Origin of the sequence: Pseudomonas sp. zfem004 (assembly GCF_032621715.1) — a bacterium.
Taxonomy (GTDB): domain Bacteria; phylum Pseudomonadota; class Gammaproteobacteria; order Pseudomonadales; family Pseudomonadaceae; genus Aquipseudomonas; species Aquipseudomonas sichuanensis.
Window position 1 is genome coordinate 2,819 of sequence record NZ_JAVYJF010000029.1, and the last position, 56,688, is coordinate 59,506.

Consider the following 56,688-nt stretch of genomic DNA (forward strand, 5'->3'; position numbering starts at 1 on the left):
GAAAGGGCTGCGCAGCAGCCCCGGCAATCTTGTGGGAACCATAGATCCCGGGGCCGCTTCGCGACCCTTTCGCGGCGCAAGGCCGCTCCTACAGTAAGCGTCAGGCTTTCGCCACTCGCCGCAGTTGCTATACAGTCGTTCAACTGCATATCCCGCCACGAGACCCACCCATGTCCCAGGAAGCCCGTTTCAGCCGCATGCTGCCCGAACTGCGCAAGGCCAATCTGGTCGAGGCCACCCTGGCCTGCCTGAAACGCCATGGCTTCCAGGGCGCCTCGATCCGCAAGATCTCCGCCGAGGCCGGCGTTTCGGTCGGCCTGATCAGCCATCACTATTCCGGCAAGGACGAACTGGTCGCCGAAGCCTACATGGCCGTCACCGGCCGAGTGATGCAGCTGCTGCGCGAGGCCATGGACCAGGTCGCGCCCAACGCCCGCGAGCGGCTGTCGGCGTTCTTTCGCGGCTCGTTCAGCGCCGAACTGCTCGACCCGCAACTGCTCGACGCCTGGCTGGCGTTCTGGGGCGCGGTGAAAACCGCCGAGGCGATCAACCAGGTGCACGACCACTCCTACGGCGAATACCGCCGCGAACTGCGCAGCCTGCTCAGCGAACTGGCGCGGGAGGAGGGCTGGCAGCGTTTCGACGCCGACCTGGCCGCCATCAGCCTGAGCGCGTTGCTCGACGGCCTGTGGCTGGAGTCGGGCCTGAACCCCGGCACCTTCACCCCGGCCCAGGGCGTGCAGATCTGCGAAGCCTGGGTCGACGGCCTGCAAGCCGGCGGTCGGCAACGCTTCACCCTGCCGGCCGAGGGCTGTTGATCGACCGTTCAGCAATCGCTAGTCTTGGCCCACTCTAATAAGAAACACGCCCACGGGCGACTCAGGACCAAACGCAATGACCTCTCGGGTACTGATCGTCGACGACGATCCGCTGATTCGTGATTTGCTCCAGGCCTACCTGTCCCAGGAAGGCTATACCGTCCACTGCGCCGCCACTGCGGAACAGGCCGAGGCGCTGCTGGCCGAGCAGCCGGTGGAGCTGGTGATGCTGGATATCCGCCTGCCAGGCAAAGATGGCCTGACCCTGACCCGCGAGCTGCGGGTGCGTTCGGAGGTGGGGATCATCCTGATCACCGGCCGCAACGACGACATCGACCGCATCGTCGGCCTGGAATGCGGCGCCGACGACTACGTGAGCAAACCGCTCAACCCCCGCGAGCTGGTGTCGCGGGCCAAGAACCTGATCCGCCGCGTACGCCACGCCCAGGGCAGCCGGCCCGCCACCCAGGCATCTGCCGCCCTCAAGCAGTTCGGGGAGTGGGCACTGGACTGCGACCGCCGCCGCCTGATCGATGCGCAAGGTGGCGAAACCCTGCTGACCCACGGTGAGTTCCAGCTGCTCAGCGTGTTCCTGCGCAACAGCGGCCACACCCTGAGCCGCGACCAGTTGATGGACCAGATCCGCAACCGCGAGTGGGTGCCCAACGACCGTTCCATCGACGTGCTGGTCGGGCGCCTGCGGCGCAAGCTGCATGACGACCCCGCTGAGCCCGAGCTGATCATCACCATCCACGGCGCCGGCTACCTGTTCACCGCCAGCGTGGCCGCGTGAGCCGGCGCCTGTTCGGCCTGCTGTTGCTGCTGCTGAGCGGCGCCTTGCAGGCCGCCGAGACCGTCCGTTACTGCGATTACCCGGTCTACCCGCCGGTGTCCTGGAGCGATGGCAAGCAACCGCGCGGCCTGGCGCCGACGGTGGTGCGCGAGCTGTTCGGGCGGCTGGGCTACCGGGTCGAGATGGTGGTGCTGGGCAACTGGCAGCGTTGCCTGCTGGACGCGGCCGAAGGGCGGGTGGACGTGGTGCTGGCCTACGCCTCGGAACAACGCGCCCAGGCCATGCGCTTCTCCACGGTGCCGGTGCTGCGCGAAGAGGTGGCGGTGTTTGCCAACCGCCAGCGGCCGCTTAAATTCGCAACCCTCGAAGACCTGGCCCGCTACCGTGGCGGGCTGCTGTTCGGCGAAAGCTACGGCGCCGACTTCGACCGTTTCGTGGCGCGGCACCAGAACATCGAATGGGTATCGGACAGCGGGCAGAACTTCGGCAAGCTGATCCGCGGGCGCATCGATTTCGTGATCCAGGAGCGGCGCACCGGCCAGCTGTTCGTCGAGCACCTGCCCGGTGCCCGGGACATCGTCGCACTGGGGCCGGCGCTGAGTGTCGACTACCTGCGCGTGGCGGTGTCGCGCCACTCGCCCTTGAGTGAGCACATGAACGAGATCGACGCGCAGTTGCAGAAAATGACCGATGCCGGCGAACTGGAGCGCTGGCTGCATGAAAGCGAGGTCACCTACCGCGACATGGTCCAGCAGCCATGACCCGCCTGCAACCGGGTGGCCTGCTGCGTCGGCTGCTGCTGTTCATCCTGCTGTTCAGCCTGTGCTTCACGGTGCTGGCCAGCAGTGTGCAGCTGTACTTCGAGTACCGACGCGAGATGCGCGACATCGATGGGCGCATGGAGCTGATTCGTGCCGGTTACCTGGCCAGCCTCGAGCGCAGCCTGTGGGACCTGAACCAGGAGCAGCTGAACGTGCAGTTGCGTGGGCTGGTGGACTTCTCCGATGTGGCGCGGGTGCGCCTGAACAGCGACGACTTCACCTTGCAGCAAGGCGACCCGGCGCCAAAGGGGCCGCTGCGGGTCGAGCGCTTTGCCCTGGATTTCCAGCCGCCTTCCGGGCCTGCGCGCCACCTTGGCGAGCTTGAAGTGAGCATCGACCTTGGCGCGGTGCACCGCCGTCTGTTCGCCACCGGCCTGACCAGCCTGCTGTGGATGAGCGTGTTCCTCTGCGGGCTGGCGTTGGCGCTGTCGGGGCTGTTCTATCGGCTGGTTACCCGGCACTTGCAGGTGATGGCCGACTTCGCCCGCCGCATCGGCGCCGGGCAGTGGCATGAACCGCTGCGCCTGAACAAGCGCCGCTCGCTGTACCCGGACGAGATCGACAGCGTGGCCCTGGCGCTGGACGACATGCGCCGGGCGATCCTCAGCGATATCGAGCGCCGCGAGACCGATCGCCTGGCCCTGCAGGACAACCGTGACGAACTGCAGAAGCAGGTCGAGCGCCGCACCGCCAGCCTGCTGCGCGCCAAGGACGACGCCGAGGCGGCCAACCTGGCCAAGTCGCGCTTCCTCGCCACCATGAGCCACGAACTGCGCACGCCGCTCAACGGCATCCTCGGCATGGCCGAACTGCTGCGCGACGCCGGGTTGGCGGCGCAGGACCGCAAGCGCCTGGAGGCGCTGTACAAGGCTGGCGAAGGGCTGCTGGGCATCCTCAACGAAGTGCTCTATTTCGCCAGGCTCGAAGAAGGCGAAAGCCACCCGGAAACCGTGGGCTTTTCCCTGCGCCAGTTGTGCGACGAAGTGCTGACGCTGCTCGAACCCCGAGCCTTGGCCAACGACAGTGTGGTGCTGTGCCGCATCGACCCTCGGTTGGCCGCGCACCAGCGCGGTGCCGAGCAGTACCTGCGTCAGGTGCTGAGCAACCTGCTGGCCAATGCGATCAAGTTCACCGAGGGCGGCGAGATCCTGGTCGAGGTGCAGGTGCTGCGTGAGGAAGCCGGGCGCCAGCACTTGCGCCTGAGTGTCAGCGACGATGGCATCGGTATCTGCGAGGCGATGCAGCCGAAGATCTTCGACCGCTTCGTCCAGGCCAGCGAGGCGGTGGCGCGGCGTTATGGCGGCACGGGCCTGGGGCTGGCGATCAGCAAGCACCTGGTCGAACAGATGGGCGGGCAGATCGGCGTGCGCAGCCGCGAGGGAGAGGGCAGTTGCTTCTGGTTCGAGCTCGACCTTGAGGTGGTGCAACAGGCCGAGGCGCTGCCGGCTGGCGTTGCAAGCACGGCGCCGCTGGACATTCTGGTGGTGGAGGACGTGGCGCTCAACCGAGAGGTGGTGCGCGGGTTGCTTGAGCGTGACGGCCACCGGGTGTGGCTGGCCGAGGATGCCGAGCAGGGGCTTGAATTGTGCGCACAGCGGCGCTTCGACCTGCTGCTGCTGGACGTGCACCTGCCGGGCATCAGCGGCGTGGCGCTGTGCCGGCAGGTGCGGGCGGGCGATACCCCCAACCGCGACACGCGCATCCTGGCGCTGACCGCCAGTGTCCAACCGGGGCTGGTGCGCGCTTACCTGGATGCCGGCATGCAGGGGGTGCTGGGCAAGCCGCTCAAGCTGGCCAACCTGCGTCAGGCGCTGGCAGGCCAGGACCATCAACCGCAATCGGCCACGGCTGCGTGGCTGGACCACGACTTGCTGGATACCCACCGCACCCTGCTCGGCGCGCAGAAGCTGCATGGCCTGCTGGCTGGTCTGCGTGACGCGCTGCACCAGCAGCGCCAGGCACTGCTGGAGGCAGTCGCGGCGGGCGACTGTACCGAGGTGATCCACCTGGCCCATCGGCTGGCTGGCAGCAGCGATTCCATGGGGTTCTGCGGGTTGGCGGCGACATTGCGCAGCCTCGAAACGCACGCCCTGGCGCGGGATAAAACGGCGGTGCAGGTCATGGGCGCGTTGCTGAGTGAGCACCTGCTGCGCGCCGAACACAGCCTGGCTGAACTGTTGGCCGCCTGAGCGACAAAAAACTTACGACTTTTTACATCTTCGATCTTTACGGTCAATCGGGTCTTACATCGCTTTCCAATAATCGGGGCAGCCGCTGCACACGCGGCCCTAAAGGCTTATTGGAGATAACAATAATGAAAGGCCGTAAAGCTGAAGGTATCCAACTTACACGGGCATTGAAGAGCCGGCACATCTTCATGCTCTCGCTCGGTGGCGTGATCGGCACCGGGCTGTTCATGGGCTCGGGCGTGACCATCAACCAGGGCGGGCCGGTGGGCGCGATCCTGGCTTACCTGGTGGCCGGTTTCCTGATGTACCTGGTGATGGTCTGCCTGGGCGAGCTGTCGGTGCAGATGCCGGTGTCCGGCTCGTTCCAGGCCCATGCGACGAAATTCATCGGCCCCGCCACCGGCTTCATGATCGGCTGGGTGTACTGGATGAGCTGGGCCACCACCGTGGGCCTGGAGTTCACCGCTGCCGGCATGCTGATGGAACGCTGGTTCCCAGGCGTGCCGATCTGGTACTGGTCGGCGTTGTTCGTCGCGGTGCTGTTCGGTATCAACGCGTTGGCCACCCGTGCCTTCGGTGAGGCTGAGTACTGGTTTGCCGGCATCAAGGTGGCGGCGATTCTCGGCTTCATCATCGTCGGGGTGTTGGTGATCTTCGGCGCCATCCCGCTGACCAGCGGGGCACCGGCGCCAATGATGACCAACCTGATCGGTGAATCGCTGTTTCCCAACGGCCTGTCGGCCGTGTTCGCCGTGATGATGACCGTGGTCTACGCCTTCCAGGGCTGCGAGATCATGGGCGTGGCCGCGGGCGAGACCGATCAGCCGGAAAAGAGCATCCCGCGGGCGGTGCGCAACGTGGTGTTCCGCGTGCTGATCTTCTATGTGCTGGCCATCGTGGTGCTGTCGGCGATCGTGCCCTGGCAGCAGGCCGGGCTGATGGAAAGCCCGTTCGTGCAGGTGTTCGACATGGTCGGCATCCCCTTTGCGGCGGACCTGATGAACTTCGTGATCCTCACCGCGATCCTGTCGGTGGGTAACTCAGGCCTCTATGCGTCTACTCGCATCCTCTGGGCGATGTCCAAGACCGGCATGGCGCCCAAGAGCCTGTCGCCGCTGAGCAGCCGTGGCGTACCGCTGCGCGCGCTGTTCATCACCCTGTGCTTCGCGCTGATCTCGCTGATGACCAGCTTCGTCGCAGCGGACACCTTGTTCATGGTGCTGATGGCGGTGAGCGGCATGTCGGGGACGGTGACCTGGATCGTGATTGCCCTGGCGCAGTACCGCTTCCGCCAGCAGTTCCTGCGCGAGGGCGGGCAGGTGAGCGACCTGAAGTACCGGGCGCCGCTGTACCCGCTGGTGCCGTTGCTGTGCATCACCCTGTGCAGTTCGCTGTTCGTGTTCTTGGCGATGGATGAGACCCAGCGGCCTTCGTTGTATTGGGGGTTTGGGTTTATTGCGCTGTGTTATGCGGCGTATTTCGTGGTGCAGCGTCGGCGGCAGGGGGTGGCGGTGGAGGTGCCGGTGGCGTGACCTGATCGGTAGGTGTGCGTGGGAGCGGGCTTGCCCCGCGATAGGCCGGACTGGCTTTGTCGCGGGGCAAGTCGCATCGGCGCACCGGCGCTCCCACGAATGCTTTGCTTGAGCCCATTTTCAAACCACTTGTTCGAAGTTGTAACACCGCCTTCCGCCCCAATTGCCTCCTTGCTGAACACTCGTTTAGCATGACCCCCAAGTCACCCACCCTCAGCACAATCACAACAATCCGAGGCCCGTCATGACTGCTCCGTCGTCCCTACTCATCCAGGTTGAAGCCGGCGTCGCCTGGATCACCCTGAACCGCCCCGACCAGCGCAACGCCCTGGACATCCCGACCCTCAAACACCTGCACGCCACCCTGGAAACCTGCAACAGCGACCCGGCCGTGCGCGTGGTGGTGCTGACCGGCACGGGCCGCAGCTTCTGTGCCGGTGCCGACCTGGCCGAATGGGCCGAGGCCGAAGCCCGCGGCGCCCTGGAAACCTACGGCTGGACCGAAACCGCCCACGCCCTGATGCAATGCCTGCACAGCCTCGATAAACCCACCATCGCCGCCATCAACGGCACCGCCGTCGGCGCCGGCATGGACCTGTCGCTGTGCTGCGACCTGCGTCTGGCCGCGCAATCCGCCCGCTTCAAGGCCGGCTACACCAGCATGGCCTACTCGCCGGACGCCGGCGCCAGCTGGCACCTGCCACGGCTGATCGGCAGCGAACAGGCCAAGCGCCTGCTGTTCCTCGACGAACTCTGGGGCGCCGAGCGTGCCCTGGCCGCCGGCCTGGTGGGTGAAGTGGTCGCCGACGAGCAACTGGCCACGGCCACCGCCGAACTGGCAGCGCGCCTGGCCCAGGGCCCGACCTTCGCCCATGCCCAGACCAAGCGCCTGATCCGTGACGGCGCCCAGCGCAGCCTGGCCGAACAGCTCGGCGCGGAACTGGCCGCCGGCCTGCTTTGCGGGCGCAGCGAAGACGGCGCCGAGGCCTTGCGCGCCGCCAGCGAAAAACGCGCGCCACGCTTTATCGGCAAATAAGCACTCCCTCTTTCCCCCGGTTACCCAGGAACAGGCCATGAATTTCCAACTGACCCAAGAACAAGAAATGTTGGTGGATGCCGTACGCAGCTTCGTTGCCAAGGAGCTGCTGCCCCATGAAGAAGCCGTGGACCGCGCCGATGAAGTCTCTCCCGAACTCGCCGCGCAGATCCGCGGCAAGGCCATCGCCGCTGGCTTCTACGCCTTCAACATGCCCGAGGAAGTGGGCGGCGGCGGCCTCGACTACTTGTCCCAGGCGCTGATCGAGCGCGAGCTGTCGAAAGTCTCCTGGGCGCTGCATGTGTTCGTTGCGCGGCCCTCGAAGATCCTCATGGCCTGCACCGGCCAGCAGATCGACGACTACCTGCTGCCGTGCATCCAGGGCGAGAAGATCGACTGCTTCGCCCTGACCGAGCCGGGCGCGGGCTCCGACGCCAACGCCATCAAGACCCGCGCCCTGCGCGAGGGCGACGACTTCGTGCTCAACGGCAGCAAGCACTTCATCAGCCATGCCGGGCACGCCGACTTCGCCATCGTCTTCGCCGTCACCGACACCTATGAGCACAACGGCCGCAAGCGCAACGCGGTGACCGCCTTCCTGGTCGACCGCGACACCCCGGGCATGACCATCCGCCGCGGCCCGAAATGCGTGAGCAACCGCGGTTACCACACCTACGAGATGTTCTTCGACGACTGCCGCGTGCCGGCCAGCAAGGTGCTCGGTGAAGTCGGCAAGGGCTGGGAAGTGGCCAACGCCTGGCTGACCGCAGGCCGGGTGATGGTCGCCGCCAACTGCGTAGGCCAGGCCCAGCGTGCGCTGGATGCGTCGCTGCAATGGGCAGCCGACCGCAAGCAATTCGGCCAGGCGATCGGCAGTTACCAGGGGGTGTCGTTCAAGCTGGCCGACATGGCCACGCAGATCCGCGCCGCCGAGCTGTTGACCCTGCACACCGCCTGGAAGATGGACCAGGGCAGCATGACCGACGGCGAGGCCGGCATGGCCAAGCTGTTCGCCAGCGAAGTGCTGGGCAAAGTCGCCGACGAGGCCGTGCAGATCTACGGCGGCATGGGCCTGATGGACGAAGGCCCGGTGGAGCGGATCTGGCGCAACGCGCGGATCGAGCGGATCTGGGAAGGCACCTCGGAGATCCAGCGCCACATCATCTCCCGCGAACTGCTGCGCCCGCTGCTGCGCTGACCGGAGCCTCGTCATGTCCAACGCCATTCGTGACAACCTCAAGCGCCTGCTGGCGCCCCGGCACCTGGCTTTCATCGGCGGGCGCAGCATGGCCCGCGCACTCAAGCGCTGCGCCGACGGTGGCTACCAGGGCCAGCTGTGGCTGGTGAACCCGCAGCACGACAGCATCGACGGCGTGCCTTGCGTGCGCAGCGTGGCCGAGCTGCCCAGTGCGCCGGACGCGGTGTTCATCGCCACCAACCGCGAACTGACCCTGGCCTGCGTCGGCGAACTGGCCGCCAAGGGCGCGGGCGGGGCGATCTGCTATGCCTCGGGCTTCGCCGAAAGCGGCGCCGAAGGCCAGGCCCTGCAACAGCAACTGCTGGCCGCCGCCGGCGACATGGCCCTGCTCGGGCCCAACTGCTACGGCCTGCTCGACTACCTGCACAGCGCCGCCCTGTGGCCCGTGGCCCACGGCGGCAAGGCGGTGGACAAGGGCGTGGCGGTGCTGACCCAGAGCGGCAACTTTGCCTACAACCTGTCCATGAGCGACCGTTCGCTGCCGGTGGCCTACATGGCCTCGGTCGGCAACCAGGCCCAGCTGGGCATCGCCGAGCTGATGGATGTGCTGCTCGACGAGCCACGGGTCACGGCCATCGGCCTGCACCTGGAAGGCTTGAAGAACGTGCCGGGCTTTGCCCGCGCCGCGCACAAGGCGCTGCACAAGGGCATCCCGATCATCGCGCTGAAGACCGGCGTGTCGCAGATCGGCGCTGAATTGGCGTTGAGCCATACCAGCTCGCTGTCCGGCTCCGACGCCCTGTACGACAGCCTGTTCGAGCGCCTTGGGGTGATCCGTGTCAGCGGCCCGGTGAGCTTCGTCGAAACCCTCAAGGCCGCCGCCTGCGGCAACTTGCCCAAGGGCGACAGCCTGATTGCCCTGGCCTGCTCGGGGGGAGATGCCGGCCTGATCGCCGACTACAGCGAAAGCAACCAGCTGCGCCTGCCAGCCCTGGACAGCAGCCAGGTCGACGAACTGACCCAGGTGCTGCCGGCCTACGCCAACCTGGTCAACCCGCTGGACTTCACCACGGCCATCTGGGGCGACGGCCCAGCCAAGCAGCGCATGCTCGACAGTGCCCTGCGCAGCGACGCCGACGCGGCCATGCTGGTGCTGGATTACCCCGCCGAGTTCACTGGCGAACGCAAGGAATGCGACCTGCTGCTGGGGCTGTTCTGCGAGGCGCTACAGCGCCATGGCAAGACCGGCTTCGTCACCTCTGCCTTCCCCGAACTGCTGCCGGCCAGCGCCCGCGAGCGTTTGCACGCAGCCGGCGTACCGGCGTTGCAAGGGGTGGAGGATGGCCTTGCAGCCTGGGGGCGGGTGGCCCGCTATGCGCAACAGCGCGAGGCGCTGCTGGCCCTGGGTGAATCGGCGCTGGTGCCGCTGTGCCCGCAGGCCCTGGGCAGTGACAGCCATCTGTTTGATGAATGGCAGTCCAAGCAGGCCCTGCGTGGCTTTGGCCTGCCCGTGCCGAACGGCGTATTGAGCAGCCCGCAGCAGGCACTGGCCGATGCGCGCAAGGTCGGCTTCCCGCTGGTGCTCAAGGCCGTCAGTGCGCAGTTGCCGCACAAGACCGAAGCCGGCGCCGTGGCGCTGAACCTGGGTGATGAAGCGGCCCTGAGCCGGGCGCTGGAACACATGCGCACGCGCATCGCCGCCTACGCCCCCGGCGTCGCCTTCGACCAGGTGCTGCTCGAACCCATGGCCAGCGCACCGCTGGCCGAGTTGATCGTCGGCATCAAGCGCGAGCCGGACTTCGGCCTGGCGCTGGTGATCGGTGCCGGCGGCATCCTCGTCGAGCTGCTCAAGGACAGCAAGAGCCTGCTGTTGCCGACCACCGACGGCGCCATCCGCAACGCCGTGCTCGGCCTGCGCAGCGCCGCCTTGCTGCAGGGCTTTCGCGGTAAACCGGCGGCGGACCTGGACGCGCTGGTCGCCGCCATCCGCGCGGTGGCCGACTACGCCTGCGAGAACGCCAGCCAGCTGCTGGAGCTGGATGTGAACCCATTGATGGTCGGTGCCACCGGCACCACCGCGGTCGATGCCTTGATCCGCCTCGGTCAGGCGTGAGGATTTGAACATGACGAACAACACACTGACCGGTGGCCAGGCGCTGGTGCGCCTGCTGGCCAACTACGGCGTCGATACCGTCTTCGGCATCCCCGGCGTGCACACCCTGGAGCTGTACCGCGGCCTGCCCGGCAGCGGCATCCGCCATGTGCTCACTCGCCACGAGCAGGGCGCCGGCTTCATGGCCGACGGCTATGCGCGGGTCAGCGGCAAGCCGGGGGTGTGCTTCATCATCACCGGCCCCGGCGTGACCAACGCCGCCACCGCCATTGGCCAGGCCTACGCCGACTCGATCCCGATGCTGGTGATCTCCAGCGTCAACCACACGGCCAGCCTGGGCAAAGGCTGGGGTTGCCTGCACGAGACCCAGGACCAGCGCGCCATGACCGCGCCGATCACCGCGTTCTCGGCGGTGGCACTGAAGGCCGAGGACCTGCCGGAGCTGATCGCCCGCGCCTATGCGGTGTTCGACAGCGAACGGCCGCGTCCGGTGCATATCTCGGTGCCGCTGGATGTGTTGGCGGCGCCCGTGGCGCGGGACTGGAGCTTTGATGTGGTGCGCCGCCCCGGGCGCGGCCCGGCGAACCTTGAATGCGTGGAGCTGGCGGCCAGCAAGCTGGCAGCGGCCAAACGCCCGATGATCATTGCCGGGGGGGGCGCGCTGAGTGCCGCGACCGAGCTGCAACTGCTGAGCAAGCGCCTGGCCGCGCCGTTCTTCACCAGCGTGGCCGGCAAGGGCCTGGCGCCCCTGGACTCGCCGCTCAACGCCGGCTCCAGCCTGTGCGTCGAGCCCGGCTGGGAGCTGATCGCCCAGGCCGACGTGGTGCTGGCGGTTGGTACCGAAATGGCCGACACCGACTTCTGGCGCGAGCGCCTGCCATTGAACGGCGAGCTGCTGCGGGTGGATATCGACCCGCGCAAGTTCAACGACTTCTATCCCTGCACAGTGGCGCTGCATGGCGATGCCCGGCAGACCGTGGCTGCGCTGCTCGAACAGCTGCCGGACAGCGTGCGCGATGCCACGGCGGCCAGCGTCTCGGTGGCCACGCTGCGCAGCGCCGTGCAGGCCAGCCACGGTCCGTTGCAGGCGCTGCACCAGGCCATCCTCGACCGCATCGCCGCCGAGTTGCCGGACAACGCCTTCATCAGCACCGACATGACCCAGCTGGCCTACACCGGCAACTACGTGTTCAACAGCCGGGCGCCGCGCAGCTGGCTGCACCCGACCGGCTACGGCACCCTCGGCTACGGCCTGCCGGCGGGCATCGGCGGCATGTTCGCCAGCAACGAGCGCCCAGGCCTGGTGCTGGTGGGCGACGGCGGCTTCCTCTATACCGCCCAGGAACTGGCCACTGCCGTCGAAGAGCTGGACCGCCCGCTGGTGGTGCTGCTGTGGAACAACGACGCGCTGGGGCAGATCCGCGACGACATGCTCAACCTGGACATCGAGCCCATCGGCGTGCTGCCGCGCAACCCGGACTTCGCAGGCCTGGCCCGCGCCTTCGGCTGCACGGTCGCCCAGCCGCAAAGCCTCGATGAACTGCAACGGGACCTGCGCGGCGGCTTCGCCCGCAACTGCGTGACCCTGATCGAGCTCAAGCACGCCTGCGCGCGCTGAGCCCATCCCGCACAACAGGATACTTGCCATGCGTTTTTCTTCCCTGACCCAACGGATCGCCGGTGACGGCGCTGCCGCCTGGGAGATCCACTACCGCGCCCTGGCCATGCTCGAACAGGGCCGCGACGTACTGCTGCTGTCGGTGGGCGACCCGGATTTCGACACGCCGGCGCCTATCGTTCAGGCCGCGATGGACAGCCTGCAGGCCGGCAACACCCATTACGCCGATGTGCGTGGCAAGCGCAGCCTGCGCGAGGCCATCGCCCGGCGGCACCGGCAGCGCAGTGGCCAGGCGGTGACGGCCGACCAGGTGACGGTGCTGGCGGGCGCGCAGTGCGCGCTGTTCTGCGTGGCCCAGTGCGTGCTGGAGCCGGGCGATGAAGTCATCGTCGCCGAGCCGATGTATGTCACCTACGAAGCAGTCTTCGGCGCCTGTGGGGCGAAAGTGATACCAGTGCCCGTACGCCCGGAGCATGGCTTTCGTGTGCAGCCCGAGGATGTGGCTGCGCGAATCACCCCGCGTACCCGCGCCCTGGCGCTGAACAGCCCGCACAACCCCTCCGGCGCCAGCCTGCCGCGCAGCACTTGGGAAGCGCTGGCCGAACTGTGCATCGGCCATGATCTGTGGCTGATCAGCGACGAGGTCTACAGCGAGCTGTTGTTCGACGGCGAGCACATCAGCCCCGCCAGTCTGCCGGGTATGGCCGAGCGCACGGCGACGCTCAACAGCCTGTCCAAGTCCCATGCCATGACCGGCTGGCGGGTGGGCTGGGTGGTGGGTTCGCCGGCCCTGGCCGGGCACCTGGAGAACCTGGCGCTGTGCATGCTGTACGGCTCGCCGGACTTCATCCAGGACGCCGCGGTGGCTGCGCTGGAGCAGGAGCTGCCGGAACTGGACGCGATGCGTGACGCCTACCGCCAGCGCCGCGACCTAGTGTGCGCGAGCCTGGCGGATTGCCCGGGTGTGCGCGCGCTCAAGCCCGATGGCGGGATGTTCGTGATGGTCGATATCCGCGAGACCGGGCTGAGTGCACAGGATTTTTCCAACCGCCTGCTCGATCTGCATGGGGTTTCGGTGTTGGCCGGTGAGGCCTTCGGGCCGAGCGCGGCCGGGCATATCCGCCTGGGCCTGGTGCTAGGGGCAGAGCCTTTGCGCGAAGCCTGCCGGCGTATCGTGCTGTGTGCCGGCGAGCTGATGGAGGCGCAACGCAATGCGTGAGTACAGCCGCTTGTTCATCGATGGCCGCTGGCAGCAGCCGGTGGGGCAGGGCATGGCCGAGGTGATCGACCCGGCCAGCGAAACGGTCGCCGGCAAGGTGCCGCTGGGCAATGAAGAGGATGTGGAGCGGGCGGTGCAGGCGGCACGCCGGGCGTTTGCCGACTGGTCACGAACACCTTCCAGCGTGCGCGCCGGGTACATTCGTGCCTTGGTCGATCAGCTCAAGGCCCGCGCCGACGAGATGGCCGCGGTGATCACCTCCGAGCTGGGCATGCCGGTGCAGTGGTGCCGGCCGGTGCAGGTGGACGGGCCGATCGCTGGGCTTGAGCAGTACATAGAGCTGGCCGGGTTGATGGACCAGGTGCGCGAGGTCGGCAACTCGCTGGTGTACCGCGAGGCGGTGGGCGTGTGCGCGTTCATCAACCCGTGGAACTACCCGCTGCATCAGCTGATCGGCAAGCTGGCGCCGGCCTTGGCGGCCGGTTGTACCGTGGTGGTCAAGCCCAGCCAGGAAACGCCGCTGCATGCCTTTGTGCTGGCCGAGATGATCGAGGCTATCGGCTTACCGGCCGGGGTGTTCAACCTGGTCAGCGGGCCGGGGTCGAAAGTGGGCGAGGCCTTGGCGCGGCACCCGCAGGTGGACATGGTCTCGTTCACCGGATCCACCGGCGCGGGCGTGCGTGTCTCCCAGGCGGCGGCGCCGTCGGTGAAGCGAGTGTGCCTGGAGCTGGGCGGCAAGTCGCCGCTGCTGATCGGCGCCGATGCCGACCTGGACGCGGCAGTGCGTTATGGCGTGCAGGACGTGATGATCAATTCGGGGCAGACCTGCACCGCGCTGACCCGAATGCTGTTGCCGGCGTCGCGCTATGCCGAGGCGTTGGAGATCGCCGTGGACGAGGTGCGTGGGCTGGTGATGGGTGACCCGCAGGATCCGCGCAGCTTCCTTGGACCGATGTGTTCGGCAGGGCAGCGGCGTACGGTGCAGGAATACATCCGTGTCGGCCAGGAGGAGGGCGCAAGGCTGCTGTGCGGCGGTGAAACGGCGCCGGGCTTCGAGCGCGGGTTCTACGTGCCGCCGACGCTGTTTGCCGATGTAGACAACCGTATGCGCATCGCCCAGGAGGAGATTTTCGGGCCGGTGCTGTGCCTGATCCCCTATGCCGACGAGGCCGAGGCGATTGCGCTGGCCAATGATTCGCCGTTCGGGTTGTCCAGCGCGGTATGGGCCGGCAGCCGGGACAAGGCGCTGCAACTGGCGCGACAGCTGCGCGCGGGGCAGTGCTTCGTCAATGGTGGGGCATTCAATTACCAGGCGCCGTTTGGGGGATACAAGCAGTCGGGCAATGGGCGTGAATGGGGGGAGGAGGGGTTGGGTGAGTTTGTCGAAGTGAAGGCAATCCAGCTCTGAGGGCCCCTTCGCGGGTCAAGCCCGCTCCCACGAGGTGGACCGCTCCCAAAGGTTGGATTGGTGTGGCTAATCCACAGCGTGGGAGCGGGCTTGCCCCGCGATCTGGCGCAGAGCGCCAGCGCTATCAACCAACCTGCTCCTGCGGCGTATCAAACGCCACGAACAACTGATCCGCCGTGATCGTCCCCAAGTCCAACCGCATGTTTTGCTCCAACATCGCAAACAACCGGGTGAACACCTCGAACACCTTGCAGTGATCCTCCATCCCGGCAAACGGGTTGTCGATCTTCTCGGCGATCAGCGAGCTTTCCTGCACCGCGTCATACACCTCACGCAGGGTGATCTGCTGCGGCGGGCGGGCCAGGGTCACGCCGCCCTGGGCGCCGCGATACGAGGTGAGGATATCGGCCTTGACCATCTGCGACACCAGCCCGCGCACTCGGGTGGGGTGCACTTTCACCCACTTGGCGATGGTCTCGGTGCGCAGCTTCTGCGGGGCATTGGCCGCCACGAACGAGAGAATGTACGAAGCCGTGATCAGGCGGGTCGACTGGCTCATGGAGGAAGTGGCTCCCTGCGAAAACGCTGATGTTACACGATGAAAAGTGCCCTGCTCGGGCCCTTGGAAAACAGCTTGTCGTGCCGCTAATGTATTTGTTACGGTAACAATTACAAATAATACACAGCTTCTACGCACTCCGCTTTGACCGAACAACAATTCCTTGCGGTTCAACAGGGGCACATGCATGAGCGATAACAACAAGAACAGACCTCAGACCATTCTCGACGGCGGCTTGCCGCGCCGGGACTTCCTGAAATACAGCGCCGCCGCCGCGGCCATCGCCGGGGCGTTTTCCCTCGGTCTGCCACTGAACGGGCATGCTGCCGATGCCACGCCAAAACCCGGTGGCACCCTGCGCCTGGGCCTGGCGGGGGGCAGCACCACCGACTCCAAGGACCCAGGCTCATGGGTCGACACCTTCACCTTCATCGGCTTCTCGGCGGTGTACAACACCCTCACCGAAATCGCCGTGGACGGCACCGCCATCCCTGAGCTGGCCGAGCGCTGGGTATCGAGCCCGGACGCGAAAACCTGGACCTTCACCCTGCGTCAGGGCGTGACCTTCCACAACGGCAAGACCCTCAGCGCCGACGATGTGGTCGCCTCGATCCAGCACCACCTGGGCGAAAAATCCACCTCCGCCGCCAAGACCGTACTGGGCGATGTCGCCCAGGTTCACGCCAGCGCCCCCGACACCGTGGTGTTCGAGCTGCATTCGGGCAACGCCGACTTCGCCTACGTGGTCGCCGACTACCACCTGGTGATCATGCCCGCCAAGGACGGCCTGGCCGACTGGCAGGCCGGCATCGGCACTGGCGGCTACCGCATCAAGGGCTTCGAGCCTGGCGTACGCATGGACCTGGAGCGCAGCCCCGACTACTGGAAACCCGGCAGGGCGCACTTCGCCAGCGCCGAACTGCTGGCCATCGCCGATGGCGCCGCGCGGGTCAACGCGCTGGTTACCGGCAAGGTCGATGTGATCAACAAAGTCGACCTCAAGACCGTGGCCTTGCTCAAGCGCAACCCGAAGCTGGTGATCGAGGAAACCAAGGGCGCTCAGCACTACACCTTCCCGATGCTCACCGACAGCGCACAGTTCAAGGACAACAACGTGCGCCTGGCCCTCAAGCACGCGGTCGACCGCGAGGCGCTGCTGGCCTCGGTGCTGTATGGCTACGGCCAGGTCGGCAACGACCACCCGCTGCAGCCGGCCAACCGCTTCATCAACCCGGCCCTGGAACAGCGTGCCTACGACCCGGACAAGGCACGCTTCTATCTGCGCCAGGCCGGCATGGACAGCCTCAAGGTGCGCCTGCAGGCCTCCGACGCCGCCTACAGCGGCGCGGTGGATGCCTCGGTGCTGTTCAAGGAGCAGGCGCGCCAGGCCGGGATCGACATCGACGTGGTGCGCGAACCGGCCGATGGGTTCTTCTCCAATGTCTGGATGAAACAACCTTTCACCACCTCGTTCTGGTACTCCAGCCTGACCGCCGACCGTATGTTCAGCATTGGTTACGCCAAGGGCGCGGCGTGGAACGAGACCCACTGGGACAACCCGCGCTTCAACCAGCTGCTCAACGCCGCACGCGGCGAGATGAACGAGACGCTGCGCCGCGAGATGTACAACGAGATGCAGGCGCTGTGCCGCGACGATGGCGGGGCAATCGTGCCGCTGTTCGCCAGTTCCGTGGCCGCACGCTCGAGCCGGGTGGTACATGGCGGGCAGACCGCGCCCTACGGCGAACTCGATGGCCTGCGGGTGATCGAGCGCTGGTGGCAGGCCTGAACTTCGCATGCGTTGAAGGAGTGCAATGGTGAATACCCTTGGCAAGTTACTGATGCAGCGCCTGGCCCTGGGCCTGCTGTCGCTGTTTGCGGTGTCGGTGGTGATCTTCCTGGCCGTCGGCATGCTCCCGGGCGATATCGCCCAGGCCATGCTCGGCCAGTCGGCCACCCCGGAAACCGTGGCGGCGTTCCGCGCCCAACTGGGGCTGGACCTGTCGCCCGTGCAGCGCTTCGTGCAGTGGGCCTGGCGCCTGCTGCACGGCGACCTGGGCGTGTCCCTGGCCAACCAGCGGCCCATCGTCGAGCTGGTCGGTGCGCGGCTGGGCAACACCTTCAGCCTGGCCCTGCTGGCGGCGCTGTTCTCGGTGCCCACCGCGTTGCTGCTGGGCATGCTCGCGGCGCTGTACCGCAACAGTTGGTTCGACAGGCTGCTGAACACCGGTGCGCTGAGCGCGGTGTCGTTCCCCGAGTTCTTCGTCGCCTACATCCTGATTCTGGTGTTCGCGGTCAAGCTCGAATGGCTGCCGGGCATCTCCAGCCTGGCGCCGGGGGCGTCGCTGGCTGAGGTGTTGCAGGTGTCGCTGCTGCCGGTGGCGACCCTGAGCCTGGTGGTGATCGCGCAGATGATGCGCATGACCCGCGCCTCGCTGATCAACCTGCTGGCCAGCCCCTATATCGAGATGGCCCGGCTCAAGGGCGTGTCGCCTGCGCGGATCATCTTCAGGCACGCCTTGCCCAACGCCCTGGCGCCGATCGTCAACGTGGTGGCGCTGAACCTGGCGTACCTGGTGGTGGGCGTGGTGGTGGTGGAGGTGGTGTTCGTCTACCCAGGCCTGGGCCAGTTGCTGGTGGACTCGGTGGCCAAGCGCGACATCCCGGTGGTGCAGGCCTGCAGCCTGATCTTCGCCGGCACCTACATCCTGCTCAATACCGGCGCCGACGTGCTGTCGATCGCCAGCAACCCACGCCTGATGCACCCGAAGGGGTAGACCATGAGCCTGATCGCACCTTTGCTGCGCGCACCCCTGAGTGCCAAGTTCGGCCTGCTGGTGATCGTCGCCTACCTGCTGGTGGCGGTGTTCGCGCCACTGCTGGCGCCCTACGGCGAAACCCAGGTGGTGGGCGAGGGCTTCGCGCCCTGGGGCCCGGAGTTCCTGCTGGGCACCGACAACCTCGGCCGCGACATGTTCAGCCGCCTGCTGTACGGCGCCCGCAATACCTTGGGCATCGCCTTTCTGACCACCACCCTGGCGTTTTTGCTGGGCGGCCTGTGCGGGCTGGTCGCGGCGATCAAGGGCGGCTGGATCGACCAGGGCCTGTCACGGGTGGTGGACATCCTGATGGCCATCCCGCAACTGATCTTCGCCTTGCTGATTCTCAGCGTGGTCGGCACCACGGCCACCTCGCTGGTACTGGTGATCGCGCTGCTGGACGCCACCCGGGTGTTCCGCCTGGCGCGGGCGGTGGCCATGAACGTGGTAGTGCAGGACTTCGTCGAGGCCGCGCGGCTGCGCGGGGAGGGGCTGTGGTGGCTGGTCAGCCGTGAAGTGCTGCCCAACGCCGCGGCGCCTTTGATCGCCGAGTTCGGCCTGCGCTTCTGCTTCGTCTTCCTGTTCATCAGCGCCTTGTCGTTCCTCGGCCTGGGCATCCAGCCGCCCACCGCCGATTGGGGCAGCATGGTGCGCGACAACGCGGTGCTGATCACCTTCGGTGACGTCAGCCCGCTGCTGCCGGCCTTGGCCGTGGCGTTGATCACGGTGAGCGTGAACTTCGTCGTCGACTGGGTGCTGCACCTGTCCAGTGGCCTGAAGGAGTGCTGAACATGAGCCAAGACACCTTGTTGACGATCCGCGACCTGCGTATCGAAGGGCACTACGAAAACGCCTGGCACCCGCTGATCAAAGGCATCGACCTGACCCTCGAACGCGGCGAGGTACTGGGCCTTATCGGCGAGTCCGGGGCCGGCAAGTCCACCCTGGGCCTGGCTGCCATGGGCTATGTGCGCGACGGTTGCCGGATCACCGGCGGCAGCGTGTGCTTCGATGGTATCGAGTTGCTCCAGGCCAGCGCCGACACCCTGCGCAAGCTGCGCGGCCTGCGCATCGCCTACGTGGCGCAGAGCGCGGCGGCCTCGTTCAACCCGGCGCACCGGCTGATCGACCAGCATGTGGAAACCGCGGTGATCAACGGCGGCATCGACCGAGCCCAGGCCGAGGCCGAGGCGGTCGAGCTATACCGCATCCTGCGCCTGCCCGACCCCGAGCACATTGGCCAGCGCTACCCGCACCAGTTGTCCGGCGGCCAGTTGCAGCGGGTGATGACGGCGATGGCCATGGCCTGCCACCCGGACCTGATCATTTTCGACGAACCGACCACGGCGCTGGACGTCACCACCCAGATCGAGGTGCTGGCGGCGATCCGCGATGCGGTGAAGACCTTCGGCAGTGCCGCGCTGTACATCAGCCACGACCTGGCGGTGGTGGCGCAGATGGCCGACCGCATCATGGTGCTGCGCCACGGCAGCCTGGTGGAAGAGGCGCAGACCCGCACCATGCTCAGTGCGCCGCAGCAGGCCTACACCCAATCGCTGTGGGCGGTGCGCAATTTCCATACGTCCGCCAAGGCATGCCCCAGCCATGAACAACCGCTGCTGGAAGTGCGCCAGGTCGATGCCAGTTACGGCCATCAGCCGGTGCTGCACGATGTCTCGCTGAATCTGTATCGCGGCCAGACGCTGGCGGTGATCGGCGAGTCCGGCAGTGGCAAGAGCACCACGGCACGCTTGATCAGCGGGCTGCTGCAGCCGACCTCGGGCCAGGTGCTGTACGAGGGGCAAGCGCTGCCGGCGGACTATCGCCAGCGCAGCAAGGAGCAGCTGCGGCGCATCCAGATGATCTATCAGATCCCCGACACCGCGCTTAATCCACGCCAGCGCATCGTCGACATCATTGGCCGGCCGCTGAGCTTCTATCTGGGTTTGAAGGGCAAGGCGCTGCGCGAGCGGGTCGCCGAGCTGCTGCGCATGATCGACCTGGAACCGGCCAGGTACATGGATCGCTTGCCACGCGAGCTGTCCGGCGGGCAGAAGCAGCGGATCTGCATTGCCCGGGCCTTGGCGGCCGAGCCGCAACTGATCATCTGCGACGAAGTGACCTCGGCCCTCGACCAACTGGTGGCCGAGGGCGTGCTGAAGCTGCTCGACCGCATCCAGCGCGAGCTGGGCGTGGCCTATTTGTTCATTACCCACGATGTCGCCACCGTGCGTGCCATCGCCGACGAGGTGCTGGTGATGCAGCGGGGCAGGGTGGTCGACCATGGCAGCCGCGAAGCGATCTTCCGGCCGCCGTACCGCGACTACACCGGCTTGCTGTTCTCCTGCGAGCCGGAGATGGACCCCGACTGGCTCGACCGTTTGCTGGCGGCCCGCAAAACCGAATCTGCCCTGGAAACCGTTTAAGGAACCTCCATGAAAGTACTGATCGTTCACGCTCATCCCGAGCCGCAATCCTTCACTGCCGCGCTGCGTGACCAGGCGGCCGAGACCCTCCGCGCCCAGGGCCACGAGGTGCAGGTGAGTGACCTGTACGCGATGGGCTGGAACCCGGTGGCCAGCGCCGAAGACTTCAGCCACCGGGAAAACCCGGAGTACCTGGTGTATGCGCTGGAGCAACGGCTGGGGGTGAAGAGCGGGTCCATCGCGCCGGATATCCAGCAGGAATTGGACAAGCTGCTGTGGGCCGACCTGCTGGTGCTGAACTTCCCGATCTTCTGGTTCTCGGCGCCGGCGATGCTCAAGGGCTGGATCGACCGGGTGCTGGTGTCGGGGGTGTGCTACGGCGGCAAGCGTTTCTATGATCAGGGCGGCTTGGCGGGCAAGCGGGCGCTGGTCACCGTGACCCTGGGCGGGCGTGAGCACATGTTTGGTGAGGGGGCGATCCACGGGCCGCTGGAGGATATGCTGCGGCCGATTCTGCGCGGTACCTTGGCCTATGTCGGCTTCGAGGTGCTGGAGCCGTTCGTGGCGTGGCATGTGCCGTATATCAGTGATGAAGCGCGCAAGGATTTCCTGAGCAGTTACCAGCAGCGACTGGAGCAGCTTTCGGATGATCTGCCGATGGTGTTCCCACGCCTCGAGCAATTTGACGACGCGCTGTATCCCTTGGCGCAGCAATAGTCGCGCGCACCGAGAAATCGCGCCATGCCAACAGGGCGGACAGTGGTGAAACAACAGGAGTAATTGGCCCGAAACAAACTGTGGGAGCGGGTTTACCCGCGAAGCGCCGCGCGGGCGGCGCTCGATCTCATAGGCGCTGCAAAAACACCGGCGGACACCTGGTGGCCCTCACTCGATCTCCCGCCATGCACTTGGAGGCCATCATCGAATCCTGATTTTCCAAGGTCGATAGTGTGAAACCCATCCGCCTGTCTTGAGACCGTATGAGGGCCGCCAGGTGCATGACGGTAGTCTTTCAGCGCTCTCAAGATCGAGCGCCGCCCGCGCGGCGCTTCGCGGGTAAACCCGCTCCCACATCTGTTTCGGGCCAGTCCTGCCTGTGACATCTCCGCTGCCCGCCTTGTTGGCCCGACACAGAATCGCATCGCCCCCCACCCATTCGGGTTATAGCCCCCACCCGCAATCCCTCCGATAGTTACCCCATCCGCTCACCCGAGCCGATCCTGATCACACGATGGAGTTGCTATGCGCAAGGCATTCAAGGTGATTTCCAGTCTGTTGCTGTGCTGCACCGCCACCGCCACCCTGGCGACCGAGGCAGATACCGGCAACACACTCAGGTTGTACAACTGGACCGACTACATCGGCGAAAACACCCTCGCCGATTTCGAGAAACAGACCGGCATCAAGGTGATCTACGACACCTTCGACGGCTACGAAACAGTGCAGACCAAACTGCTCACCGGCCGCTCCGGCTACGACCTGGTGATGCTCAACGCCTCCCTGGTGCCGCCGCTGATCAAGGCCAAGGTGTTCCAGCCGCTGGACAAGACCCAGCTGCCCAGCTGGGCCAACCTCGACCCGCACGTGCTGCAGAGCATGCAAGCCTACGACCCCGGCATGCTCTATTCGGCGCCTTACACCTGGGGCAGCTCGGGCATCACCTACAACGTCGACAAGATCAAAGAGCGCATGCCCGATGCGCCCATCGGCTCGCTGGCCATGCTGTTCGACCCCAAGATCGTCTCGCGTTTCGCCGACTGCGGCGTGACCCTGATGGACGCCCCCAGCGAAGTCATTCCGCTGGCCCTCAAGTACCTCGGCAAAGACCCGAAAAGCGCCGCCCCTGCGGACCTCAAGGCGGCCCAGGACCTGCTGCTGGGCATCCGCCCGTTCATCAAGAAATTCGATTCGGTGAACTACCTCACCAGCCTGCCCAACGGCGACGTGTGCATGGCCCTGACCTGGTCCGGCGACTACGCCACCGCCCAGGCCCGCGCGGTGGAAGCGAAGAAGGACATCAACCTGGCGTTCTTCATTCCCAAGGAAGGCTCACTGATCTGGTTCGACAGCCTCTACCTGCCCAACGACGCGCCCCACGCCGCCAACGCCCACCGCTTCATCGAATACCTGCTGCAGCCCAAGACCATGGCCGAAGTGACCAACTACATCCACTACGCCAACAGCAATGCAGCCGCCACGCCCTTGGTGCAGGCCGATATCCGCAATGACCCGGCGATCTACCCCGACGACCAGACCCGCGAACGCCTGTTCACCCAGAAAGCCCAGGACCCGCAGGCCATGCGCGCCATTACCCGGGTCTGGAGCACGGTCAAGACCGGCATCTGACACCTTTCACCGTATCGCTTCGACAAGGAATCGCTCATGGCTACCCCCATTCGCAAGCTGGCCGACGCCTCGAACAACGACCGCCTGGTGCAGGCCGACAAGGCCCACTACATGCACGGCTACCATATGTTCGACGAGCACGCCGAGCAGGGCGCACTGAACATCCAGGCCGGTGAAGGCGCCTATATCCAGGACACCGAGGGCAACCGCTTCCTCGATGCCGTCGGCGGCATGTGGTGCACCAACATCGGCCTGGGCCGCGAGGAGATGGCCTTGGCCATCGCCGACCAGGTGCGCCAGCTGGCCTATTCCAACCCGTTCTCCGACATGGCCAACCCCAAGGCCATCGAACTGTGCGAGAAGCTCGCCAGCCTGGCGCCAGGCGACCTCAACCATGTGTTCCTCACCACCGGCGGCTCCACCGCGGTAGACACCGCCTACCGACTGATCCAGTACTACCAGAACTGCCGCGGCAAGCCGCACAAGAAACACGTGATCGCCCGCTACAACGCCTACCACGGCTCCACCTGCCTGACCATGTCGATCGGCAACAAGGCCGCCGACCGGGTGCCAGAGTTCGACTACGCCCACGAGCTGATCCACCACGTGTCCAACCCCAACTTCTACCGGGCTGCGGACGACATGGACGAGGCCGAGTTCCTCGACTTTCTGGTGGCCGAGTTCGAGGACAAGATCCTTTCGCTGGGCGCCGACAACGTCGCGGCCTTCTTCGCCGAGCCGATCATGGGCTCGGGCGGGGTGATCATCCCGCCCGACGGGTATTTCCAGCGCATGTGGCAGGTGTGCCAGACCTACGACATCCTGTTCGTCGCCGACGAAGTGGTGACCTCGTTCGGCCGCCTGGGCACCTTCTTCGCCTCCGAGGCCTTGTTCGGCGTCACGCCCGATATCATCACCACCGCCAAGGGCCTGACCTCGGCCTACCTGCCGCTGGGCGCCTGCATCTTCTCCGAGCGCCTGTGGAAAGTGATCGCCGAGCCCGGCAAGGGCCGCTGCTTCACCCATGGCTTCACCTACAGCGGGCACCCGGTGTGCTGCGTGGCGGCGCTGAAGAACATCGAGATCATCGAGCGGGAAAACCTGCTGGCCCATGTGAACGATGTCGGCAGCTACCTGGAGCAGCAGTTGCAGACCCTGGCCGACCTGCCGCTGGTGGGCCAGGTGCGCTGCATGAAGCTGATGGCCTGTGTCGAGTTCGTCAGCAACAAGCAGACCAAGGCGCTGTTCGCCGATGAAGTGAACATCGGCGAGCGTATCCATGTGCGGGCCCAGGCCAAGGGCTTGCTGGTGCGGCCGATCATGCACCTGAACGTGATGTCGCCGCCGCTGATCATCACCCACGCCCAGGTGGACCAGATCGTCGACACCCTGCGCAGCTGCATCCTCGATGCCGCGCGGGAGCTGGCCGAGCAGGGCCTGTACCACGGCCAATGACCCAGCTGCCGTCACAGGTGCGCGCCCATGCCCCGGCCGGTAGACTGCGGGGCATGAGCCGAGCACACGAAAACACCACAATAAGCCTGCCGTTTCATGCCCTGCAGCAATGGCACGCAGCCCTGCAACAGGCCTTCGCCCACAGCGAGGGCCCGGATGCGCTGGCCTGGCTGGCGGCCGCCATCAGCCAGCTGGTTGGCGCCGAGTCGATGCTGATCAGCCTGGAGCGCAAGGCCCAGGCGCCGCAGCTGCTGTACCAGCAGGGTATTCCGGACCGTTACCACGAGGCGGTGCTGGAGCGCTATTTCGCCGCCGGGTATCTACTCGACCCTTTCTGCCTGGCGGTGCAGAAGGGCCTGGCCCAGGGTTTCTATCACCTCGAGGACATCGCCCCGGACAACTTCTTCGACAGCGACTACTACAAGGCCTACTACCTGGGGACCGGTTGCAGCGAGGACAGCTACTTCATCGTCGACCTGGACAATGGCAGCAAGATTTCCCTCAGCCTGTTCCAAGGCTGCAGCGGTGCCCGGCTGGGTATCGAGCAGTTGCACCTGCTGCAGGCGGTCGAGCCGATGGTGCGTGAACTGCTGCTGCGTTTTGCGCGGCATGGGCTGGCGCAGCAGCCGGAGGGGAAGGGCAGTGTGCAGGCGGCGTTCGACAGCTTTGGTTGTGGGGTGCTGACCGAGCGTGAGCGGGAAGTGGCGCAGATGGTGTTGCAGGGGCATTCGGTGAAGTCCACGGCCCATGAGTTGGGGATCTCGCCGGAGACGGTGCGGATGCACCGTAAGAACCTGTATCTGAAGCTGGAGGTCAATTCGCAGTCGGAGTTGTTTGCGCAGTTTATCGAGTGGTTGCGGCGGGGGTGAGTGGCGCACTTTGACGCGGTACCTCGGCGAGCACCTCTGCCGCCTCACCTGACTCAAGCCTTACGCCAAGGCTGGCGCCGGTACTTTCACAGGAATAACTGGCCCGAAACAAACTGTGGGAGCTGGCTTGCCAGCGATGCGCCGCGCGGGCGGCGCTCGATTTCCTAGGCGCTGCAATTGTGTCGACGTACGCTTGGCGTCCCGCCGGGGCGGGCGTCAGGGCACCCAGTGTTACAGCCATTAATTGCTGGCGTACCATCCAGAGATTCGACATCAGAGCGCTCAACCGCCTTTGGATCTATTGCCGCTAAAGACCCTCGCCCCATTAACAATTCTAATCAAGGCATAAAATCCTGCAAACTCAAAAAGCTGTACCCCCCAATAATAAAGGCCATCGCGATGCGCGGAAACTGCAAACAGAAAAACATGATAAATCGTTATCAACAATGCAAAAACAAACGACTTAAAAATCGTAGCTGAAGTACTTTTGAAAATCACCAGTAGCCACGAGCAGAGAGGCACGAACCCAGTAACAAGAATCACATGTCTTAATATCTGAAGCAGAGTGAGCTCTCCTCCACGCGTCGCCAAATAACAGAAAAACAGATAAGCCAGAACCGGCGGAATCGCAAGAAAAAATTTTAATACCTTCAACACAACAAACCACCTCATCAGAAACCCTTGGGGAAGTTAGTTCTTAGCACAGCCTGGCGACTCAGGCCCACTCGCACCAAACATTAGGCGTCGAGGATCATACTTGAATTTATCATCAGTATCATAAGGAACAGGATTGGGGTATATGCCTTGAAACCATATATTCCCCCCGTAAAACCGGGTAAGTAGTCCTGCCTCGCTAAAGGCTTTATCATGATAGGCATCTATTGCATTTCCAGTAACGCCATTTACTCCATGGATCGCAACTTCGGCTCGATCACTCTTTATCAAGCTATTCCTTATGTTGTTTGATATCTCGGCCTCGGACGAAGCTGTATACCCCCAAGTCCAGGCATTTACCATGCCGCCCCACAGCGCAGTATTAACATCCATGCGCTCTCCGCGACAGATATTACCGGCAGTCTCATAGTAACTACTCAATTCACCTTTCGTTTCGCAGGCCCGAGCATCGTAATACGCACAAACGCTCGTATCTCCTTTACCATTCCAGTCCCAGGGCTTCAACCCCATCGCGTCAGTCGCCGCCAAGGGGTTTCCGTTCACGTACGAATAAGCGTTGAGTCCACCAGCAAAACCAACAGGGTCCTCCGACACGTATCGCGCGCTCTTCGGATCGTAATAGCGGAACCGGTTGTAATGCAGCCCTGTTTCTTTATCTTGATACTGCCCCTGGAAGCGTATCGGGTTCCTCACTGCGCCAATCGCATCTGGACCATCTTGCAAATCGATAAGATCTCCCCAAGCCGTGTAACGTGCCGCCCACACCACTCGCCCATCCTCATCCGTCAACTCCATCGGCGTGCCCAGATGGTCACATTGGTACCAGAGGATGCTATCAAAAGCTTGAGGCTTCACGTCCGTGTGCCACAGGGGATCTTGATCAAAGTCATACTCACGCCCACTCCAGTCGGGTTGCTTGTGCAAGCGAACTGGACCATTGCGCACCGCTTGAGCCACCGGCACAAAACTGCCTGGCAGATACAGGTAGTGCACGGTCCTGCCGGTTTCACCGTCGTCACGTGGTGGGGAGCTCTCCCAGGCAAGCGCGTTGCCATCCCAGCCGAACAGCGTAAAACCGCAGTTCAACTCACGCTGTCGTTTGGCTCGCTGCATCTGGTTCCAGCCAGTACCGGCTTCAGGCCTATCCCAGTAATGAGCAACGGAATGCTTGTACAACCTGCGCCCCAACGCGTCATAGCTGTAGTCGACCTTGAACTTGTCATCGTTGTAATGCGTCAGGCGATCGAACAGGTCCCAGGTCAGGTGAGCATGCTTGCCCTCATGCAGCCGGTGAGTCAGGTTGCCGCGCTCGTCATATTTGAAATGGGCACCGCCGTATTCGCGCAAGCGGTTGTCCATCAGCTTCCCATGCCTGGCACTTTCTTCCAGGGGGCGATTGAGTCGATGGGCCTCGTCAATGAGGTTGCCCGCGGGATCGAACGCGAATTTTTCAACGCCTAAACGGCTGGTTACCTGTAACAGCCGGCCAAGCGGGTCGTATTGATAAGCCAATTGCCCACGGCGCGTATCGCGAATACCTGTCAGTTGGCCGACCGGGTCGTATTGATACTCCCGTTTGAGCAGGACAGATTCGCCATCGGCACTGCCAATCAATTGCTGCTGCGGCCTTCCCCGCGGAGTCCACTGCTGCTGGTGCATGAGTTTGTTGCCCTGGTGGCGGACAATTTCCCGGTGCAAGTCGTCACGCTCGAAGGCGAGCATTTCGTGATGATCGAGCGTCATGCCGGCGACATGGCCGCTACCGTAAGTCAACCAACTGACCTTGTGGCCATCGGGTCGGATAGTTGCCACACGGTGGTTCAACGCATCGTACTCATGCTGCCAGACGGCAACCATGGGTGTGCCGATGCCCAGATAGTGCTGGTGCTCGCGGACCATGTTGCCGGCTTCGTCATGGAACCATTGCAACATGCTGACGGCATTGCGGGCCTGGAGCAGTTGGCCATTACCGTTGTAGGCATAATGTTCCGATTCCACCTGTTCACCCAGGCTGGCCGTGCGTTCGAGCAGTCGGCCCATGCGATCGAAACGCATGGTTATGCGACGCTGGCCAACCTGCGTGAACGCCAGCCGCCCGGTATGCACGTCATACCGATAACGCTTTGCCAAACCGTCGAAACCGGTTTCCTGCGACAAGCGTCCGACCAGGTCATAGCAGAATGTCGCTCTGCTTCCGTTCTGATTGTCCAGGCAGACCAATCGACCTAGTTTGTCCCAGTGGCAGCGCAACCTGTGCCCCGCTGCATCAACACGTTCACTTGGTAAGCCTGCATGGGTGTAGCTCCAGGTAGTAGACCGGTCCAACGCATCGACATGGGCCAGCAGCCGGCCTTCGGCATCGTAGTGGAAGCGTTCTTCGGTCAGGTCCGGATAGGTCATCTTCGCCAATTGACCGACCTCGTAGGCGAACTGAGTCTTCTCCCCCAGCGCATTGCTGGCCTGCACCAGACGCCCCTGCTCGTCATACGTCCACTTGCTGGTCTTGCCGGAGCAATCGGTGTATTCGAGCATTTGCCCGGCGTCGTTGTACGCCGCCTTCTTCTCGTTGCCGTTGGCGTCCTTGATCGCCTTCAACAATCCCGTCGAGGTGTAGGCAAACTCGGTCTTGTTGCCCAGCGGGTCGACCGTTTCGACCAGGTTGCCGACATCGTCGTAGTCGCGCAGCCACAGGCCGCCTTCGGCATCACTGATCTTGATCAGCTGGTCCTTGTCGTCGTAGGCGTAGTGCACCACGGTATGGTCGGCGCGAATGTGCTGCAGGCGGTTGCTGCGCTCATCGTAGGTGTAGCGGTCCTGGCTGCCGTCGGCGTGCAGGTGGCGAATCACGTTCTTGCGGGCGTCGCGGAACAGCCACTCCGAGCGCTCGTCGGCGTGTTGGATCCGGTAGGTGTAACCCTCGGCGTCGTAGTAGTGGCGGGTCTGGCCGCCGTGGGCGTCGGTCACGGTGGTCAGGCGGATGTGCTCGTCCCAGGCCAGGCGGGTTTCGAAGCTGCCATCGTCGGCCCATTCGCGGATCGCCCGGGCGTGCGGGCCGCTGCCGTCCCATTCCAGGTTCAGGCCGCGCTCGGTGCGGTCGGTGTAGCGGGTGATCAGGTGATGCTGGTACTGGTAGCGCCAGGCGGCGCCGTGCTCGTCCTGGGCGGCGATCAGGTCGCCCTGGTCGTCGTAGTGGTAGGCGCACAGCTGGCGCAGCGGCTTGCCATCGACCACCTGCCACAGGCCCTGGATATGGCCGTGGTCATCGAGCAGGGTGCCCAGTTGCAGGTGGACTTTGGACGGGTCGTTGTCGGCGTAGGTGTTGATGTCCGACAGCACCGGGCGGCCGTTGTGGTTGTGCTCGTAGTGCAGCATCGCACCGACGCCGTTGCGCATGACGATATGCACCAGGTGGAAACGCTCGCCGACGCGCTCGTAGGTCTCGTGGCGCTCCTGCCCGCGCGAGAGGATGAGCTGGGTGTCGGTGGTGCGGGTCAGGCCACGGTACTCGACCGCGTCGTAATGGGTTTTGCCGACCTTGGGCAGCGGGTAGGCGTGGCTGCGGCCGTCGAAATCGTGCAGCAGCAGGCCATCGTCCTGCACATCGATGCAGGTGGTGAAGGCGGTGATCCAGCGAGCGCCGAGGCTGGCGCTGTCGAGGGCGGAAAGGCGCGAGTGGTAGGTACGGGTCCAGGTGATCGGGAACGGCCCGGGCAGGCTGAAGTCGGTGTGCTGCAGGGTCTCGCTGCCCAAGGCGAAGTTGATGCTGTTGCAGGTGTTGGCCGGGGCGCCGTTCTTGCACGGGTTGGGGGCCTGGGAGGCAGGCATCTGCTCCTTTTGCGTCTCGACCTTGCCTTCGGCCAGTTGGTGGCGGGCCTTGCTGGTGCCGCCCGCCTTGACGTTGGCCACCACCTGTTGCGGGTTGCGTTGGCGCCACTGCTTGACGCTGCTGGCCAGGGTCAGGCGCAGGGCTTCGATGGAACCGGGGCTGCCGGCGTCGCCGAGCTTGAGGATCATGCCGCGCACCAGTGGCGCCAGGGTGCGCAGGCGCGCGCTGTGGGCGAGCAGTTCGGCCTTGGCCGCTGCGCTGAGGGTGGGGTTGACGTTGGTCATGCCCTTGCCAGCGTACTTGTAGGCACTGAAAGCACCGGCCAGGTAATTGTCGAGCGTGGCCAGCGGGTTGTGCATCAGCGCGCTGCTCGTGGCGGATGCCGGGCGGGCGCGTTTTGGGCCGACACCTTCGGCCAGGATGGCCAGGCCACTGGCAATGTCGAGGATGATCCGCTCGCCGAGGGTGGCGGCTTCGGCCAGGATGCCCTTGAGTTTACCGGCGGCCTGGCTGACGAAATTATCAAGGCTGCCGACGATATCGGCGTTGAGGTGGCCGGCCAACAGTTCGACCGACGCATCGTCGAGCACCTGCTTACCCTCCTGGCGCACGAACAACAGCATCGGCCGCAAGCTCATGCGCGCCGGCGCTTCACCGGCGGGCGAGGTGATCAGGCCGATCAGATCGAGGGCAAAGGTGGCGCAGTCCAGCGGGTCGGGTACCTTGCTGCGGGCCAGGGTCGTGATAGCGCCCAGTGCATCGATCAGAGCGATGCTGTTGCCCGCCACCGGCACATGGCCGGCGACGGCCTTGAGGCGCTCGAGGGTGGCATGGCCCGCACTGACTTCACGTAGCCAGGTGTCGAACACGGCGGCGCCACGGCCGACGTCCTCGGCCTGGATTTCGGCGAGGGGTGTGATCGCTACTTGTACAACGCCCTTGCCTGAAGGGCTGGCCTTGTCGGGGGTAGTTGCCATTTGGCGCTCCTTGAAAGGAGGTCGCCTGGTGGCAAGTTAAACCGCACGCAGCACTGTGCTGCTGCGGCTACACATCGCGGGGCAAGCCCGCTCCCACGAGGGGGCGGTGCAGTGCAATGGCCTCGGTCGGGCGACCTGAAAATACAGGACGGAAACCATACCGAGGCGGTATTCAGGAAGAAGCCGGAAGTGTCTCGCGCGCAGGAGGGAACATTCTTGAAAGGATGTGGCAAAGCGGCTACATGCCCATGGCGGGTATAAACACTCTGTGGTCAATGATTGTTTGAGGCAGTATTCATCGACTAAACGGAGTGCCTCCTGTCACATCCCCCAATACTTCAGCGCCCACAACACCCCCATCCCAACCCCCAGCGTCAACAGCGTACTGCGCGTGCGCCAGGCCACCACGCCGGCCAGCACCGCCGCGGGTATCTGCGGGTTGCTCCAGTCGAACGCTGCATGCCGGTCCTGATACACCACCGCCGGCAGCACCAGCGCCGCCAGCACGCTCGCCGGCACATAGGCCAGCGCCCGCCGGAACCACGGCGGTATGCGCAGGCTGCGGTAGTACTCGATGAATGACAGGCGCAGGGCGAAGGTGCCCAGGCCTGCCAGCAGGAAGGTGATCCATTGCCATGCCTGACTCATGAGGCCTCCTGGTCGGCGTGCTGTTCAACTGTCTGAGCCATGCCGACCTGCTCCAGCGCAAGCCCGGCCAGGATGCCGCCGAGCGCGGCCACCAGCATCCCCAGGTTGTAGGGCATGTCGATGGCCAGTACCGCCAGCACCCCGCCCACCGTTGCCGCCCCGAGCATCGCCCGGTTACGGATGGCGGGCACCAGCAGTGCCAGGAACGACAGCGGGATGGCGAACCCCAGCGACCAGGTTGGCGGTATGCCGGAGCCCACCGCCACGCCCACCAGCACGGCGAGGTTCCAACCCAGCCACATGACCATGGCGGTGCCGAGGTAGTACTCGAAGGCGAATGCACCCAGACCCTCGCGTGTGTTGAGCCTGAGGGTGCACAGGGCGAAGGACTGATCCGACAGCAGGTAGGCCATCGACCAGCGGCGCTGGCGTGGCAGATTGTTGAAGTGCGGCGCCAGCGAGGCGCTGTACATCAGAAAGCGCAGGTTGATCACCAGTGCGGTGACCACCATGGTGATGGGCAAGGCGCCGTTCTGCATCAGTTGCAGCACGGCCATCTGCGCCGAGCCCGAGTAGAACAGCAGGGTCATGCCCATGGCCTCGCTTGGCGACAGCCCCATGTTGATTGCGGTGACCCCGGTGATCAGGCCGAACGGCACGATCCCGGTGGTCAGCGGCAGGACTGCGCGGGCGCCCTGGGTGAGCGCTTGGGCCCTGTTGGATGGTTGCATTGCAATGCCTTCTGAAATAGCCCGGCAAGCTGCGGCCGGGATCGCTGCAGGCCAGCGCCGATAGGGCTTTGGCAGGCCTGTAGCGGTCACGTTAATGCGCGCCAGAATTGCTGGCAACGGCAGATTTATGGAATATTAGGCCTAAAAAATATAGGGCTCACGCCATGCCGTTGCACGCGCCAACCCGTCATACCCTGCAGCTCAATGCGCTGCGCGCCTTCGAAGCCTCCGCCCGGCTGGGGGGCTTTGCCCGGGCGGCCGATGAGCTGAAAGTCAGCCCGGGTGCCATCGCCGCGTTGGTCAAGACACTCGAAGCCCAGTACGGTGCCGTGCTGTTCGAACGCCACGCCAAAGGCGTCAGGCTCACGCCGCTGGGCGAAAGCGTGAAGGCCCAGTTCACCGAGGCCTTCGATGCGGTGGAAGAAGCCGCGCGCACCCTGCGCCGGCTGGCTGCGCCGCAGCGGGTGCATATCGTCACATCACCGGCCCTGGCGCAGCTGTGGATCGGCCCGCGCCTGCCGCTCCTGACCGAGCTGCTGGCGCCCATCGAGATCTCGGTCACGGCGGTGGACGAGCCGCCCAACCTCAAGCGCAGCCCTTATGATCTGTGCCTGTTCTACACCGACAAACCTGGGCACGGGCAACGCGTGCTGTGCAGTGAAGCGGTGGTGCCGGTGTGCGTCCCGGCCCTGGCAGCCACCCTCGAACGCCCCGAAGACCTCTGCGACACGCGCTGCATCGCCGATGTGGGTTGGAGCGACTGGGCGGCATGGGCTGGCGCGGTGATGCCCGACACCCCATTCGTGGCCCAGGGGCCGGGGTTCTCGCTGTACTCCATCGCCGTGCAGCAGGCGCTGTTGGGCGCAGGTGTGCTGATCGGGCGGCAGAGCCTGGTGCAGCGCTACCTCGACAGTGGCGAGCTGATCATGCCGATTGCCCGCGCGGTACCTTTGGGCGTCGATATCGCGGTGTGGCGTCTGCCTGTTGCGCGCGGCAATCGTATGGTCATCAAGGTGGAGGAGGCGCTGGCGCAGTTGGCTTAGCGCTGCCGGCGTCAATGCAGCACTGCACGCAACGCACCGGTGACGACGATGGCGAACAGCACCACCGGCAGGATGGAGTAGCGGGTGGCGGCAAGCAGGGTCAGAGCCAGTGCGATCGAGTCGGCGGGGTCACCGCTGACGAATTTGGGCGCGATCACCGCGATCAGCACACAGCCAGGCGCGGCGCTGAGCACTTGGCTGAGCTGCGGCCCCATGACGCGATTGCGCAACAGCAAAAAGCCCAGTGCGCGGGTCAGGTAAGTGACCAGGGCCATGCCGAGGATCGTGGCCAGGGTGGTGATGTCGATCATGGCTTGGCCCACAGGTAGGCGCTGACCAGGCCTGCCACGGTGCCCGCAAGGACGTACCAGCCGCCGGGGATCAACAGGTGGAACAGCGCGGCGGTCACCAGGCTGAACAGCCAGGGGAGGGCGGCGTGCACACCTTCCCACATACCCTTGAGCAGTACCAGGAAAACGGCGGCGAAGGCCATGTCGAAGCCATAGCTGCGCAGGTCGCCCAGCATCGGCCCGACCAGCGCCCCCAGGGTGGTGAAGATTACCCAGGTGGCCCACAGGCACAACGACACGCCCATGCAGTAGCGCAGGCTGAAGCCATTGCGCCGACGGGCATCGGCCAAGCCCATGGCCCAGCTCTCGTCACACATGAAAAATAGTGCGCCAAGCGCTTGCCTGAGGGGCAGGTGGCGCAGGTAGGGCGCCAGGGTAGCGCCCATCAGCAGGTGACGGCTGTTGACCAGCAAGGTCATGGCGACGATTACCAGGATCGCCGGTGGCGAGGTCCACAGTTCGATGGCGGCGAACTCCGAACCACCACCGAAATTCAGGCCGGTCATCAACGCAACCTCACCCGCAGCGAGCTGGTGTTGCGACGCCTGCGCACCGAGTACCAGGGCGAACGGGATGAAGCCCAACAGCATCGGCAGGGCGGCCACTGCGCCACGACGCAGTTCGCTGTCGGGGGCGGTGGTGGGTGGATCGTTCAGGGCGGGTTCAAGGGTATTCATGGTCACCTCCAGTGGAGGCAAATTATTTCAATGTACTGTTGAAATAGGCTTGCGTAGTTGCAAAGGCTCGCAGAGGATTTGGCATCTGCTACCAACAAGACTCGATTTGAGGTTTTCAATGCCAATCAAGCTTGATGCCATCGACCGCCGCATCCTGCGTGCCCTGCAGCGGGACGGGCGCCTGCAGAACCAGGAACTGGCCAAGCAAGTAGGGTTGTCGCCGTCGCCGTGCCTGCGGCGGGTGCGGCTGCTGGAGGACGCGGGGGTCATCGAGCGCTACGTGGCGCTGGTGGACCCGGCCAAGGTGGCATTGGGCCTGACCCTGTTCGTGCGGGTGTGGCTCAAACGCCAGGACCAGGAAACTACCGACATCTTCATCAACGCGGTGCGCCGGCTCCCCGAGGTGGTGGAGTGCCATGTGATGGCGGGCGACTGCGACCTGTTGCTGCGGGTGGTGGCGGCGGATCTGGAAGCCTACCGGCGTTTCCAGGTTGCCCATCTGACCAGCCTGGATGTGGTACAGAACGTCAAGACGGAAGTGCCCATGGAGAAGGTCAAGCTGACGACCGAGTTACCGGTGTAGCGCGTGGCTCGACCTGTACTCGGATAAAGATCTGGAATGGGACTTTGTTATTAAATAGAATCAATCGCATTCACTGATGTGCAGAGCCTCACTATATGGCTGAAGCCGCTACGCCACCCGATCACCGCCTGAGTGCCCTGTATCGCGACCATCGCAGTTGGCTGGAGAACTGGTTGCGCCGCCGTGTCGGCAATAGCTGGGATGCGGCCGACCTGAGCCAGGACACCTTCCTGCGGGTCCTGTCCAGCGCCCAGAAGCTCGACGAGTTGCGTGAGCCACGCGCCTACCTGCTGACCGTGGGCAAGCGCCTGTTGAGCAATTTCTACAGCCGTCGCAGCCTGGAACAGGCCTATCTGGAGGCGTTGGCACAGCTGCCGGAGGCTTGCGTGCCGTCGCCAGAGCAGCGCTGGCTGCTGTTGGAAACGCTTCAGGCACTGGACGAGCTGCTGGACGGGTTGCCGCGTCTGGTACGCCGGGCTTTTCTCTGGAGCCAGTTGCACGGCCTGGGCTACCGCGAGATCGCCGAGCGCCTGGAGGTGTCGGAGCGCACGGTCAAACGCTACATGGCGCAGGCCTACGAGCATTGCCTGCTGGTGGACCTGTGATGCGTGCGGTGCCCAGCGGCGAGGCGCTCGAGGTGGCTCGCGCGGCGGCTCGGTGGCTGGCGTTGCTGGAGTCGGGCACGGCCACTGAAGAAGACCATGCCCGCCTTGAACACTGGCGCAACAGCAACATCAGCCATGAATCCACCTGGCAGAAGGCGCAGCTGCTGCGCCAGCGCTTTTCCGGGCTGCCGCCAGCCTTGGCGATGGCCTCGCTGGATCGCCCGGACCTGGCGCGGCGCACGGCCATCAAGCGCGCATTGGGCATTGCCGCACTGTTGCCGGCTACCTGGCTGATCGGGCGGCAGTTGCCGGTGCAAATGTGGATGGCCGATGTGCACACCGCCATCGGCGAGCAGAAAAAGCTGCAACTGGCCGACGGCAGCCTGCTGCAGCTGAACACCGACAGCGCGGTCAATGTCGATTTGGGCAAGCGTGAGCTGACCTTGGTGCGTGGCGAGATGGCGCTCAAGGTGACTGGCAGCGCAGGGCTGACCCTGCACCTGCCTTACGGTCGGGTGCTTGTCAGCCGCAGTGAAGTTTGTGTGCGGCTCAATGACAGTGACTGCCAGATCGCAGTGGCCGGCGGGGCGGTGCAGTTGCAACCCTTGCACGGCCCAGCGCTGCTCTTGCGCGAGGGTGAGCAGGTCCGTTTGAAGGTTGGCGGCGCAGGCCAGGTCGAGCGCTTCGATGCTTCGCTGCCGGGGTGGCGAGAGGGCGTTCTGATTGCCCAGAACCAAGCGCTGGGCGATTTCCTGCGCGAACTGCGGCGCTTCCGCCCGGGGTTGTTGCGTTGGGAGCCGGTGCTGGAAAACCTGCGGGTAATGGGCAGTTTCCGCCTCGACGACACCGACCGTGTGCTGTCGCTGCTGGCGGCGAGCCTGCCGCTGGAGGTGCATTCGCGCACGCGATATTGGGTCACCCTGGTGCCGCGAAAAAACGTTGTATAACCCATGTCCCTTTTTTTCGCCTCACCGGTCATTGAAGGCAAGTGAACTGAAAACGAGAGCTTGCCCCAATGTCCGTAGTAATGCCTTGCCGTCCAGGCCGTCAGTCTTTGCAACGTGTGGGCCTGGTGCTGAGCCTGAGCGCCAGCACGTTTTTCACCCCTGTCAGTTGGGCCGATGACGTCGCCCGGCGCAGCTATGAAGTCGCGGCCGGTAGCCTGGGCGCCGCGTTGACGCGTTTCGCCACGCAGTCGGGCGTCAACCTGTCGGTGAGCCCTGCCTTGGTGGATGGGCGCGACAGTGCCGGCCTGTCGGGCACCTACAGTGTCGAGGAAGGCTTTGCCCGTCTGCTGCAGGGCAGCGGTTTGCGCCTGCAGCAGGCAGGCGCCGATGCCTACATCCTGGTGCCGGTGAGCCAGGATTCCAGCGCCCTGGAGATTGCGCCAACCACCATCAACAGTGGGCACCTGGGTGACGATGGCGAGCCGTATGCCGGTGGCCAGGTCGCTCGCCGTGGCGCGCAGGGCCTGCTTGGCTCGCGTGACTTCATGGAAACGCCGTTCAGCATGACCACCTACACCAGCCAGACGGTGAAGAACCTGCAGGCGCGAACCCTGAACGACCTGGTTGCCAGCGACCCTTCGGTGCGCGCCACCAACCCGGCAGGCGGACGCTTCGAGCAGTTCACCATCCGTGGCCTGAGCCTGTTCAACAGCGATGTGTCCTATAACGGGCTTTATGGCGTGTTGCCGACCTATTCCATCGACATGGAAATGGCCGACCGCGTCGATATCCTCAAAGGGCCGAGTCAGCTGATCAACGGCATCTCGCCGCGGGGTAGCGTGGGTGGCGGTATCAACGTGGTGCCCAAGCGCGCGGGCGACAAGCCGCTGACCGAGTTCACCGGTAGCTACGCCTCCGACAGCCAGGTGGGCGGTGCCGTGGACATCGGCCGGCGCTTTGGTGAGGGCGATCAGTTCGGCCTGCGTTTCAACGCGGTGAAGCAGGCCGGCGACACCACCTGGGATCACCAGAGCGTCAACCGTGAAATGGCCGTGCTGGGCCTGGACTTTCGCGGCGAGCGGCTGCGCCTGTCCACTGATATCGGCCACACCCAGCGCGACACCGATGCCCCTCAGGAACGGGTGCTGATCGGCGCCAATGCCAAGGTGCCAGACGCCAAGGATGTGCACCGCAACTATGCCCAGGCCTGGAGCAAGGCTCGCACCGAGGACACCTTTGGCGCGGTGAACGCCGAGTACGACCTGAGCGATTCGCTGATGGCTTATGCCGCGTTCGGTGCCCGTGAGAGCAACCATGATTTTCTACGCCACAACGTGCCGGTCAGCAACGATGCCGGCGACTTCAGTGTCTTGCCCCGGGACTTTACCCGCGACGAATCGGTGCGCACGGCCATGGCCGGGCTGCGCAACTGGTTCAGCACCGGCCCGGTCAGCCACGAGCTGAACCTGTCGGCGAGTTACTTCTACATGGACTTCACCAACGGTGGGGCGCGCTACGCGGCAGCGCCCAGCAACCTGTACAACCCGGTAGTCACCCCCACGCCCGGCAAGCCGACGCGCCAGGATGCCGAGGTGTACACCGAGAACCGTTTCACCGGCGTGGCGCTGGCCGATACCCTGGGCTTTTTCGACGATCGCGTGTTGCTGACGCTGGGCGCACGCTGGCAACGGGTCAAGGTCGACGACTGGAGCAATGACGTCAAAGGCGCCACCGCCTACGACGAGGAAAAGGTCTCGCCCTCAGGTGGCGTGGTGTTCAAGGTCAGCGAGCAGTTCTCGCTGTACGCCAGCTACATGGAAGGCCTGAGCCAGGGCAAGATCGCGCCGTCGACCTCGATCAACTCCGACCAGATCTTCGCGCCCTTCATCAGCCGCCAGGTCGAGGTGGGCGCCAAGTACGACCTGGGCACTTTCGGGCTGACCGCCAGCGCCTTTCGCATCAAGCAGCCAGCCTATGAAACCAATGCCGTCACGCGGGTGTTCGGCCCCAACGGCAAGCGTGAGAACAAGGGTATCGAGCTGAATGTGTTCGGCGAGCCACTGAAAGGCGTGCGTCTGCTCGGTGGGGTGATGTTCATCGACAGCGAGCTGACCGGCACCGTGGGTGGCATTGCTGATGGCAACCGCGCCCCGGCCACGCCCGAATACAACGTCAGCCTGGGCGCTGAGTGGGATGTGCCGAAGGTGCCGGGGCTGACCTTGACTACGCGGGGCATTCATTCCAGCTCGCAGTACCTGGACCAGGCCAACAGCAAGAAGATCGATGGCTGGGAACGCTTCGACCTGGGTGCGCGTTATGCCTTCAAGGTCTCGGACAAGGACGTCACCCTGCGCGCCAGTGTCGAGAACGTGCTGGACGACCAGTACTGGATTTCGGCGGGGGCGTCCGATGACAGCGAGCCGGGGTTGAGCTTGTCGACGCCACGGACGTATCTGGTTTCGGCCACGGTCGGATTTTGATCGCAGGCGCCGGTTGTTTTTGCAACCGAGCAGCTGATCGAGGGGTATTGGCGAGCCGTTATCGCCAATACCCCAAGCCTTGGAAGCGACTTACGATTGAGCTCTAGCCGGGCAGGCTCAGGTGTAGCAAAGGGAACGGGCGCCCCTCGCCATCCAGCGGGGAACGACCTGTTTGAACAAACCCGTAATGCAAATAGAACCCTACCGCTTCGGGGTTCTGCTCATTCACGTCAACACTCAGCTGGTTGCGCGAACTGCGGGCATGCTCCAGCAGCGCGCGGCCAATACCTTTGCCTCGCAGATCGGGCTCGATGAAGAGCATCTCCACGTGGTTTTCATTGAGCCCGATAAAGCCCAGTGGGCAGTCCTCGGCATTTACCGCAACCCATAATTCAACAGCAGGTAGGTACACATCCCGCAGCTGAGGAAGCAATGCCTCGATATCGGATGGTTGCAGGAAGTGATGAGTGGCGCGAACAGAGCGCAGCCAGATGTTGAGCAGTTGTGGATGGTCGGCATGGGAAGCCTGACGAATGATCATGGAATCATCCTTAACACTTGATAGCGGAAATGAGGTGCGCTTATCGATAGCGACCGTATAAGTGTCGGCAACCTGTATGACCGCTTCGCGAGTCAACGCCTGGGCGGTGCACGGCAGAGGTAGCCGCAAAGGAGGGAGGAAGGACAATACCGAGAGGTGTTCGGGGTATCAATAGAAAATTACGGATGGACTTTCGCCGCGCTCGGGAACATTCATGATGCTGTGGTCATTCATTTTCGAGGTAAGATCATGGCGGCGCAAACCGACGTTCTCATTGTTGGGGCTGGCCCGACGGGGCTGGTGCTTGCTCTTTGGCTCACCAGGCAAGGCGTCGGCGTAAGGATCGTCGACAAGAACAGTGGGCCCGGCGAAGCGTCTCGTGCCATGGCTGTTCAAGCCCGCACGCTGGAGCTGTATCGTCAGCTCGATATAGCCGAGGCAGTGATCGATGCCGGCTATAAAACACCGGCCATGAACATGTGGGCCCGAGGCAGCCGCAGAGCGCGCATCCCCTTGGTCGATGCCGGCAGAGAGGTTTGTGCATACCCCTTCGTGTTGATCTATCCCCAGGATCACCATGAGCGCCTGCTGGTGCAGAAACTGCATTCCCTCGGCGTAGACGTGCAATGGCAGACCGAACTGCTGGCCTTCGAAGAGGGTGAAAGCCAGGTCACTGCCATGCTGAAACTAGCCGATGGGCAGGAAGGGGCTGTGACTGCGGCTTACCTGGCAGGCTGCGATGGCGCTCGGTCGCTCGTTCGACATCAGATCGGCAGCGGTTTCGAGGGCGGCACCTATAAACACCTTTTCTATGTCGCGGATGTCAGGGTAACGGGCATCGAGCCTGCGGGTGAGGCGCACGTCGCTTTTGACAAGTCCGACTTCGTGCTGCTGCTGTGCTATGGCGAAAAGGACCGATACCGCCTGATTGGCACCGTGCGCGACGAGCGTGCCGAGCATCCCGAGCATCTGACATTCGCGGACGTAGGCCACGATGCCATCAACGGCTTGAACCTCAAGATCAGCGAGGTGAACTGGTTTTCCACTTACCGGGTTCATCATCGAGTCACGGACCATTTCCGCCGTGGCAGAGCGTTTTTGCTCGGCGATGCCGCGCATGTCCACAGCCCGGCAGGCGGGCAGGGCATGAACACCGGTATTCTGGACGCGATCAACCTGGCGTGGAAGTTGGCCGCGGTGGTCAAAGGCAAGGCGCCCGACACATTGCTCGACAGCTACCAGATCGAACGCCAGGCATTTGCCCGCACGCTGGTGGAGACCACGGACAAGCTGTTCACCTTTGTCACCGCCCAGGGCGGGTTCGCAGACTTTGTGCGCACGCGCATCGCGCCGATGTTCGCCAGTGTTGCGTACAAGCGCGCGAGCGTGCGTGAGTACTTGTTCCGAGTGGTTTCGCAAACCACCCTGGATTACCGCGACAGCCCGCTGAGCCAAGGCAAGGCAGGCGAGGTTCAGGGTGGTGATCGCCTGCCTTGGCTGCCTGGGGGCACTGCGGACAACCACGATTCACTGGCAGCCATAGAGTGGCAAGTGCATGTTTACGGTGAGGCCAAGGCAGGCCTGGCCCAATGGTGCGCGCAGCACGGCATTGCACTGCATGTTTTCGCCTGGCAGCCGGCGTACGAGAAAGCCGGCCTTGCCAGAAATGCTGCTTATCTGTTGCGGCCTGATACCTATGTCGCGCTGGCTGATCCTGAGGGGGATGCATCTACATTAAGCCGATATTTCGAAGCGCGCGGCGTTGTGCTGCCCGCTTGAGGAATGGATCGAGATCGACGAGGCCATCCTGACGGCCGTTCAGGGCGGCGGTGCGGATTCACCGGGCTTTTTCCAGGTGCTCGAACTGACATTGCATCTGAGCATCCTTGAGGCTCAGCTCGAACTCAACCAGGCCATCATGCACTTGCTGCAAGGCCTGGATCTGCCCCATCAATTGCTGTTTTTTGTTATCGATGGCCAGCATGGCCAGCCCCCAGGGCAGCTTCTGGCCGCGATGACCCTGCAGAATGGCCTGCATTTCCTTGAGCTTGAAGCCGAGTTGCTGAGCGCATTTGATGAAGGTCAGCAACTCGACGCTTTGCTGGTTGTAGATGCGGTATTTGCCTTCGCGTTGCGGGGGTGGCAACAGGCCGATTTCTTCGTAATGTCGAATGCTTTTGACGGTGGTGCCCGACAGCTGGGCGGCTTTGCCGATGTACATGAAAATCCCTTTTTTGACGCATCAGAAGCGCGCGACATCTTTGCACAAGCGTCAGGGGGCAGGAAGCCGGGTTGGACAAGGTGTCACAAGAGGGAGACTTGGCCGATCAGCGGCTGGCGACTGCCTGGACTTGTTTGAGCCAGGCTTCACGCTGTTCCGGTTTGGAGCCTAATACCGGACCGAAGGTCAGGGTCTTCAGGGGTTTTATGCCGCAGAACTCCAGGGTGGTCTTGCGCATCTGGTGCAGGCCCGGCATGCGATACACCCAGCGGTAGTACCACGGCGGCGTATCCATGGTCACCAGAAGGTGAGCCGTGCGGCCTTTGAGCAGCTTGTCCGGGAAGGGCGAGCCCTTGCGGTACTTGAAGGCAAAACCGGGCAGAAACACGCGGTCGAAGAACCCCTTGAGCAACGCCGGAATGCCGCCCCACCAGATCGGGTACACCAATGTCAGGTGTTCGGCCCAGGTAATGTCGTTCTGTGCGTCGATCAAGTCTGGCTCAAGCAACTGGATCTGGTTATAGCCAGCGTGCAAGACCGGATCGAAATCCAGGGTGCTCAGACGCAGCAGACGCACCTCATGGCCTGCTTGCGTGGCGGCCTCGACGTAGCGTTCGGTCACGGCGCCGCAAAAGCTGGCGTTCGAAGGGTGGCCGAGGATTACGAGCATGCGTTTGCTCTTCATGACGAGCTCCAGGTAATGAAGCGCCAAGGGTAAAGTCTGCCCCTAACGGTAGAGTCAAGCCCTGCCATTGCTCGGTGAGTGCAGGTAAGTTGCCGTGGGTAGCTTGCAGTGCCTTGGTCAGTTCAAGATGGTGCCTCAGCGTTGGCAACTTATCGCTGGCGAAGGTTTTTCAGCTCAGGCTTGTCGGAGGATGTGGCCACTTTCTTGAACTGCGCCACGGCCTTTTTCATTGGGGGGGGAGAGGACTCGTTGAATTCAGTCTTCACAAAAACGAGAACCTGTTGCCCTGAGTAATCCGGATAAACCTTCGCGGCGCCGCGCAGTCAGTTTCAGTAAGGGCCTGGATATCCTGGGTACAGGGAGGGGGCTGATGAAACTCGTCTGCTTGCTGCGTGGCTGCCAGCGTCGCAGCCTGCTGGTGTGTGAAGTCGCCGGGCTTCACTGCCAGTATTGCCAACGCTGTGGCGCACTACGCGACAGCCAGCCCGGCCAACCCTTCGCTGCGTAGGAGCCGATCATGGCCCGGGCAATCTGGAAAGGCGCGATCAGCTTCGGCCTCGTGCATATCCCCGTCTCCCTCAATACTGCCGTGCGCACCGAGCGCGTGGATTTCGACTGGCTGGACAAGCGCAGCATGGAGCCGGTTGGCTACAAGAGGGTGAACAAGATCACTGGCAAGGAAATCGACAAAGAGAACATCGTCAAGGGCGTGGAGTACGAGAAGGGCCGCTATGTGGTGATCAGCGAGGAGGAGATTCGCAAGGCCAGGCCCGAGGCTACCCAGACCATCGACATCTTCTCGTTCGTCGATGCCGGAGAGATCCCGCTGCAACAGTTCGATACCCCTTACTACCTGAGCCCTGATCGTGGTGGCGGCAAGGTCTACGCCTTACTGCGCGAAACACTGGAAAGCACCGGTAAAGTCGCCCTCGCCACCGTGGTGCTGCACACACGCCAGCACCTGACGCTGCTGCGCCCCATGGAGGATGCGCTGGTGATGATCACCCTGCGTTGGCCCGAGGAGGTGCGTGGCCTGGAATCGCTGGAACTGGACAAGAGCGTGACCGACAGCAAGCTGGAGAAGCGCGAACTGGACATGGCCAGGAAGCTGGTGCAAGACATGAGCGGGCCATGGATCCCCGACGAATACCACGATGCGTTTCGCCAGACCATCCTCGACCTGGTGGAGGAGAAGGCCAGCAAGGGCAAGATCGAGACCGTGGACAAAGGCGAAGGTGCGGCGGCGGAGAAGGGCGCGGACATCATCGACCTTACCGAACTGCTCAAGCGCAGCCTCGGCGGCAAGACCAAGGCGAAGAAACCGGCACCCAAGCGATCAAGCAAGGCATCTTGAGCTACGGTAGTTGCCCCTCCAGCTCCTGTAGATAATCCCCGAAGCCCTGGTGCGCTCGGCTGTCCCGTCGACTGCTGGTAGCCACGCTATGTGCTGCGGTCCAGACGATCTGCGCACCACTGGCCTCGAGGGCCAGCACCAGTTGCACATCTTCGTGGGCCGGCAATGGCTGGAAGCCGCCGACGCGCTCATAGGCAGTGGTGCACACGCCCAGATTGGCGCCGTGGATATGCCGGTGCCCGTCCTGGGCCTGGTACTGGCTGCGGTACAACTGGCGCAGGGCGGCGCCCTGCCAGGGTTGCCAGCGCTCGATGTGGACCGTGCCGCAGACCGCGTCGGCGTGCCATTGCAGTTGCGATACCAGCCAGTGCCCGGGCACGCGGCTGTCGGCGTCGGTGAAGGCCAGCCACTGGGCGCCACGCTCGATCATCCAGGCCGCGCCCAGGCGCCGGGCGAAGCCGACGTTGCCGGCCTCCAGCTCCAGAATATGCACGCCATGGCGTTGGGCAATGCGCGCACTGGCATCGACGCAGCGATCGAGCACCACCAGCACCTCGACCACCAGGCCCACCGCCTCGGCCTGCGCCACGGCCAGCTTGACGGCGGCCAGGCAGTGCCCGAGGCGGCGGGCCTCGTTGTGGGCCGGAATGATGACGGCGATCATGGGCAGGTCTCGTCCAGGTCCACGACGCTGGGCTGGCATGACCAGTACTCAAGCAGGAAATCCGCCTCCTCGTGGCGCAGCAGTGGGTACAGCGGCAGGTGTAAGGCCAGCAGGGCATGGACCTCGCGGCCCTGCTGCGGGCAACCGGCGATGGGATGGTGCCAGTGGCAGGCCAGCAGGCCGCCGTCATGGTTCAGGCTGGCCACCGATTGCTCGATCACCTGTAGCCAGTCGGTGGGGTCCAGGTAGTAGCCGATCTCGCTGAGCACGATCAGGTCGAACTGCCCACCTGGCCAGTCGCCCGGCAGGAGGCCCTGTTCGACGCGGGCATGGCTCACGCCCGCCAGCCGCTCGCGGGCCAGGGCTACGGCGGTGGCGTCGATGTCCTGACACAGCAGCTCGGCGCAGCGCCCGGCCAGCAGGACGCTCAGTTCGCCGTTGGCGCAGCCCGGCTCAAACACGCGTCCGTAGCATTGTCGCGGCAGGCAGGCCAAGGCCAGGTCGCGCTTGCGTCGTTCGTACCAGCGGGTACGAAAGGCCCAAGGGTCATCGTTGCCGGCATAAAGGTCGGCGAAGTACTGCGCATCGAGACTCATGGCGACTCCATTGACAGGAATACCAGCTCGAAGGGTTGCAGCAGGCAGGTTTGCAGCTGTTCGGGCAGTACCGGGGGATGATCGCCATCGGGTTGCAACTGGCTGGCATGGGCGGCCAAGGCTTCGCGCTTGCGCGCCAGACGCGACTCGTCGAGCGGCAGGCGATGTGCACGGGCCCAGGGCAGGCGCGGGTCGTCGGGCGCGGCCCAGTGCCAGGCCCACACCGGCACCTCGGCCAGCTGCGCGCGGCGCGACTGGGCCGCCCTGGCGCAGGCGCGGCCGGCCGCTTCATGATCACAGTGCCCATCGCCGCGCCAAGTGGTCAGTACCAGGTCGTCGGGTTGCAGCAACTGTTCCAGGTGCGTGACCAGGAAGGCCTCATCGCGGGTCAGGGCGCCGTCCTTGAGGTTAAGCCGGCGCCAATCGACGTGGTTGAGGTCCAAGTCCAGCCGTCGCAGGGCATGGCGGCTTTCCAAGGGGCGCTGGTGGCGCAGGCGGTGTTCGGTCCATTGGCTGGAATGCGGATGGCTGGCCTCGCCGTTGGTGGCGGAAATCAGCACCAGGTCCTGTTCCCGGCCGTGAAAGCAGGCTAACAGGCCACCGGCCATGAGGATCTCATCGTCCGGGTGCGGCGCCAGCAGCACCAACCGTCTGCCGGGCGGGCACAGCTGCGCAGGCGTCAGCCAGGTGGCCCGGGCAAGGTACGCGGACTGTTGCCAGACGCTCCATGGTGTGCCGGTGGCGGCCTGTATCAGGTTCTGGCTCATAGTTGCCATGCTCCTGCTGGCATGCCGGTCAGTTGTCGGCCCAGCTCGGCCAAGTCGCGCTCAGCGTGACTTTGGCGTAGGTATACCGGCAGGTCGGTGCTGAGCCGGGCAAAATGGCTGCTGCGGCAGAATGGCGTGGCGCCCAGTGCCCGACCGACATGCTGGATGACAAGCTCGACCGCCTGTTCGACCTGGGCGCGGGTCCGGCGCACCTCGAAACTGGCATCCTGGCTAGGGTGCCGGTCGATCCAGGCGGCGCATTCTCGAAGGGCGGCGCGTGCCCCGAACAAGGCAGCATCGACCGCGCCCAGATGGGCATCGGCGTGTGGGTCGGGCCGGGGTGTGCGGCAGTGTTCGCGCAGGTAGTCCGCCAGGGCTTCGGCCGCGCCATACCAGCAGGCCGCGATGCCCGCGCCGCCCTGCCAGAAACCTGGGCGGGACAAGTATTCGCCGGGCTCACCGATGGCCTGCCCCGGAGAGTCATCGAACACTATGGTCAAACTGGTCGTGGCGGCCATGCCAAACGCTTGCCAGTGGTCGGCCTGGATGCGCTGGCTGGGATGGGGCCGCTCGATGGCCACCAGTTGAGGCTGGTCGTCTTGCCAGGCGGTCAGTAGCGCACGGTCGATCTGCAACGCCCCCGAACACCAGGCTTTGCGGCCTTGCAGACGAACTCGATCACCGTCCCTGGCAACGATGCGGGTGCGGGCATCCGGTGGCTCGGCAGCCCACACGCCCCAGATCCCTTCGCCGGCGTGATGGGCGACGCCGCATTCGGCAAGGATCGCCAGGGCGTCGGTATGGCCTTCATAGAGTTTGGCCAGGCTGAGATCGCAACCGGCGACCCGCGCCAGGGCCCGCCAGCGGTCAAGAGTCCGCCCGTGGCCGGGCAAGGGGAGCAGGTCGTGGTGTTCACGCTGCAGAGCCTGCAGCAGTTCCCGCAGCAAGGGCTCGAGTTCGAGCGGACGCGAACGGGTAGCGAGCCGGTGTAGCAGCTGATCGAAGGGGGTCGATTCCATCAGGCAATCCCCAGTTGCTTACGCATGCGTAGGGTGATCGATTGGCGGGTCCTGGCCATTTCGGCCCATGGATCGTCCACCTCGGCCAGCCGTGCCTGCAGGTTGCCGATGTTCCATTGGTTGGCGCCCTTGAGCTGGCCCAGTTCTTCCCGCCAGATCGGCACCGATACCGGCAGGCCCTCGCGGGCCCGTAGCGAGTAGGCAGCGACAGTGGTGGCACCCTTGCCGTTGCGCAGGTAGTCGATGAAGATCCGGCCGATCCGGTTCTTCGGGCCGGACACAGCGCTGAGGCGATCGGGGAACAGCCCGGCCATGTGCTTGACCAAGGCATGGCTGAAGTCTTTCACCTCGTCCCAGCCCGCGCGCCGGGTCAGCGGCACGACAAGGTGCATGCCCTTGCCGCCGCTGGTCTTGAGGAACACCTTCAGGCCCAGCTCGTCGAGCAGGGTGAGGGTCAGCTGGGTGGCCTCCAGCATGGACTTCCACGGCAGCGCTGGATCAGGGTCCAGGTCGAGGACGAAGCGGTCGGGCCTGTTAAAGTCCTTGGTTGTGGCATTCCAGGTGTGCAGTTCGAGTGTGTTCATCTGTACTGCGCCCAGCAGGCTGTCGGCGCGGTTGAATACCATGGCCGCCTGGCCGGCCTGGGCCTTGCTGTAGCTGAGCACGTGGGGGATATGCAACTGACCGGCGTTTTTCTGGAAGAACAGCTCGCCGCCCAGGCCATCCGGCGCCCGAACCAGGGCTACTGGCCGATCCTTGAGCTGTGGCAGCAGCCAATCGGCGACCTGAGCGTAGTACTGCGCGACCTGGCGCTTGGTGGCACCTGTGGTGGCGTCGACCACGCGGTCGGGGTGGGTCAGGCGCAGGCTGCCCAGGGCTTCGGGTTTTGTCTGTGCTGCGCGCTTGGCGGGCATGGCCTGCTCCAGGTCGATGGCGGTGGCGGGTTTGTCGTCGCGCAGGCCGTGGAACACCGAGTGGCGCACGATGCCTTCGCGGGTCATCTGGGCATAGGCCACTTCTGCCAGCAGCTGTGGCCTGAGCCAATGCACGCCGCGGGCTTCTGCGCCGGTGGGAGGGTTGGGCAAGGGCGGCTTGGCGGCTTGCAACGGCTTTAGGCGGGCGAGGATGCTGTCCAGAGTGGTGGCGCTGAAGCCGGTGCCGACCTTGCCGGCGTAGCGCAACTGGCCGCTGTCATGGTCGTGCAGGGCCAGCAGCAGGGCGCCGAAGCCGTGGCGGCTGCCCTTGGGGTCGGTGTAGCCGACGATCACGAACTCCTGGCGCTGCTTGCACTTGAGCTTGATCCAGTCGCTGCTGCGTCGGCCCACATAAGGGCTGTCGGCACGTTTGCCTATCAACCCCTCGAGCTCCAGACGGCAGGCGCTGTCGAGCAGCGAGTCGACTGGCTCCGTGAAGTCGGCGGAAAACCTCAGCAGCGGCGAAGCGTTGTCTTCCAGCAACTTGGCCAGAGTGTCGCGACGCGCCTGCAGCGGCAGCTCGCGCAGGTCCTCGCCGCCCAGCCATGGCAAGTCGAACAGGTAATAGGTGATGCGTTCGTCGTGCTCGGTGTCGAATGCGTTCTGCAGGGCCTGGAAGTCGGCCACACCGTTGTCGTCGGCCACCACCATCTCGCCGTCCAGCCATGCTGTGTCTAGCCCCAGCGCCTTGAGTGCCTCGATTTGGCGGGGCATCTTGGCACTCCAGTCGTGGCCATTGCGGGTGAACAGGCGTACGTCGTTGCCGTCGATGCGGGCCAGAGTCCGGTAACCATCGAACTTGACTTCGTAGCGCCAGTCGCCGCTGGGTGGGGAATCGACCAAGGTAGCCAGTTGCGGCTGCAGCACCTTGGGCAAGGCTTTGCTCCCGGCCTTGGGCTTGCGTGTGGAGGTGGTCGCCTTGGCAGGGCGCCGCGGCGGCAGGGTGCGCTCGCTCAGCACGCTGTCTGGCAGGGCTTCGACGATGCTGTAGTCGGTTTCGCTGCGGGCCTGCCTGTCGTGGGACTTGACCAGCATCCACTGCTCTTTCTTGCCGGCCAGGTGGGTGCGAAACAGACTCCACACCCCCGACAGCTTTTCGCCCTGCAGGCGAAAGCGCAGCTTGCCCTTGGCATAGGCTTCACGCGGGTCGCCTTCAGGCTCCCAGACACCCCGGTCCCAGACAATCACGTCGCCTGCGCCGTAGTGCCCTTCGGGGATGCGCCCTTCGAAATCGGCGTAATCCAGCGGGTGATCCTCCACATGCACTGCCAGGCGCCGAACCTTGGGGTCGAGGGAGGGCCCCTTGGGGATTGCCCAGCTTTTGAGGGTACCGTCGAGTTCCAGACGGAAGTCGTAGTGCAGGTGGCTGGCGTCGTGCTTCTGGATGCAGTACTGCAGTGCGTAGGCCGAGCGGTGGCTGGCGCGTCGGCCCGCCGGCTCGGGCGTAGCGTCGAAGTCGCGCTTGCGCTGGTACTCCTGCAGGGGCTTGGCCATGACGGGCTCCGGGATGGTTCGCGGGTCTCAAGATTGGGAGGCGGTGGCAGCGTGTGGAGTTCAAAAAAAGCGAGGGGTGGGGGCTTGCAGAAACTCTGAATCAATTGCCACTGGGGAGAGTCGACCGAATGAAGCCCACAGACGGAGAACGGTCAGGCCCCCATCCGATGACCCAGGACCGCAAATTGAGATCAACGACACCGTGGTGTCCGATGACGACAGGAGAGTACCCCTGATGAACGAGAAACGTTGTTCCTGCAACCACTGTTCCTGCACCGTGGATGCCAATGCCGTGGTCGAGGATGGCAAGGCCTATTGTTGCGAGGCCTGTGCGACGGGCCATCGCAATGGAGAGCCCTGTCGTATGACCGACTGCAAGTGTGGCGAGCTGACTCAGCCGAAGGAGAGCACTGTCGATAATGCGTTGGATGAAACCTTCCCGGCGAGTGATCCTATTTCACCGTAAGTTTCCTCTCTCTCCACGGCCCTTTCGCTGGCATCTTCGGTGAGGGGCCAATTATTTATCACTGTGCGCACCGTTCAATAGCAATTTGCTGATCTTGATCTTGATCTGCTTTTGATCTTGCTTCTAAGCGCGCGATAGTCCAGGCAACACAAATTGCGACTTCAGGAGGCCGAGTGGAGGTGACTGGAGGGCCCTGGTGCGCAGCACCCTTCGGCGTTAGCCGAAGGCGCGAGATGTAGACTTGCGTAGCAAGTCGTAGGCCGCGCGGGCCCGGAAGGCACCGGAGCGAGGGGACCCCGGAGCGCAGCGTAGGGGCCGGATGAATGGAGCGAGGATTTTTTGGTTCCTTTTTGATCCTTCAAAAAGGAACTCGCCGTAAGGGCGAAAAGGTGACTATGCGTCGTCCTCGTAAATGAATGCGCATATAGTTTTCAAAACACACGCTCTCAAAGTCAAAGTCAAAGTCAAAGTCAAAGTCAAAGTCGGTCGGCGTCGGTTCTAATAATTTTAAGTGCATTCATTTGCGATGGCGACGCATAGTCACCTTTTCGCCCTTACGGCGAGTTCCTTTTTGTCGTGGCAAAAAGGAACCAAAAACCGTGCGCTCCATTCATCCGGCCCTCCGCTGCGCTACGGGTCCCTTCGCTCCGGCGTCCTCCGGGCCCGCGCGGCCTCCGACTTGCTGCGCAAGTCTACATCTCGCGCCATCGGCTGACGCCGAAGGGTGCTGCGCACCTGGGCCCTCCAGACGCCTACGCTCAGCCTCCTGAAGTCGCGAAGTTAGGGGCGGCGCCTGGGCTAGCTTTAGCTGTCGCTAGCGGGCTATGGCGCTAAACTCTTGATCGGCAACGGCAACGGCAACGGCAACGGCAACGGCAACGGCAACGGCAACGGCGCAGCGCTGAGCTTGCGTCGTGTGGACGCTGGCGGTCTGCGTGCATCCTTGGGCCCATCAGCGCTTGTCGAGGGCTGGCCCGGCCTGTCGGCGCAAGGCCTTGGCGCGCTTTTCGAGGATCAGGTAGGCGACCACCGCCAACATCAGCGGGATCAGGTAGTACAAGGTTCGATAGCCCAGCAGCGCGGCAACCAGCGTGCCCTGGCCGAGCTGGCCGTGGAGCAGAGCGAGGAATACGGCCTCCAGCACGCCGAGCCCTGCGGGAATATGAGCGACCACGCCCGCCACGCAGCTGATCAGCAGTACGCCCAGCACCGAGGGATAGAACAGCTCGGGTGGCAGCAGCAGGTGGATCAACGCTGCCATCAACGCCCAGTTGCTTGCACCCAAGGCCACCTGGCACAACGCCAGGCGCAGGCTCGGCAGGGTGACCTCATGCCCGCGCAGGTCCCAGTTCCGCCGCTTGGCGAAGGCACAAGCTAACAGGTAAGCCAACGCCACCACCACCATCAGCACGCCGATTAGGCGCAGGCCACCGGCACCCACCGCCCAGCTTTCCGGCAGCTTGACCATGCCAAGGGCGAACACCGTGCCGGCCAGCAGCAAGTAGCCCATCCAGTTGGTCAACAGACCCAGAGTGAGGATGCGGGTGATGGTCGGGGTATCCAGGCCCAGCCTGCTATACAGGCGATAGCGCAGGGCGACGCCGCCGACCCAGGTGGTGAAATTGAGATTGAACGCATAGCAGACGAACGCCACCGGCAACACCTGGCGAGCTGGCAGTTGATGGCCGGTGTAGGCGCGTGCGAGCAGGTCGTAGCTGGCGAACACCAGGTAGCTGCACAGCGCCAGCAGCAACCCGAGGGCCAGGGTCGAGGGTCGGTAGGCCAGCAGCGACTGGCGGACCTCGTTCCAGTCCAGGTTACGCGCCAGGGTGAACAGCAGTACCGGGATCAACACCAGCAACAGCACGGTCAGCAGACGTTTGCCCCAGGTCTTCCAGCTTGGCGTGGCCATCAGGTCTTGCCCCCGTGACAGTCAACCGGAGCCTCGTTGTCCGCTTGCACTGACTGCAGGCGCTGCCGGTGCGCCGGGAACCAGCCGGCGATACGCGGGAAGTAGCGGGTGATGTGGAAGCCCAGGAAGATCAACGGTGCGCGCCACCAGTAGCCGCGTACCATGCGTTCCAGCGTCACGACTTTGCAGTGCTCGCGGGTCAGTTCGCTCAAGTGCTGGTACAGATGTTCGTTGAACGCACGGTCGCGAATCAGCAGGTTGGCCTCGAGATTGAACGACAGGCTCAGCGGGTCGAGGTTGCTCGAGCCCACGGTGGACCAGTCGTCGTCCACCAACGCCACCTTGCCGTGCAGCGGACGCTGGCAGTACTCGTGGATGCGCACGTTGTCGCGCAGCAGGTAGTTGTAAAGCAGCCGCGAAAGCGCGCGTACCCAACGCATGTCCGGTTGCCCCTGGAGGATCAGGGTTACCTCGAGCCCGCGCCGGGCGGCGTTACGCAGTTCGCGCAGCAGGCGGTAGCCGGGGAAGAAGTAAGCGTTGGCGACTACGATGCGTTGCCTGGCATCGCGGAAGGCTTGCAGGTAACAGACCTCGATATCGTTGCGATGACGGCTGTTGTCGCGCTCCACCAGCAGGGCGCTGGCCGGGCCTGCAGCGATGCAGGCCGGCTGGACCCGGCTGGCAGCATCCAGCACCGGTGCGAGCATGCGGCAGGAGGAAGCGTGCACCTGGGCCACCACCGGCCCGACGACCTCCACTGCATAGTCCTGCTTGGCCTGCGGCCCGAAGTCGCCAAGGTGGTCGGCGCTGTAGTTGATGCCGCCGATGAACGCGCGTTGTCCGTCGATCACCAGGATCTTGCGGTGCAGGCGGCGGAACAGGTTGGTGCGCATGCCGGCCAGCCGTGGCTGCGGATCGAACGAATGGAAACGCACTCCGGCTTCGGTCATCGAGGCGATGAAATCGTCGGGCAGGTCGGCGGTGCCGTAGCCGTCCACCGCCACCTCGACCCGTACCCCGCGCCGCGCGGCGTCGATCAGGGCTTGCCGCAAGGGTTGGCCGACCTTGTCGTCGTAGATGATGAAGGTTTCCAGAAGGATCTCCTCGCGTGCCTGGGCCATGGCCTGGAACACGCGCGGGTAGTATTGCTCGCCGTTGATTAACAGTTCGACGTGGTTGCCGTCGCTCCAAGGCTGCCTCATAGCGTCACCTGCGCAACCAGCGGGGCATGGTCGGAGAGGTGTGACCATGGGTATCTGGACAACACCTGGGCTTCACAGGCCTGTGCATTGCGCAGGTAGATGCGGTCCAGGCGCAACAGCGGCAGGCGGGCGGGAAAGCTGCGCGCCGGCTTGCCGAAGGCTTCGAGCAGAGGGCCCGACAGCCGCGCATCCGCTTTCAGGCGCCAGTCGTTGAAATCGCCGGCGACGATGACCGGCTGATCCGGCGGCAGGTTGTCGAGCAACCCCAGCAGCAGGCTAACCTGGCGTTGGCGATGGTCTTCGCGCAGCCCCAGGTGCACACAGATCGCGTGCACCTGCTCATGGCCGGGCACTTCGAGCAGGCAGTGCAGCAGACCGCGTTCCTCGTTGCCGTGGATCGACACGTCGAGATTGTCATGGGCGCGGATCGGAAACTTGGACAGCAGGGCGTTGCCATGGTCGCCATGGGGGTAGACCGCGTTGCGCCCGTAGGCGAACTGCGGCCACATGCTGTCGGCGAGGAATTCATATTGAGGTGCCGTCGGCCAGGTCGGATGGCGCTCGGCATGCCGTTGGTGGCTGCCATGCACCTCCTGCAGGAACACCAGGTCGGCCCCGGTTGTGCGTACCGCCTCGCGCAACTCCGGCAGGATGAAGCGGCGGTTGAACAGGGTGAAGCCCTTATGCACGTTGAGGGTCAGCACCGTCAGGCGGTGCACGGCGGTCACCTTGTCGATGATGCAGCGGGGGGCAGGCAGGGTCCCATTCATAGCGGCTCCTGCGGCTCGACTTCAGGCTCGGTCACCCACTCGTCTTCCTGGCGCAGCCCGTTGGGGTAGAAGTCCTTGCGCCATGGGTCATAGCGCCAATCGGCAACTGCAATGCGGATCTTGTTCACGCGAGCCCCCTGCGTTCGTGTACTCATCAGTAGCGACCGGCAGCGGGGCGGGAGGGTTCAGCAGGATTGACGAGTGGCGCGGGTGAACGGCAGCGCGCACCTCTGCAGGCACGCGCCTTGTCAGCCTCTGTCAGAATTGTGCCCTGAACGGCATTGATGCCTGGAAGGATTCAGTAGGCACCTTCGTTTCAGGAGATGGCCCACCAGCAAGGGTGAGCCAGGTTTGAATCAGGATTGTTTGCGCTTGAACAGCTTGCCGAAGAAGCCGGCGATGGCCACCAAGCCCAGGATGATGAACTTCTTGAACGCCAGCAAGGCAACACCGATCTTGGCGAACAGGCCCGCCTTGGCGGCGACGCCACCGGCGACCAGGGCGGCCAGTCCGTATGGCGCCAGCTTGTCGGTCTTGGCGTCGTAATCGGCGTAGCGGTTGCCGTCGGTGAAGTTGGTGAAGGCGAGGATCTTTGGCGTTTCCTGCTTGATTGTCTGCAGATCGGCCATAGCCGCCACGGCATTGAGCTCCAGCACGCCTTCGCGGCCCAGCACGCGGATGCTGTAGTTCAGAGTGGTCTGGTCGGCGTCTTCGGCCTTCAACTCTCGCGCCCAGTACATCTTGTGGGTAGCCTGATCGTAGCTCGGTGGTTCGGCCCAGCCCAACAGTGTCAGGCCGGCATAGCCTTGCTTGTGACGCTCCTTGTTGTCTTCCTCGTCATCGGCCTTCATCTGCTCGAGCAGGTCGGCGTAGTCGATCTTGGCTGCGTCATCGTCGGAAATGTGGCCGTCGTTCTTGTAGCTGATGATCACGCCCCAGCCGTTTTCCGCCAGTGGATTGACGGCGGTCGGGATGATCATGCCGAGGGTCTTGAAGCCCGGTGGGTTGCCCCAGCCTTCGGTCAGCAGGCGCTCGCTGTCGTCTGGCGACAGGTAGTAGAACTCGTTGTTGAGTTGCAGGCTGGCGATACCGCCGGGCAGGGTGATGTTGCCGTGCTGTTGCTTGAGCGTGGCCAGCCACTGTTCGGCGGTCTGGTGCGGTTGTTCGCTGGCGGTTGGCGTAGACGCGGGAGTGCTGGCGGCAATGGCGGGCAAAGTAGTTGCGCAGAGCAACACTGCCGCCAACAACTGGCGCAGGTGTTTCATCGTAGTCCCTTACAATTTGAAATAATTTGGCCGCGCAGGATAACTGAAAGAGCTGGCTAATCGCCAGAATCTCGTTTCCTTGTCTACCTTTCGATGCCAACGGGACACCCTTGCGCGTCCTCCTTTCTGGCGGTCAAGCCAGTGACATCCTCTGTGCCCAGCCTCTGCCTGGGCGCAGTCAGCATTCCGTCAAGCCAACGCGAAGCCCTTAAAGACTGTCAGGATCGCCGAAGAACATCTGTATCCGCGACCTGAGCCAGCGTTCCGCCGGGTCATTGTCCTGCGCCCCTCGCCAAGCCATATGCAACTCGAAACTGCGCACGTCCAGCGGCAGGTCCTCAGCCCGCAGCCCGCCCGCGGCGGTGAGTGCATCCGCGGTGTAGTCCGGCACCGTGGCGACGATATCGGTCCCCGCCAGCAAACTCCCAAGGCCATTGAACTGCGGCACCGCCAGCACCACATGGCGTTTGCGGCCGATTTCGTCCAGTGCTTCATCGATGAAACCGGACAAGTCGCCGGCAAACGACACCAACGCATGGGGCCGGGCGCAGAAGTCATCCAGGGTGATGCTGCCGGGCATGCTATCGGCGCGCAGCAGCTTGGGCATGCTGCGGCGCAGCACCTTGCGCTTGGCGTTGGCCGGCAGGTCGCTGGTGTAGCTCACGCCCACCGAGATTTCCCCCGAAGCCAGCAACGTTGGCATGAGCAGGTAATTGACCCTGCGAACAACCAGGACAATGCCCGGGGCCTCGGCGCGGATACGCTTGAGCAGTTGCGGCAGCAGGGCGAACTCGGCGTCGTCGGACAGGCCGATGCGGAACACCGCGTTGCTGGTGGCCGGGTCGAATTCGGCGGCGCGGCTGACCGCAGTGGAGATCGAGTCCAGGGCTGGCGAGAGCAGGGCGAAGATCTCGTGGGCGCGGGCCGACGGCTCCATGCTGCGGCCGGTGCGCACGAACAGCGGGTCGTCGAACAGGCTGCGCAGGCGCGACAGCGCGGCGCTGATGGCCGGCTGGCCGAGGAACAGCTTTTCGGCGGCGCGGGTCACGCTGCGTTCGTGCATCAGGGTTTCGAACACGATCAGCAGGTTGAGGTCTACGCGACGCAAGTCGTTACGATTCATTCGATGCGGCTCGCCAGTCAGTGGGGCAGGGGTGAATCTTAAGGCCAAAGGCTGTTACCCTGCACCGATTTGTGGGAGCCAATGCGCAGATTTGCCTGGGGCCCAATCAATGACAGGCATGTCGACTATTAACGGCCACTGATGGCCCAAAGCGCAAAGCCCGGATAAAGTCCGTGGTAATACGAGATTCACACAGGCGAGGTATGCGATGTCCCGCATGATCCGTTTCCACAAGTTCGGCCAGGCCGATGTGCTCCTTTGCGAGGAGCAGGCCGAACCGTCCCCGGCAGCCGGCGAGGTGCAGGTGCGCGTCGAGGCGATCGGCATCAGTTGGTACGACGTGCTCTGGCGGCAGAACCTGGCACCTTCCCAGGCGCGCCTGCCAGCCGGCATCGGCCATGAAATGGCCGGTGTGGTCATGGCGGTTGGCGAAGGGGTGGACGACATTGCAGTGGGCGACCGGGTCGCCAGCTTCCCGGCCACCAGCCCCAATGATCACCCTGTCTATGGTGATGTGATCGTGCTGCCGCGCAGCGCCATCACCCGTTACCCCGATGTGCTGACCCCGATCGAAGCCAGCGTGCACTACACGCCGCTGCTGATCGCGTATTTCGCCTATGTCGACCTGGCCCGGGCCAAGGCCGGGCAGACCGCGCTGGTCACCGATGCCAGTCACTGTGCAGGGCCGGCTTTCGTGCAACTGGGCAAGGCCCTGGGGCTGAAGGTGTTCGCCGCCACCAAGGAGCCCGAGCAGCGTGAATACCTGCTCGGTCTGGGGGCGGACAAGGTGATCGTCACCGAAGAGCAAGACTTGGTCCTGCAGATCGGCAAGTACACCAATGGCCGTGGCGTGGATATGGTCCTCGACGGTATG

General features: G+C 64.2%; 50 protein-coding genes (1 of these 50 running past the window's edge). 29 read left to right on the forward strand and 21 right to left on the reverse strand.

From position 1 onward, the window contains the following. Positions 1-170 precede the first annotated feature (170 nt). The 11 genes from RTH46_RS23445 (at position 171) to RTH46_RS23495 (ending at position 14,745) form a co-directional block, all read left to right on the forward strand. Complete coding sequence (locus RTH46_RS23445; protein ID WP_110992864.1) at positions 171-818, forward strand: TetR family transcriptional regulator C-terminal domain-containing protein; 648 nt, start codon at positions 171-173, stop codon at positions 816-818. A gap of 76 nt (positions 819-894) precedes the next feature. Next, a complete protein-coding gene (locus RTH46_RS23450) occupies positions 895-1,611 on the forward strand; it encodes a response regulator (protein ID WP_153789214.1) in 717 nt (238 codons plus the stop codon). Next, the gene (locus RTH46_RS23455) at positions 1,608-2,372 is read left to right on the forward strand and encodes a substrate-binding periplasmic protein (RefSeq protein WP_316906753.1); all 765 of its coding nucleotides are present in this window, start codon (positions 1,608-1,610) and stop codon (positions 2,370-2,372) included. Before RTH46_RS23450 ends, RTH46_RS23455 begins: the two co-directional genes overlap by 4 nt. Then, positions 2,369-4,621 carry an ATP-binding protein gene (locus tag RTH46_RS23460; RefSeq protein ID WP_316906754.1) on the forward strand — a complete coding sequence of 751 codons (2,253 nt, stop codon included), beginning with the start codon at positions 2,369-2,371 and terminating at the stop codon, positions 4,619-4,621. The genes RTH46_RS23455 and RTH46_RS23460 overlap by 4 nt, the downstream gene beginning before the upstream one ends. Positions 4,622-4,746: 125 nt before the next feature. Next, positions 4,747-6,153 (forward strand): amino acid permease, encoded by a 1,407-nt coding sequence (locus RTH46_RS23465; RefSeq protein ID WP_316906755.1) that lies wholly within the window; start codon positions 4,747-4,749, stop codon positions 6,151-6,153. A 244-nt stretch (positions 6,154-6,397) separates the two neighbouring features. Then, entirely contained in the window at positions 6,398-7,189 is a 792-nt protein-coding gene (locus RTH46_RS23470; RefSeq protein WP_153785753.1) for an enoyl-CoA hydratase/isomerase family protein, read from the forward strand. A 37-nt stretch (positions 7,190-7,226) separates the two neighbouring features. Further along, on the forward strand, positions 7,227-8,387 hold the full coding sequence (locus RTH46_RS23475) for an acyl-CoA dehydrogenase family protein (protein WP_110992870.1): 1,161 nt from the start codon (positions 7,227-7,229) through the stop codon (positions 8,385-8,387). A 13-nt stretch (positions 8,388-8,400) separates the two neighbouring features. Continuing rightward, the gene (locus RTH46_RS23480) at positions 8,401-10,500 is read left to right on the forward strand and encodes an acetate--CoA ligase family protein (RefSeq protein ID WP_316906756.1); all 2,100 of its coding nucleotides are present in this window, start codon (positions 8,401-8,403) and stop codon (positions 10,498-10,500) included. Between the two features lie 10 nt (positions 10,501-10,510). Beyond that, positions 10,511-12,118 (forward strand): 5-guanidino-2-oxopentanoate decarboxylase, encoded by a 1,608-nt coding sequence (locus tag RTH46_RS23485; protein ID WP_316906757.1) that lies wholly within the window; start codon positions 10,511-10,513, stop codon positions 12,116-12,118. Between the two features lie 28 nt (positions 12,119-12,146). Further along, positions 12,147-13,337 (forward strand): pyridoxal phosphate-dependent aminotransferase, encoded by a 1,191-nt coding sequence (locus RTH46_RS23490; protein ID WP_316906758.1) that lies wholly within the window; start codon positions 12,147-12,149, stop codon positions 13,335-13,337. After that, positions 13,330-14,745, forward strand: a complete 1,416-nt coding sequence (locus RTH46_RS23495) for an aldehyde dehydrogenase family protein (RefSeq protein WP_316906759.1) — start codon at positions 13,330-13,332, stop codon at positions 14,743-14,745. The genes RTH46_RS23490 and RTH46_RS23495 overlap by 8 nt, the downstream gene beginning before the upstream one ends. A 124-nt stretch (positions 14,746-14,869) precedes the next feature. On the opposite strand, the gene RTH46_RS23500 is transcribed toward RTH46_RS23495, so the two are convergent. Then, complete coding sequence (locus RTH46_RS23500) at positions 14,870-15,304, reverse strand: RrF2 family transcriptional regulator (protein WP_110992875.1); 435 nt, start codon at positions 15,302-15,304, stop codon at positions 14,870-14,872. Positions 15,305-15,491: 187 nt separating this feature from the next. Here RTH46_RS23500 and RTH46_RS23505 point away from each other — a divergent pair, with 187 nt between their 5' ends. The 8 genes from RTH46_RS23505 (at position 15,492) to RTH46_RS23540 (ending at position 25,219) form a co-directional block, all read left to right on the forward strand. Beyond that, the gene (locus RTH46_RS23505) at positions 15,492-17,093 is read left to right on the forward strand and encodes an ABC transporter substrate-binding protein (protein ID WP_316906760.1); all 1,602 of its coding nucleotides are present in this window, start codon (positions 15,492-15,494) and stop codon (positions 17,091-17,093) included. Between the two features lie 28 nt (positions 17,094-17,121). Then, positions 17,122-18,081 (forward strand): ABC transporter permease, encoded by a 960-nt coding sequence (locus RTH46_RS23510; protein ID WP_153785765.1) that lies wholly within the window; start codon positions 17,122-17,124, stop codon positions 18,079-18,081. A gap of 3 nt (positions 18,082-18,084) precedes the next feature. Continuing rightward, positions 18,085-18,912: an ABC transporter permease gene (locus tag RTH46_RS23515; RefSeq protein WP_153785759.1), complete on the forward strand. Its 828-nt coding sequence runs from the start codon at positions 18,085-18,087 to the stop codon at positions 18,910-18,912. Positions 18,913-18,914: 2 nt separating this feature from the next. Continuing rightward, on the forward strand, positions 18,915-20,549 hold the full coding sequence (locus tag RTH46_RS23520) for an ABC transporter ATP-binding protein (RefSeq protein ID WP_316906761.1): 1,635 nt from the start codon (positions 18,915-18,917) through the stop codon (positions 20,547-20,549). A 9-nt stretch (positions 20,550-20,558) separates the two neighbouring features. After that, positions 20,559-21,266: an NAD(P)H-dependent oxidoreductase gene (locus RTH46_RS23525; protein WP_316906762.1), complete on the forward strand. Its 708-nt coding sequence runs from the start codon at positions 20,559-20,561 to the stop codon at positions 21,264-21,266. A gap of 525 nt (positions 21,267-21,791) precedes the next feature. Then, entirely contained in the window at positions 21,792-22,895 is a 1,104-nt protein-coding gene (locus RTH46_RS23530; protein WP_316906763.1) for a polyamine ABC transporter substrate-binding protein, read from the forward strand. Between the two features lie 36 nt (positions 22,896-22,931). Beyond that, positions 22,932-24,350: an aminotransferase gene (locus tag RTH46_RS23535; protein ID WP_316906764.1), complete on the forward strand. Its 1,419-nt coding sequence runs from the start codon at positions 22,932-22,934 to the stop codon at positions 24,348-24,350. Positions 24,351-24,403: 53 nt separating this feature from the next. After that, on the forward strand, positions 24,404-25,219 hold the full coding sequence (locus tag RTH46_RS23540; protein ID WP_178125777.1) for a helix-turn-helix domain-containing protein: 816 nt from the start codon (positions 24,404-24,406) through the stop codon (positions 25,217-25,219). Positions 25,220-25,501: 282 nt separating this feature from the next. Here the strand turns inward: RTH46_RS23540 and RTH46_RS23545 are convergent, their stop codons facing one another. From RTH46_RS23545 to RTH46_RS23560, 4 genes are all read right to left on the reverse strand, one after another. Further along, positions 25,502-25,876 carry a hypothetical protein gene (locus RTH46_RS23545; RefSeq protein ID WP_316906765.1) on the reverse strand — a complete coding sequence of 125 codons (375 nt, stop codon included), beginning with the start codon at positions 25,874-25,876 and terminating at the stop codon, positions 25,502-25,504. 33 nt (positions 25,877-25,909) lie between these two features. Further along, the gene (locus RTH46_RS23550; protein ID WP_316906766.1) at positions 25,910-30,697 is read right to left on the reverse strand and encodes an RHS repeat-associated core domain-containing protein; all 4,788 of its coding nucleotides are present in this window, start codon (positions 30,695-30,697) and stop codon (positions 25,910-25,912) included. A gap of 321 nt (positions 30,698-31,018) precedes the next feature. Further along, positions 31,019-31,345, reverse strand: coding sequence for an AzlD domain-containing protein (locus tag RTH46_RS23555; RefSeq protein ID WP_153788535.1), 327 nt, complete (start codon positions 31,343-31,345; stop codon positions 31,019-31,021). Then, the gene (locus RTH46_RS23560) at positions 31,342-32,076 is read right to left on the reverse strand and encodes an AzlC family ABC transporter permease (RefSeq protein WP_316906767.1); all 735 of its coding nucleotides are present in this window, start codon (positions 32,074-32,076) and stop codon (positions 31,342-31,344) included. The genes RTH46_RS23555 and RTH46_RS23560 overlap by 4 nt, the downstream gene beginning before the upstream one ends. A 164-nt stretch (positions 32,077-32,240) precedes the next feature. On the opposite strand from RTH46_RS23560, the gene RTH46_RS23565 reads away from it, so the two are divergent. Next, a complete protein-coding gene (locus RTH46_RS23565) occupies positions 32,241-33,119 on the forward strand; it encodes a LysR family transcriptional regulator (protein WP_153788537.1) in 879 nt (292 codons plus the stop codon). 11 nt (positions 33,120-33,130) lie between these two features. Here the strand turns inward: RTH46_RS23565 and RTH46_RS23570 are convergent, their stop codons facing one another. Next, on the reverse strand, positions 33,131-33,430 hold the full coding sequence (locus RTH46_RS23570) for an AzlD family protein (RefSeq protein ID WP_153788538.1): 300 nt from the start codon (positions 33,428-33,430) through the stop codon (positions 33,131-33,133). Beyond that, positions 33,427-34,146 carry an AzlC family ABC transporter permease gene (locus RTH46_RS23575; RefSeq protein WP_316906768.1) on the reverse strand — a complete coding sequence of 240 codons (720 nt, stop codon included), beginning with the start codon at positions 34,144-34,146 and terminating at the stop codon, positions 33,427-33,429. Before RTH46_RS23575 ends, RTH46_RS23570 begins: the two co-directional genes overlap by 4 nt. 118 nt (positions 34,147-34,264) lie before the next feature. On the opposite strand from RTH46_RS23575, the gene RTH46_RS23580 reads away from it, so the two are divergent. The 4 genes from RTH46_RS23580 to RTH46_RS23595 all read left to right on the forward strand — a co-directional run bounded on the left by RTH46_RS23580 (position 34,265) and on the right by RTH46_RS23595 (position 38,761). Beyond that, positions 34,265-34,729 carry an Lrp/AsnC family transcriptional regulator gene (locus tag RTH46_RS23580; protein ID WP_153788540.1) on the forward strand — a complete coding sequence of 155 codons (465 nt, stop codon included), beginning with the start codon at positions 34,265-34,267 and terminating at the stop codon, positions 34,727-34,729. 95 nt (positions 34,730-34,824) lie between these two features. Next, entirely contained in the window at positions 34,825-35,334 is a 510-nt protein-coding gene (locus tag RTH46_RS23585) for a sigma-70 family RNA polymerase sigma factor (RefSeq protein ID WP_153788541.1), read from the forward strand. Beyond that, on the forward strand, positions 35,334-36,281 hold the full coding sequence (locus RTH46_RS23590) for a FecR domain-containing protein (protein ID WP_153788542.1): 948 nt from the start codon (positions 35,334-35,336) through the stop codon (positions 36,279-36,281). Before RTH46_RS23585 ends, RTH46_RS23590 begins: the two co-directional genes overlap by 1 nt. Positions 36,282-36,349: 68 nt before the next feature. Further along, positions 36,350-38,761: a TonB-dependent receptor gene (locus RTH46_RS23595; RefSeq protein WP_316906769.1), complete on the forward strand. Its 2,412-nt coding sequence runs from the start codon at positions 36,350-36,352 to the stop codon at positions 38,759-38,761. 103 nt (positions 38,762-38,864) lie between these two features. Here the strand turns inward: RTH46_RS23595 and RTH46_RS23600 are convergent, their stop codons facing one another. Next, positions 38,865-39,302, reverse strand: a complete 438-nt coding sequence (locus RTH46_RS23600; RefSeq protein ID WP_316906770.1) for an acetyltransferase — start codon at positions 39,300-39,302, stop codon at positions 38,865-38,867. A 249-nt stretch (positions 39,303-39,551) separates the two neighbouring features. Here RTH46_RS23600 and RTH46_RS23605 point away from each other — a divergent pair, with 249 nt between their 5' ends. Further along, positions 39,552-41,081 carry an FAD-dependent oxidoreductase gene (locus RTH46_RS23605; protein ID WP_153788545.1) on the forward strand — a complete coding sequence of 510 codons (1,530 nt, stop codon included), beginning with the start codon at positions 39,552-39,554 and terminating at the stop codon, positions 41,079-41,081. A gap of 58 nt (positions 41,082-41,139) precedes the next feature. Here the strand turns inward: RTH46_RS23605 and RTH46_RS23610 are convergent, their stop codons facing one another. Together RTH46_RS23610 and RTH46_RS23615 are read right to left on the reverse strand one after the other, a co-directional pair. After that, positions 41,140-41,523 carry a MerR family transcriptional regulator gene (locus RTH46_RS23610; RefSeq protein WP_153788546.1) on the reverse strand — a complete coding sequence of 128 codons (384 nt, stop codon included), beginning with the start codon at positions 41,521-41,523 and terminating at the stop codon, positions 41,140-41,142. A 106-nt stretch (positions 41,524-41,629) separates the two neighbouring features. After that, positions 41,630-42,208: an NAD(P)H-dependent oxidoreductase gene (locus RTH46_RS23615; protein ID WP_153788547.1), complete on the reverse strand. Its 579-nt coding sequence runs from the start codon at positions 42,206-42,208 to the stop codon at positions 41,630-41,632. 370 nt (positions 42,209-42,578) lie between these two features. Here RTH46_RS23615 and RTH46_RS23620 point away from each other — a divergent pair, with 370 nt between their 5' ends. Together RTH46_RS23620 and RTH46_RS23625 are read left to right on the forward strand one after the other, a co-directional pair. Then, positions 42,579-42,716: a PSPA7_2676 family Cys-rich small protein gene (locus RTH46_RS23620; RefSeq protein ID WP_316906771.1), complete on the forward strand. Its 138-nt coding sequence runs from the start codon at positions 42,579-42,581 to the stop codon at positions 42,714-42,716. Positions 42,717-42,725: 9 nt separating this feature from the next. After that, positions 42,726-43,562 (forward strand): Ku protein, encoded by an 837-nt coding sequence (locus RTH46_RS23625; protein ID WP_153788548.1) that lies wholly within the window; start codon positions 42,726-42,728, stop codon positions 43,560-43,562. 1 nt (position 43,563) lies between these two features. Here RTH46_RS23625 and RTH46_RS23630 read toward each other — a convergent pair whose 3' ends face one another. From RTH46_RS23630 to ligD, 5 genes are read right to left on the reverse strand one after another with little or no spacing between them, the layout of a single operon-like run. Beyond that, positions 43,564-44,226, reverse strand: coding sequence for a glycosyltransferase (locus RTH46_RS23630; protein WP_316906772.1), 663 nt, complete (start codon positions 44,224-44,226; stop codon positions 43,564-43,566). Continuing rightward, positions 44,223-44,822: a class I SAM-dependent methyltransferase gene (locus RTH46_RS23635; protein WP_316906773.1), complete on the reverse strand. Its 600-nt coding sequence runs from the start codon at positions 44,820-44,822 to the stop codon at positions 44,223-44,225. The genes RTH46_RS23630 and RTH46_RS23635 overlap by 4 nt, the downstream gene beginning before the upstream one ends. Further along, positions 44,819-45,589, reverse strand: coding sequence for a PIG-L family deacetylase (locus RTH46_RS23640; protein ID WP_316906774.1), 771 nt, complete (start codon positions 45,587-45,589; stop codon positions 44,819-44,821). Before RTH46_RS23640 ends, RTH46_RS23635 begins: the two co-directional genes overlap by 4 nt. After that, entirely contained in the window at positions 45,586-46,608 is a 1,023-nt protein-coding gene (locus RTH46_RS23645; RefSeq protein ID WP_316906775.1) for an acyl-CoA dehydrogenase family protein, read from the reverse strand. Before RTH46_RS23645 ends, RTH46_RS23640 begins: the two co-directional genes overlap by 4 nt. Next, complete coding sequence (gene ligD, locus RTH46_RS23650) at positions 46,608-49,076, reverse strand: DNA ligase D (RefSeq protein WP_316906776.1); 2,469 nt, start codon at positions 49,074-49,076, stop codon at positions 46,608-46,610. Before ligD ends, RTH46_RS23645 begins: the two co-directional genes overlap by 1 nt. Before the next feature lie 235 nt (positions 49,077-49,311). On the opposite strand from ligD, the gene RTH46_RS23655 reads away from it, so the two are divergent. Further along, positions 49,312-49,542, forward strand: coding sequence for a metallothionein (locus RTH46_RS23655; protein ID WP_153788554.1), 231 nt, complete (start codon positions 49,312-49,314; stop codon positions 49,540-49,542). Positions 49,543-50,494: 952 nt separating this feature from the next. Here RTH46_RS23655 and RTH46_RS23660 read toward each other — a convergent pair. From RTH46_RS23660 to RTH46_RS23685, 6 genes are all read right to left on the reverse strand, one after another. After that, positions 50,495-51,454 carry a lysylphosphatidylglycerol synthase domain-containing protein gene (locus tag RTH46_RS23660; protein WP_316906777.1) on the reverse strand — a complete coding sequence of 320 codons (960 nt, stop codon included), beginning with the start codon at positions 51,452-51,454 and terminating at the stop codon, positions 50,495-50,497. Next, positions 51,454-52,656, reverse strand: a complete 1,203-nt coding sequence (clsB, locus tag RTH46_RS23665; protein ID WP_316906778.1) for a cardiolipin synthase ClsB — start codon at positions 52,654-52,656, stop codon at positions 51,454-51,456. Before clsB ends, RTH46_RS23660 begins: the two co-directional genes overlap by 1 nt. After that, positions 52,653-53,426: an endonuclease/exonuclease/phosphatase family protein gene (locus RTH46_RS23670; RefSeq protein ID WP_316906779.1), complete on the reverse strand. Its 774-nt coding sequence runs from the start codon at positions 53,424-53,426 to the stop codon at positions 52,653-52,655. The genes clsB and RTH46_RS23670 overlap by 4 nt, the downstream gene beginning before the upstream one ends. Continuing rightward, positions 53,423-53,554 carry a hypothetical protein gene (locus RTH46_RS23675; protein ID WP_256671422.1) on the reverse strand — a complete coding sequence of 44 codons (132 nt, stop codon included), beginning with the start codon at positions 53,552-53,554 and terminating at the stop codon, positions 53,423-53,425. The genes RTH46_RS23670 and RTH46_RS23675 overlap by 4 nt, the downstream gene beginning before the upstream one ends. 228 nt (positions 53,555-53,782) lie before the next feature. Continuing rightward, positions 53,783-54,691 (reverse strand): DUF2167 domain-containing protein, encoded by a 909-nt coding sequence (locus RTH46_RS23680; protein ID WP_153788997.1) that lies wholly within the window; start codon positions 54,689-54,691, stop codon positions 53,783-53,785. Between the two features lie 208 nt (positions 54,692-54,899). Then, positions 54,900-55,814 carry a LysR family transcriptional regulator gene (locus tag RTH46_RS23685; RefSeq protein WP_153787960.1) on the reverse strand — a complete coding sequence of 305 codons (915 nt, stop codon included), beginning with the start codon at positions 55,812-55,814 and terminating at the stop codon, positions 54,900-54,902. Positions 55,815-56,022: 208 nt separating this feature from the next. Here RTH46_RS23685 and RTH46_RS23690 point away from each other — a divergent pair, with 208 nt between their 5' ends. After that, positions 56,023-56,688: the 5' portion of a zinc-dependent alcohol dehydrogenase family protein gene (locus RTH46_RS23690; protein WP_279845635.1), read on the forward strand. The gene runs 357 nt beyond the window's last position; only the first 666 of its 1,023 coding nucleotides appear in the window; it begins with the start codon at positions 56,023-56,025; its stop codon lies off the right edge, out of view.

Coding starts and splice junctions, on each gene's coding strand:
- RTH46_RS23445 (WP_110992864.1), top strand. CDS start 171: ATGTCCCAGGAAGCCCGTTTCAGCCGCATGCTGCCCGAACTGCGCAAG.
- RTH46_RS23450 (WP_153789214.1), top strand. CDS start 895: ATGACCTCTCGGGTACTGATCGTCGACGACGATCCGCTGATTCGTGAT.
- RTH46_RS23460 (WP_316906754.1), top strand. CDS start 2,369: ATGACCCGCCTGCAACCGGGTGGCCTGCTGCGTCGGCTGCTGCTGTTC.
- RTH46_RS23465 (WP_316906755.1), top strand. CDS start 4,747: ATGAAAGGCCGTAAAGCTGAAGGTATCCAACTTACACGGGCATTGAAG.
- RTH46_RS23470 (WP_153785753.1), top strand. CDS start 6,398: ATGACTGCTCCGTCGTCCCTACTCATCCAGGTTGAAGCCGGCGTCGCC.
- RTH46_RS23475 (WP_110992870.1), top strand. CDS start 7,227: ATGAATTTCCAACTGACCCAAGAACAAGAAATGTTGGTGGATGCCGTA.
- RTH46_RS23480 (WP_316906756.1), top strand. CDS start 8,401: ATGTCCAACGCCATTCGTGACAACCTCAAGCGCCTGCTGGCGCCCCGG.
- RTH46_RS23485 (WP_316906757.1), top strand. CDS start 10,511: ATGACGAACAACACACTGACCGGTGGCCAGGCGCTGGTGCGCCTGCTG.
- RTH46_RS23490 (WP_316906758.1), top strand. CDS start 12,147: ATGCGTTTTTCTTCCCTGACCCAACGGATCGCCGGTGACGGCGCTGCC.
- RTH46_RS23495 (WP_316906759.1), top strand. CDS start 13,330: ATGCGTGAGTACAGCCGCTTGTTCATCGATGGCCGCTGGCAGCAGCCG.
- RTH46_RS23500 (WP_110992875.1), bottom strand. CDS start 15,304: ATGAGCCAGTCGACCCGCCTGATCACGGCTTCGTACATTCTCTCGTTC.
- RTH46_RS23505 (WP_316906760.1), top strand. CDS start 15,492: ATGAGCGATAACAACAAGAACAGACCTCAGACCATTCTCGACGGCGGC.
- RTH46_RS23515 (WP_153785759.1), top strand. CDS start 18,085: ATGAGCCTGATCGCACCTTTGCTGCGCGCACCCCTGAGTGCCAAGTTC.
- RTH46_RS23520 (WP_316906761.1), top strand. CDS start 18,915: ATGAGCCAAGACACCTTGTTGACGATCCGCGACCTGCGTATCGAAGGG.
- RTH46_RS23525 (WP_316906762.1), top strand. CDS start 20,559: ATGAAAGTACTGATCGTTCACGCTCATCCCGAGCCGCAATCCTTCACT.
- RTH46_RS23530 (WP_316906763.1), top strand. CDS start 21,792: ATGCGCAAGGCATTCAAGGTGATTTCCAGTCTGTTGCTGTGCTGCACC.
- RTH46_RS23535 (WP_316906764.1), top strand. CDS start 22,932: ATGGCTACCCCCATTCGCAAGCTGGCCGACGCCTCGAACAACGACCGC.
- RTH46_RS23540 (WP_178125777.1), top strand. CDS start 24,404: ATGAGCCGAGCACACGAAAACACCACAATAAGCCTGCCGTTTCATGCC.
- RTH46_RS23550 (WP_316906766.1), bottom strand. CDS start 30,697: ATGGCAACTACCCCCGACAAGGCCAGCCCTTCAGGCAAGGGCGTTGTA.
- RTH46_RS23555 (WP_153788535.1), bottom strand. CDS start 31,345: ATGAGTCAGGCATGGCAATGGATCACCTTCCTGCTGGCAGGCCTGGGC.
- RTH46_RS23560 (WP_316906767.1), bottom strand. CDS start 32,076: ATGCAACCATCCAACAGGGCCCAAGCGCTCACCCAGGGCGCCCGCGCA.
- RTH46_RS23565 (WP_153788537.1), top strand. CDS start 32,241: ATGCCGTTGCACGCGCCAACCCGTCATACCCTGCAGCTCAATGCGCTG.
- RTH46_RS23570 (WP_153788538.1), bottom strand. CDS start 33,430: ATGATCGACATCACCACCCTGGCCACGATCCTCGGCATGGCCCTGGTC.
- RTH46_RS23575 (WP_316906768.1), bottom strand. CDS start 34,146: ATGAATACCCTTGAACCCGCCCTGAACGATCCACCCACCACCGCCCCC.
- RTH46_RS23580 (WP_153788540.1), top strand. CDS start 34,265: ATGCCAATCAAGCTTGATGCCATCGACCGCCGCATCCTGCGTGCCCTG.
- RTH46_RS23585 (WP_153788541.1), top strand. CDS start 34,825: ATGGCTGAAGCCGCTACGCCACCCGATCACCGCCTGAGTGCCCTGTAT.
- RTH46_RS23590 (WP_153788542.1), top strand. CDS start 35,334: ATGCGTGCGGTGCCCAGCGGCGAGGCGCTCGAGGTGGCTCGCGCGGCG.
- RTH46_RS23595 (WP_316906769.1), top strand. CDS start 36,350: ATGTCCGTAGTAATGCCTTGCCGTCCAGGCCGTCAGTCTTTGCAACGT.
- RTH46_RS23600 (WP_316906770.1), bottom strand. CDS start 39,302: ATGATCATTCGTCAGGCTTCCCATGCCGACCATCCACAACTGCTCAAC.
- RTH46_RS23605 (WP_153788545.1), top strand. CDS start 39,552: ATGGCGGCGCAAACCGACGTTCTCATTGTTGGGGCTGGCCCGACGGGG.
- RTH46_RS23610 (WP_153788546.1), bottom strand. CDS start 41,523: ATGTACATCGGCAAAGCCGCCCAGCTGTCGGGCACCACCGTCAAAAGC.
- RTH46_RS23615 (WP_153788547.1), bottom strand. CDS start 42,208: ATGAAGAGCAAACGCATGCTCGTAATCCTCGGCCACCCTTCGAACGCC.
- RTH46_RS23620 (WP_316906771.1), top strand. CDS start 42,579: ATGAAACTCGTCTGCTTGCTGCGTGGCTGCCAGCGTCGCAGCCTGCTG.
- RTH46_RS23625 (WP_153788548.1), top strand. CDS start 42,726: ATGGCCCGGGCAATCTGGAAAGGCGCGATCAGCTTCGGCCTCGTGCAT.
- RTH46_RS23630 (WP_316906772.1), bottom strand. CDS start 44,226: ATGATCGCCGTCATCATTCCGGCCCACAACGAGGCCCGCCGCCTCGGG.
- RTH46_RS23635 (WP_316906773.1), bottom strand. CDS start 44,822: ATGAGTCTCGATGCGCAGTACTTCGCCGACCTTTATGCCGGCAACGAT.
- RTH46_RS23640 (WP_316906774.1), bottom strand. CDS start 45,589: ATGAGCCAGAACCTGATACAGGCCGCCACCGGCACACCATGGAGCGTC.
- RTH46_RS23645 (WP_316906775.1), bottom strand. CDS start 46,608: ATGGAATCGACCCCCTTCGATCAGCTGCTACACCGGCTCGCTACCCGT.
- ligD (WP_316906776.1), bottom strand. CDS start 49,076: ATGGCCAAGCCCCTGCAGGAGTACCAGCGCAAGCGCGACTTCGACGCT.
- RTH46_RS23655 (WP_153788554.1), top strand. CDS start 49,312: ATGAACGAGAAACGTTGTTCCTGCAACCACTGTTCCTGCACCGTGGAT.
- RTH46_RS23660 (WP_316906777.1), bottom strand. CDS start 51,454: ATGGCCACGCCAAGCTGGAAGACCTGGGGCAAACGTCTGCTGACCGTG.
- clsB (WP_316906778.1), bottom strand. CDS start 52,656: ATGAGGCAGCCTTGGAGCGACGGCAACCACGTCGAACTGTTAATCAAC.
- RTH46_RS23670 (WP_316906779.1), bottom strand. CDS start 53,426: ATGAATGGGACCCTGCCTGCCCCCCGCTGCATCATCGACAAGGTGACC.
- RTH46_RS23680 (WP_153788997.1), bottom strand. CDS start 54,691: ATGAAACACCTGCGCCAGTTGTTGGCGGCAGTGTTGCTCTGCGCAACT.
- RTH46_RS23685 (WP_153787960.1), bottom strand. CDS start 55,814: ATGAATCGTAACGACTTGCGTCGCGTAGACCTCAACCTGCTGATCGTG.